Source organism: Parvularcula lutaonensis (assembly GCF_014651915.1).
Taxonomy (GTDB): domain Bacteria; phylum Pseudomonadota; class Alphaproteobacteria; order Caulobacterales; family Parvularculaceae; genus Parvularcula; species Parvularcula lutaonensis.
In genome coordinates, this window is the sequence record NZ_BMXU01000001.1 from 1357207 (window position 1) to 1414357 (window position 57151).

53 protein-coding genes and 1 tRNA gene (3 of these 54 only partly in view) are annotated in these 57151 nt (G+C 63.1%); 28 read left to right on the plus strand and 26 right to left on the minus strand.

The window, feature by feature from the left end:
• Positions 1–11, minus strand: partial view of a response regulator gene (locus tag IE053_RS06575; RefSeq protein ID WP_189573593.1) — the beginning only. Its footprint begins 361 nt before the window's first position; only the first 11 of its 372 coding nucleotides appear in the window; the start codon lies at positions 9–11; its stop codon lies off the left edge, out of view.
• On the minus strand, positions 1–3543 hold the 5' portion of the coding sequence (locus IE053_RS06580) for a chemotaxis protein CheB (protein WP_189573608.1). It extends 24 nt beyond the left edge of the window; only the first 3543 of its 3567 coding nucleotides appear in the window; it begins with the start codon at positions 3541–3543; its stop codon lies beyond the left edge, outside the window. The genes IE053_RS06575 and IE053_RS06580 overlap by 35 nt, the downstream gene beginning before the upstream one ends.
• A 65-nt stretch (positions 3544–3608) precedes the next feature.
• Here IE053_RS06580 and IE053_RS06585 point away from each other — a divergent pair, with 65 nt between their 5' ends.
• The 7 genes from IE053_RS06585 (at position 3609) to IE053_RS06615 (ending at position 9276) form a co-directional block, all read left to right on the plus strand.
• Positions 3609–4160 carry a PAS domain-containing protein gene (locus IE053_RS06585; protein ID WP_189573611.1) on the plus strand — a complete coding sequence of 184 codons (552 nt, stop codon included), beginning with the start codon at positions 3609–3611 and terminating at the stop codon, positions 4158–4160.
• Between the two features lie 82 nt (positions 4161–4242).
• Complete coding sequence (gene hppD, locus IE053_RS06590) at positions 4243–5325, plus strand: 4-hydroxyphenylpyruvate dioxygenase (protein WP_189573614.1); 1083 nt, start codon at positions 4243–4245, stop codon at positions 5323–5325.
• 75 nt (positions 5326–5400) lie between these two features.
• Entirely contained in the window at positions 5401–6501 is a 1101-nt protein-coding gene (locus IE053_RS06595; RefSeq protein WP_189573617.1) for a two-component system sensor histidine kinase NtrB, read from the plus strand.
• Positions 6498–7088, plus strand: a complete 591-nt coding sequence (locus IE053_RS06600; RefSeq protein ID WP_189573620.1) for a response regulator transcription factor — start codon at positions 6498–6500, stop codon at positions 7086–7088. The genes IE053_RS06595 and IE053_RS06600 overlap by 4 nt, the downstream gene beginning before the upstream one ends.
• Positions 7089–7139: 51 nt before the next feature.
• Entirely contained in the window at positions 7140–7511 is a 372-nt protein-coding gene (locus IE053_RS06605; protein ID WP_189573623.1) for a response regulator, read from the plus strand.
• 81 nt (positions 7512–7592) lie between these two features.
• A complete protein-coding gene (locus IE053_RS06610) occupies positions 7593–8159 on the plus strand; it encodes a Crp/Fnr family transcriptional regulator (RefSeq protein WP_189573626.1) in 567 nt (188 codons plus the stop codon).
• Positions 8160–8232: 73 nt separating this feature from the next.
• Positions 8233–9276, plus strand: coding sequence for a LacI family DNA-binding transcriptional regulator (locus IE053_RS06615; RefSeq protein WP_189573629.1), 1044 nt, complete (start codon positions 8233–8235; stop codon positions 9274–9276).
• Here IE053_RS06615 and IE053_RS06620 read toward each other — a convergent pair.
• Entirely contained in the window at positions 9264–9491 is a 228-nt protein-coding gene (locus tag IE053_RS06620) for a hypothetical protein (RefSeq protein WP_189573632.1), read from the minus strand. The two genes, IE053_RS06615 and IE053_RS06620, sit on opposite strands and share 13 nt — an antisense overlap.
• Before the next feature lie 279 nt (positions 9492–9770).
• On the opposite strand from IE053_RS06620, the gene ccoN reads away from it, so the two are divergent.
• The 8 genes from ccoN to ccoS are packed head-to-tail and all read left to right on the plus strand — an operon-like array spanning position 9771 to position 17492.
• A complete protein-coding gene (ccoN, locus tag IE053_RS06625; RefSeq protein WP_189574806.1) occupies positions 9771–11312 on the plus strand; it encodes a cytochrome-c oxidase, cbb3-type subunit I in 1542 nt (513 codons plus the stop codon).
• A 5-nt stretch (positions 11313–11317) separates the two neighbouring features.
• The gene (ccoO, locus tag IE053_RS06630) at positions 11318–12094 is read left to right on the plus strand and encodes a cytochrome-c oxidase, cbb3-type subunit II (RefSeq protein WP_189573635.1); all 777 of its coding nucleotides are present in this window, start codon (positions 11318–11320) and stop codon (positions 12092–12094) included.
• Positions 12095–12096: 2 nt separating this feature from the next.
• Positions 12097–12261, plus strand: coding sequence for a cbb3-type cytochrome c oxidase subunit 3 (locus tag IE053_RS06635; RefSeq protein WP_189573637.1), 165 nt, complete (start codon positions 12097–12099; stop codon positions 12259–12261).
• Positions 12251–13183 (plus strand): cytochrome-c oxidase, cbb3-type subunit III, encoded by a 933-nt coding sequence (gene ccoP / locus IE053_RS06640; protein WP_189573639.1) that lies wholly within the window; start codon positions 12251–12253, stop codon positions 13181–13183. Before IE053_RS06635 ends, ccoP begins: the two co-directional genes overlap by 11 nt.
• A 5-nt stretch (positions 13184–13188) precedes the next feature.
• On the plus strand, positions 13189–14613 hold the full coding sequence (gene ccoG / locus IE053_RS06645) for a cytochrome c oxidase accessory protein CcoG (RefSeq protein WP_229786085.1): 1425 nt from the start codon (positions 13189–13191) through the stop codon (positions 14611–14613).
• A 13-nt stretch (positions 14614–14626) separates the two neighbouring features.
• On the plus strand, positions 14627–15130 hold the full coding sequence (locus IE053_RS06650; protein ID WP_189573642.1) for a FixH family protein: 504 nt from the start codon (positions 14627–14629) through the stop codon (positions 15128–15130).
• Positions 15127–17352: a heavy metal translocating P-type ATPase gene (locus IE053_RS06655; protein ID WP_189573644.1), complete on the plus strand. Its 2226-nt coding sequence runs from the start codon at positions 15127–15129 to the stop codon at positions 17350–17352. Before IE053_RS06650 ends, IE053_RS06655 begins: the two co-directional genes overlap by 4 nt.
• On the plus strand, positions 17349–17492 hold the full coding sequence (gene ccoS / locus IE053_RS06660) for a cbb3-type cytochrome oxidase assembly protein CcoS (protein ID WP_189573646.1): 144 nt from the start codon (positions 17349–17351) through the stop codon (positions 17490–17492). Before IE053_RS06655 ends, ccoS begins: the two co-directional genes overlap by 4 nt.
• A gap of 4 nt (positions 17493–17496) precedes the next feature.
• On the opposite strand, the gene IE053_RS06665 is transcribed toward ccoS, so the two are convergent.
• The 11 genes from IE053_RS06665 to IE053_RS06715 form a co-directional block, all read right to left on the minus strand.
• Entirely contained in the window at positions 17497–18282 is a 786-nt protein-coding gene (locus tag IE053_RS06665) for a DUF2189 domain-containing protein (RefSeq protein WP_189573648.1), read from the minus strand.
• 98 nt (positions 18283–18380) lie between these two features.
• Entirely contained in the window at positions 18381–19940 is a 1560-nt protein-coding gene (locus IE053_RS06670; protein WP_189573651.1) for an agmatinase family protein, read from the minus strand.
• A 91-nt stretch (positions 19941–20031) separates the two neighbouring features.
• Positions 20032–21021: a HupE/UreJ family protein gene (locus IE053_RS06675; protein ID WP_189573653.1), complete on the minus strand. Its 990-nt coding sequence runs from the start codon at positions 21019–21021 to the stop codon at positions 20032–20034.
• Entirely contained in the window at positions 21011–21793 is a 783-nt protein-coding gene (locus IE053_RS06680; RefSeq protein ID WP_189573656.1) for a peptidylprolyl isomerase, read from the minus strand. The genes IE053_RS06675 and IE053_RS06680 overlap by 11 nt, the downstream gene beginning before the upstream one ends.
• Before the next feature lie 125 nt (positions 21794–21918).
• The gene (locus IE053_RS06685; RefSeq protein WP_189573659.1) at positions 21919–24126 is read right to left on the minus strand and encodes a serine/threonine protein kinase; all 2208 of its coding nucleotides are present in this window, start codon (positions 24124–24126) and stop codon (positions 21919–21921) included.
• A 3-nt stretch (positions 24127–24129) separates the two neighbouring features.
• Positions 24130–24684, minus strand: coding sequence for a sigma-70 family RNA polymerase sigma factor (locus tag IE053_RS06690; RefSeq protein WP_189573662.1), 555 nt, complete (start codon positions 24682–24684; stop codon positions 24130–24132).
• A gap of 54 nt (positions 24685–24738) precedes the next feature.
• On the minus strand, positions 24739–25914 hold the full coding sequence (locus IE053_RS06695) for a hypothetical protein (protein WP_189573665.1): 1176 nt from the start codon (positions 25912–25914) through the stop codon (positions 24739–24741).
• A gap of 86 nt (positions 25915–26000) precedes the next feature.
• Positions 26001–26774: an outer membrane lipoprotein-sorting protein gene (locus IE053_RS06700; protein WP_189573668.1), complete on the minus strand. Its 774-nt coding sequence runs from the start codon at positions 26772–26774 to the stop codon at positions 26001–26003.
• Positions 26767–29076: an efflux RND transporter permease subunit gene (locus tag IE053_RS06705; protein ID WP_189573671.1), complete on the minus strand. Its 2310-nt coding sequence runs from the start codon at positions 29074–29076 to the stop codon at positions 26767–26769. Before IE053_RS06705 ends, IE053_RS06700 begins: the two co-directional genes overlap by 8 nt.
• A gap of 121 nt (positions 29077–29197) precedes the next feature.
• Positions 29198–29869 carry a hypothetical protein gene (locus IE053_RS06710; protein WP_189573674.1) on the minus strand — a complete coding sequence of 224 codons (672 nt, stop codon included), beginning with the start codon at positions 29867–29869 and terminating at the stop codon, positions 29198–29200.
• A 331-nt stretch (positions 29870–30200) separates the two neighbouring features.
• Positions 30201–30290 (minus strand) — tRNA-Ser (locus IE053_RS06715).
• A gap of 113 nt (positions 30291–30403) precedes the next feature.
• Between IE053_RS06715 and IE053_RS06720 the strand changes: the two genes are divergently transcribed.
• Genes IE053_RS06720 through edd form a run of 4 tightly spaced genes read left to right on the plus strand, consistent with a single transcriptional unit; the run spans position 30404 to position 34780 of the window.
• Positions 30404–30862: a CC0125/CC1285 family lipoprotein gene (locus IE053_RS06720; RefSeq protein ID WP_189573677.1), complete on the plus strand. Its 459-nt coding sequence runs from the start codon at positions 30404–30406 to the stop codon at positions 30860–30862.
• Between the two features lie 17 nt (positions 30863–30879).
• Entirely contained in the window at positions 30880–32331 is a 1452-nt protein-coding gene (gene zwf, locus IE053_RS06725; RefSeq protein ID WP_189573680.1) for a glucose-6-phosphate dehydrogenase, read from the plus strand.
• Positions 32324–32986 (plus strand): 6-phosphogluconolactonase, encoded by a 663-nt coding sequence (locus IE053_RS06730; RefSeq protein ID WP_189573683.1) that lies wholly within the window; start codon positions 32324–32326, stop codon positions 32984–32986. Before zwf ends, IE053_RS06730 begins: the two co-directional genes overlap by 8 nt.
• A gap of 9 nt (positions 32987–32995) precedes the next feature.
• On the plus strand, positions 32996–34780 hold the full coding sequence (edd, locus tag IE053_RS06735; protein ID WP_189573685.1) for a phosphogluconate dehydratase: 1785 nt from the start codon (positions 32996–32998) through the stop codon (positions 34778–34780).
• 3 nt (positions 34781–34783) lie between these two features.
• Here the strand turns inward: edd and IE053_RS06740 are convergent, their stop codons facing one another.
• The 5 genes from IE053_RS06740 to IE053_RS06760 form a co-directional block, all read right to left on the minus strand.
• Positions 34784–36121 carry an MATE family efflux transporter gene (locus IE053_RS06740; protein WP_189573688.1) on the minus strand — a complete coding sequence of 446 codons (1338 nt, stop codon included), beginning with the start codon at positions 36119–36121 and terminating at the stop codon, positions 34784–34786.
• Positions 36122–36188: 67 nt separating this feature from the next.
• Entirely contained in the window at positions 36189–38573 is a 2385-nt protein-coding gene (locus IE053_RS06745; RefSeq protein ID WP_189573691.1) for a response regulator, read from the minus strand.
• Entirely contained in the window at positions 38573–39124 is a 552-nt protein-coding gene (locus tag IE053_RS06750) for a YfiR family protein (protein ID WP_189573694.1), read from the minus strand. Before IE053_RS06750 ends, IE053_RS06745 begins: the two co-directional genes overlap by 1 nt.
• Before the next feature lie 99 nt (positions 39125–39223).
• On the minus strand, positions 39224–41047 hold the full coding sequence (gene feoB / locus IE053_RS06755; RefSeq protein ID WP_189573697.1) for a ferrous iron transport protein B: 1824 nt from the start codon (positions 41045–41047) through the stop codon (positions 39224–39226).
• Positions 41044–41283 carry a FeoA family protein gene (locus IE053_RS06760; protein WP_189573700.1) on the minus strand — a complete coding sequence of 80 codons (240 nt, stop codon included), beginning with the start codon at positions 41281–41283 and terminating at the stop codon, positions 41044–41046. The genes feoB and IE053_RS06760 overlap by 4 nt, the downstream gene beginning before the upstream one ends.
• 173 nt (positions 41284–41456) lie before the next feature.
• On the opposite strand from IE053_RS06760, the gene IE053_RS06765 reads away from it, so the two are divergent.
• Positions 41457–43202 (plus strand): M2 family metallopeptidase, encoded by a 1746-nt coding sequence (locus tag IE053_RS06765; protein WP_189574808.1) that lies wholly within the window; start codon positions 41457–41459, stop codon positions 43200–43202.
• A gap of 103 nt (positions 43203–43305) precedes the next feature.
• Here the strand turns inward: IE053_RS06765 and ypfJ are convergent, their stop codons facing one another.
• Positions 43306–44184, minus strand: a complete 879-nt coding sequence (gene ypfJ, locus IE053_RS06770) for a KPN_02809 family neutral zinc metallopeptidase (RefSeq protein WP_189573703.1) — start codon at positions 44182–44184, stop codon at positions 43306–43308.
• Between the two features lie 60 nt (positions 44185–44244).
• Entirely contained in the window at positions 44245–44727 is a 483-nt protein-coding gene (locus IE053_RS06775) for a DUF2721 domain-containing protein (RefSeq protein ID WP_229786087.1), read from the minus strand.
• Between the two features lie 70 nt (positions 44728–44797).
• Between IE053_RS06775 and IE053_RS06780 the strand changes: the two genes are divergently transcribed.
• Both IE053_RS06780 and typA read left to right on the plus strand, forming a co-directional pair.
• On the plus strand, positions 44798–46150 hold the full coding sequence (locus IE053_RS06780; RefSeq protein ID WP_189573706.1) for an alpha/beta hydrolase family protein: 1353 nt from the start codon (positions 44798–44800) through the stop codon (positions 46148–46150).
• A gap of 54 nt (positions 46151–46204) precedes the next feature.
• Complete coding sequence (gene typA, locus IE053_RS06785) at positions 46205–48049, plus strand: translational GTPase TypA (protein ID WP_189573708.1); 1845 nt, start codon at positions 46205–46207, stop codon at positions 48047–48049.
• Here the strand turns inward: typA and IE053_RS06790 are convergent.
• From IE053_RS06790 to IE053_RS06800, 3 genes are all read right to left on the minus strand, one after another.
• Positions 48046–48735 (minus strand): hypothetical protein, encoded by a 690-nt coding sequence (locus IE053_RS06790; protein ID WP_189573710.1) that lies wholly within the window; start codon positions 48733–48735, stop codon positions 48046–48048. The genes typA and IE053_RS06790 overlap by 4 nt on opposite strands.
• A gap of 11 nt (positions 48736–48746) precedes the next feature.
• Positions 48747–49250 carry a YbjN domain-containing protein gene (locus IE053_RS06795; protein ID WP_189573712.1) on the minus strand — a complete coding sequence of 168 codons (504 nt, stop codon included), beginning with the start codon at positions 49248–49250 and terminating at the stop codon, positions 48747–48749.
• An 86-nt stretch (positions 49251–49336) separates the two neighbouring features.
• Positions 49337–50281 (minus strand): hypothetical protein, encoded by a 945-nt coding sequence (locus IE053_RS06800; protein ID WP_189573714.1) that lies wholly within the window; start codon positions 50279–50281, stop codon positions 49337–49339.
• 144 nt (positions 50282–50425) lie between these two features.
• Here IE053_RS06800 and sdhC point away from each other — a divergent pair, with 144 nt between their 5' ends.
• From sdhC to IE053_RS06830, 6 genes are all read left to right on the plus strand, one after another.
• Positions 50426–50851 carry a succinate dehydrogenase, cytochrome b556 subunit gene (gene sdhC, locus IE053_RS06805; RefSeq protein ID WP_189573716.1) on the plus strand — a complete coding sequence of 142 codons (426 nt, stop codon included), beginning with the start codon at positions 50426–50428 and terminating at the stop codon, positions 50849–50851.
• Complete coding sequence (gene sdhD, locus IE053_RS06810; RefSeq protein WP_189573718.1) at positions 50851–51189, plus strand: succinate dehydrogenase, hydrophobic membrane anchor protein; 339 nt, start codon at positions 50851–50853, stop codon at positions 51187–51189. The genes sdhC and sdhD overlap by 1 nt, the downstream gene beginning before the upstream one ends.
• Positions 51190–51204: 15 nt before the next feature.
• Positions 51205–53004, plus strand: a complete 1800-nt coding sequence (gene sdhA / locus IE053_RS06815; protein WP_189573720.1) for a succinate dehydrogenase flavoprotein subunit — start codon at positions 51205–51207, stop codon at positions 53002–53004.
• A gap of 160 nt (positions 53005–53164) precedes the next feature.
• Complete coding sequence (locus IE053_RS06820; protein ID WP_189573722.1) at positions 53165–53752, plus strand: hypothetical protein; 588 nt, start codon at positions 53165–53167, stop codon at positions 53750–53752.
• Positions 53753–53799: 47 nt separating this feature from the next.
• Positions 53800–54621 carry a class I SAM-dependent methyltransferase gene (locus tag IE053_RS06825; protein WP_189573725.1) on the plus strand — a complete coding sequence of 274 codons (822 nt, stop codon included), beginning with the start codon at positions 53800–53802 and terminating at the stop codon, positions 54619–54621.
• A gap of 142 nt (positions 54622–54763) precedes the next feature.
• Positions 54764–55585, plus strand: coding sequence for a succinate dehydrogenase iron-sulfur subunit (locus tag IE053_RS06830; RefSeq protein ID WP_189573728.1), 822 nt, complete (start codon positions 54764–54766; stop codon positions 55583–55585).
• A 74-nt stretch (positions 55586–55659) separates the two neighbouring features.
• Here the strand turns inward: IE053_RS06830 and IE053_RS06835 are convergent, their stop codons facing one another.
• Together IE053_RS06835 and IE053_RS06840 are read right to left on the minus strand one after the other, a co-directional pair.
• Positions 55660–56238 carry an EipA family protein gene (locus IE053_RS06835; protein WP_229786088.1) on the minus strand — a complete coding sequence of 193 codons (579 nt, stop codon included), beginning with the start codon at positions 56236–56238 and terminating at the stop codon, positions 55660–55662.
• A 123-nt stretch (positions 56239–56361) separates the two neighbouring features.
• Positions 56362–57151, minus strand: the 3' portion of a protein-coding gene (locus tag IE053_RS06840) for a threonine ammonia-lyase (protein WP_189573731.1). It continues 188 nt past the right edge of the window; the window shows 790 of its 978 coding nt (coding positions 189–978); its start codon lies beyond the right edge, outside the window; it ends in the stop codon at positions 56362–56364.

Here is a 57151-nt window from a genome sequence, read left to right on the forward strand (position 1 = left end):
GACGCGCCCATTGGCTGACAGCTCGGCTTCGGATTCATGATACAGCTTTTCAGTCGGGATACGCAGGATGCACTCCAAGCCTTGATCGGTGAAGCGCCGATCGATCTCACCACCCAATGTCTTCTGTACGCTGATGTTGATGAGTGAAGTTCCGAACCCGCGTCTCTCGGGTTCTCCTGCCTTAGGCCCGCCTGATTCCCTCCACTCTAGCTGCAGGGTTGCGCCCTGCCCGCGGTCGAATACCCACCAGGAGATATCCAACCGTCCCTCATCGGTGCTCAATGCACCGTATTTCAGTGCATTCGTTGCCAGCTCGTGCAATGCCATCGCAATGGCAAGAGTGGCACGAGAGCCCAGCTCGACATGCGGACCGGACAGGCTGACCCTGTCTGCACCATAGACGTCAACGAGCTCCGCTTCGAGCACAGCCGACAGCGGCGTGGATTTCCAGTCACGTGAGGTCAAGATATCGTGTGTTTTCGCCAATGACTTGATGCGCGCCGACAAGATCGCGAGCTTCTCGTCGGGAGCCGCGTCAGAACGGACGGACTGATTCACCAAAGCCTGGACGTTGGCGAGGATGTTCTTCACCCGGTGCTGCAGCTCGCGCATGACGCGACGCAGCACGGTTTCCATCTCCCGCTGGTCTGTGATGTCGCGAACGCAAAGGCCGACGGAGACGACATTCCCGTCTTCCTTCACCGGGTACCAGTCAACCTCGAAGATGCGGTCCTCATCGGGGAACGCCTTGGTCCGGCCCGCGACCTCCGCGCCGAGGATCGGCTCGCCGGTTTCGATGACCCTGTCGATTGGCTCAGCGATGAAGGAAGCGATTCCCGGCACAATGTCGTCCGGCGTCCTGCCGAGATGGTCATCGACGGAAACGCCGTCGATCTCGGCAAGCCGCTCATTGGCCCTGATATAGCGCTTGTCGAGATCGAGAAGCGCCATGGCCTGCGGTGCCGCGCGGTAGATCTCGCGGATTTCGTCGAGCTGCCGCTTGTAGTCAGCCTGGGCCTGCTCGAGCCTTCTGGTCACGCGGTTGATCTCGGAAATATCCGTCAGTGTCAGGACGAATCCGTTCCTGTCGCCGGATGGCAGGATGTAGGGGAGTACCCGGACGAGATAGGCGGCATCGCCCTCGAGATTCGTGAACTCTCGCTCTTCAGCGATGCCGCTGGCTTCGACCTTCGCGAGCATATCGTCGATCATGTCGACAGGAAGCGACGACCGGATCGAATCGAGACCGCGCCCGATATCCTGCGGCAACAGCTTGAAGACCTGCGTGGCGGCAGGAGTGAACTCGCGCACCCGACGGTCGGCATCAAGGAAGATGATACCGATGTCGGTGCTCTCAAGGTAATTGGCCTTGTCGGCGTTCGCCTTGGCGAGCTCGTTGACCTTGTCCTGGAGTTCGTCATTGACCGTGGTGAGTTCTTCGTTCGCGGACTGAAGTTCCTCATTCATCGACATCATCTCTTCGTTGGAGCTCTTGAGCTCCTCGTTCGATGTCTCGAGTTCCTCGACGGTCGTGCGCAGGTCCTGCTCGGTCTGGGATAGCTCCTGCTCAAGGGCATGGATGTGATGATCGAAGACGGCGACGTCGTCGACGAGATCGGCTGCGTCATCCCGCTCCTGCTCACGGGTCTTGTATTCAAGAAAGACAAGCAAAACCGCGTCCTTGTCCAGACGTTCGGCGACCACGTCGATCATGCGGTCGTCGTCGCCGGAATCCTGCTCGATAGTCACGCCGCGGATCTTCTTCCGGCTGGTCCCGGTATTGGCGAGCTCTTCAAGGAGCGCCGTCACCACGACCCGAAGGCCGCGCCGCGCGAGCTTTGTCACGTTGAGATCTGGGTTCCCCACGGGAAACTCCAGAAAGCGGCTCGTGTCCCTTGACGCCTTCAGGATCTCACCGCGGTTATCGACCACCACGAAGGGTGCCGAATAGCGAGTCAGGATGATGTCGCGAAGGAAGTCCTCGTCTACCTGCTCGGCTTTCGGGCTGGATGTGCGCTCCGCGATCACGGCCGCCCCGGCATAGGCCTTCCCCAGGGAGGGAAGCTGCACCCGCGGGGTCTGAACGTTCGAACGCTGATAGACTTTGTATTCGGTAGAGACGGCTTTGAACAGGCGTTTGTCCGAGGAGACATTCTCGGACGGCCCGAGAAGCAAAAATCCATCCTTCCGCAAGGAATAATGGAAAAGGGGCACGAGCCTTCGCTGCAGCGCGTTTTCAAAATAGATCAGGAGATTGCGGCAACTGATGAGGTCGAGCTTCGAGAACGGCGGATCCTTGATGACGTTGTGCGCAGAAACCCGCACCACGTCGCGCAGGATCCGGGTCACCCGATAGCCCTGGTCCTCACGCACGAAGTATCGGTCAACCAGCTCCGGCGGGACCTCGGCTAGGGCGGACTGTTGATAGACCCCCTCACGCGAGAAGCGGGTCATCATCGGGTCGATGTCAGAGGCGAAGACCTCGACGGTGACGCCGATGTTGCGTTTGCGTTGCTCTTCGAGGAGCAGGATGGCGATGGAATACGCCTCTTCGCCGCTCGAGCATCCGGGCACCCAGACCCGGATGCGTTCGCCTGGAGACTTTCGGTCGAAGATCTTCGGAATGATCTCCGTCCGGAGATACTGAAAAACCTCCGGGTCCCGGAAGAAGGCGGTGACGTTGATGAGGATGTCGCTGAAGAGCTGCTCGGCCTCTTGCGGATCGGCGGCGAGCCGCGCGGCATACTCCTTGTCGCTGCTGATGTTCAGGATCTGCATCCGCCTTGCGAGGCGCCGGAGGAGCGAGGCTTTCTTGTATTGCGAAAAATCATGTCCGACCTGGCGACGGATCGCGTCGACAGCGGTTTCAAGCAGGGTCTTCGGGTCGGAAAGCTCTGTTGGCTCGGGGATCGAACCATTCGCGAAATAGCTCGCTACAGTCCGCGGTATGTCTTCGGGCGACAGCACGAGGTCCACAAGGCCGGTGGTCATCGCGCTTGACGGCATGCCGGCGTATCGCGCGCCCGAGGGATCCTGCGCAACGGTCAGACCCCCGGCCGCCTTGATCGCGCGAAGCCCTTCGGAGCCGTCCGCCCCGGTGCCGGACAGCACGATGCACGCGGCGTTGGCGCCCTGCTGGTCAGCCAGGCTCTTGAAAAACTTGTCGATCGGCCTGCGGCGGCCGCGCGGCTCGGAGAACTCCGCCAGCTTGAGCTCGCGGCCCTCGATCGTCAGCTCGGCATTGGGCGGGATCAGGTAGACAACGTTCGGCTCCACCTGCTCCCCACCTTCGATCGTCGCCACGTCGAGGTCGGTCTTGCGGCGCAGGAGCTCGGCCAGAAGGCTTTCGTGGTGAGGGTCAAGATGCTGGACCACGACATAGGAGAGGCCGTCCTCGCGCGATGCGCCACTGAGGAGCCGCTCATAGGCTTCGAGACCGCCGGCCGATGCGCCGACGCCAACGATCGGCGACCGCCCCTCGACACGTTGTCGTGATGGGGCGGGGCCACCGATTTTTCCCTGTGCTAATTCGCGCGAAGACATTGCGCCCTTCTTTGAGTGTTCGCCTGTCTTCCAGTGGTCGCAGGCGGTTTGCAAGATCGGAAAGCATGGCGGAAACCGCTGAATTTCAGAGACTTCGGGCGGCGTTCAGCAGCTATGCCATCTCCATCTCTATTGCCGATCTCGATCGGGAAGACGAGCCTATAATCTACGCCAATGAGGGGTTCGTCGCCCTGACGGGCTATGCTGTCGAAGAAGTCATCGGCCGCAACTGCCGGTTCCTGCAGCGCGGCGAGCAGGATCCCGAAGCGCGCGCACGCCTGCGAGCCATGCTGGACAACCCCGACATCCTGACCGCCCGCGCGGTGATGCAGAACGCGCGGAAGGACGGAACACCGTTCGAGAACTACGTTTTCATGCACCAGCTGCCGACCCGCAACGGACGCAACCTCGCCTTCGCCTCGCAGTTCGACGTGACCCGGGCCCTCGCCTCGCTTTCCCATGACAAGATCGCGCTGTCCTACCCGCGCGAACTCGCCGGACCCCTCGCGAACTACCGGGGGCTGCGCAAAAGTGCCGCGGAGACCAAGCTGCGCTCGGTCCAACTGGCAGCGGAAACCCTGAGGACGATCACCAACGCGCGGCTGCGGCACCTCTAGACCCGGGACTTGCCCTTCAGTCCATCCCGTGGTTTCTGGCGTGGAAATTCGTTTCAGATGAAACCATTTTGGGAGACGACCGATGGCGGACCTGTTTGAAAACCCCGTGGGCCTCGACGGCTTTGAATTCATTGAGTTCTCTGCGCCTGAGAAAGGCCAGCTCGAGAAGGTCTTCGAGACCATCGGGTTCACCAAGGTGGCGGAGCACCGCTCGAAGGACGTCCACCTTTGGCGTCAGGGCGGCATCAACCTCATTGCCAACTACGAGCCGAAGTCCCCGGCCTGGTATTTCTCGCGCGAGCACGGCCCCTCGGCCTGCGGCATGGCCTTCCGGGTCAAGGACGCAAAGAAAGCCTATGACTACCTGCTCGAACGCGGCGCCGAGCCGGTGCATATCGAGGCGGGCCCGATGGAGCTGAAGCTTCCTGCGATCCGCGGAATCGGTGGCGCGATCATCTACCTCGTTGATCGGTACGGGGACGATCTCTCGATCTACGACATCGACTTCAAGTATCTCGACGGCGTCGAAAGGCATCCCGAAGGCGCGGGCTTCGAGGTGATCGATCACCTGACCCACAACGTCTATTCCGGCCGCATGGCCTATTGGGCGGATTACTATGAGAAGCTCTTCAACTTCAAGGAGATCCGCTTCTTCGACATCAAGGGCGAATATACCGGCCTGACCTCGAAGGCGCTGACCGCACCGGATGGAAAGATCCGCATACCTCTCAACGAAGAAGGCGAGAACGGCAAGGGCCAGATCGAGGAGTTCCTGCGCGAATTCAACGGCGAAGGCATCCAGCACATCGCCTTCAGCTGTTCGGACCTCTATGCGTGCTGGGACCGGCTCAAGGAACGCGGCGTGCCCTTCATGACCGCGCCGCCCGATACCTATTACGAAATGCTCGACGAACGCCTTCCCGGGCACGGCGAGCCGGTGGAGGAGCTGAAGGCCCGCGGCATCCTGATGGATGGCACCACCGATGAAAGCCCGCGTCTCCTGCTGCAGATCTTCTCGGAAACACAGGTCGGCCCGGTGTTCTTCGAATTCATCCAGCGCAAGGGAGATGACGGCTTCGGCGAGGGCAATTTCAAGGCTCTCTTCGAGTCGATGGAACGCGACCAGATCCGCCGCGGCGCGCTGAAGGTCGAAGAAAACGCATGACGACAGGCGCGGCAGGCCCCCGGGGTCCTGCCGATGCCCCTCCACAGCCGGGCGCGAGCGCTCTAGCGTGAAGCGATGTTCGAACAGCAGCAGTTACGCGCCCTCATAGACACGGCTGTCGACGGCATCCTGTCGATCTCCGCCGACGGCCGCGTGCGGCTTTACAACCGCGCTTCGGAACGGATCTTCGGCTATTCCGCCGAGGAGGTCCTCGGGCAGGATGTCGCCATGTTGATGCCGGAGCATCACGCGCGCAACCACGGCCAGTATATCGAGAACTACCTGTCGACAGGCGAAGCCAGGATCATCGGCATCGGGCGCCAGGTGCAGGGGGTGAAGAAGGACGGCTCGGTTTTTCCGCTGCACCTTTCGGTGGGCGAGTTCAGGGAAGCTGGGGAGCGCTATTTCGTCGGCATCATCCACGACCTCAGCGAGCAGATGGCCGAGCGCGAACGGACGCGAGCCCTTCAGGAACAGATCGAGCTGATCGGCAGGCACTCCGCTGTCAGCGAGATGGGCGCCGCACTTGCCCATGAGCTGAACCAGCCGCTGACCGCCGTCGATCTTTTCCTCGTCGCAGCCGAAAGGAAGCTCGAGAACGATCCTGACGGTGCACGGAGGATCTTTGCGCGGGTCAGGGAGGAGGCCGAGCGCGCCGGAAATATTGTCCGCCGAATCCGGCAAATGGTCGAACGCTCCGACGGCGAACACAGCCTTTTCGACCTCGGGCAAGTCATCGACAGCGCTGTCGAGCTGTGCCGGACGGTCAGCCAACGGCCGGACACCATCCGCATCGAGACAACCGGCCCGGCCATGCTGTTCGGCGACAGCACGCAGATCAGGATGATCCTCGTCAACCTCATCAAGAACGCACTCGATGCGGTCGGTGACCAGCCCCGCGGTCAGGTCGTCGTCAGGGTGCGGAGCGGTGACCCTCTCCGGATCGAGGTCCTCGACAACGGCCCCGGTGTCGGGCCTGAATTCGAGGACAAGCTGTTCCAGCCCTTCGCGAGCACCAAGACAAAAGGGTTGGGCATCGGGCTGTCGATCTGCCGGACAATTGCCGAAGCTCATGGCGGCAGGCTTCTCTATAAGGCTCCGGACGGGTATCGGGACGGCCTTGGCGGCGCTTCGTTCATCCTGGAGTTGCCCCAGCCGGACGAAAGGAACCTATGAGCGCCCCTGAAAAAATCGCGATTGTCGACGATGACGACAGCCTCCGGGAGGCGGCGCTTCTCGTCCTCGATCGGACGGGACGGGAGATTTCCGGCTTCGAGAGCGGCGAGGCCTTCCTTGCAACGGGGAGCGAGAGCGACTGGGATGTCGTTTTCCTCGATCTCAAGATGCCGGGACCGTCAGGCTTTGACGTGCTGCGTGACCTCTCCCGCCGCGGCAAGCCGGACTATCCGGTGGTGATGATCAGCGCCCATGGCGACGTGAAGGCCGCGGTGCAGGCGATGCGCCTCGGTGCCGTGAGCTTCATCGAGAAGCCGTTCTCCGCAGAAGAGCTGGAGGCGGCGATCACCGAGGCGCGGGAGACCTCCGAGCTCGGATCGGCAGCGCGACAGGAAGCGCTATCCCGCCTCACGCCGCGCGAAAAGGAGGTTGCTGAGCTTCTCAACGAAGGGCTCAGCAACAAGGAAGTTGCGCTGGAACTCGACTGCAGCCCACGGACGGTCGAGATCCACCGTTCGCGGGTCCTCGACAAGCTGGGCGTGCGCAATGTAGCGGGATTGGTCAGGCTTCTCTCGTCACTCGGTTGAGCTTTGCGGCAACGCAACGTTCTCTCCCGCAATCGGGCCTAGTTCCGCGCCATGCCAAGCGATGCGCCATGCCCTTCCCGCGTGTTCATCATCGAGGATGACCCGGCGGTGCGGGACGCCCTTTCCCTCCTCATTGAGGGGCAGGGCGTCGAGGTGGTCTCCTTTGCCGACGGCCAGCACTTCCTGGACAGCGCTTCGCCGAAGCCAGGAGACGTGGTCCTGCTCGACCTGCTCTTGCCTAAGGTGGACGGATACCAGGTCGCCGCTGCGCTGCGAGAGCGTTCGGTCGATTGCCGACTGATCCTCATCTCCGCAGAACGGGCTTCCGCCTTCGATGCGGCAGTGCAGGCAATCAAGCCGGAGGCCGCCTTCCGAAAGCCGCTGACGACGACGCAGCTGCTTGAAGCGATCGGGACACTGTAAGGGATTGCCCTTACGCGGCGTTGCGGATTCCGCGCGCTTTTCGTTTCGGCCACCTTCTCGAAACAAGAGGAGGAGGACGACATGGCGCAATCGCTGATCAAGACCTACCCGAAGAAGGCCACGCTGTTTGCGGCAGGAGATGCGGCCGGAGCGCTGCCGAAGCTGCTTTCCGGCGCCGTCATTCTTTACACGATCCTCCCCGATGGGCGGCGTCAGGTCCTCGATCTCGCAGGGCCGGGCGACTTCCTCCATTTTGAAACCGAGGGCGAGATCGACCACTTCGCCGAAGCCCTGACCGAGTGCCAGGTGGCAAGTTTCCAGGCATCGGAACTCCTCGCCTCGAAAGACACGGCTGCCTTCCTGATCGAGCAAATGCGGGAGCGCCTCGCCATGGAGCGCCGGCACATCACCATGCTCTCGCGCAAAAGCGCTTCGGAGCGGCTGATGGACTTCGTCCTTCTGGCCGCTGACTGCCTGGGCGAGGACGAGGGTCGCTTCGACCTGCCACTGACCCGGCAGCAGATTGCAGACTTCACCGGACTGACCCTCGAAACCGTGAGCCGCACCTTTGCCAAGTGGCAACGCGACAACACGCTGACCCGGCTTGCCGGCCAGACCTACCAGATGAGCGGCGCACTCGCAGCCTAGAGCACTGTTTCGCCTGTCATTTGGCCCCGCGCATCCTTCACCGTAAGGTGGTAGCGCGCGGGCCAGGAAGACCATGATGAGCGACAGCGGCGAGACTGATACCAAGCGCGCCGTCGTGACCGTCAAGCACGTCGCCGAGCGCGTCGGCGTCTCGCTCATGACGGTATCGCGAGTCCTGAACCAGCCCGAGAAGGTGAAGCCCGAGACAGCGGAGCGGGTGCGCAAGGCGATCCGTGAACTGAACTACCGACCCAATCCCGTGGCCCAGAGCCTTGCCGGGCGACGATCGCTGCTCATCGGCCTTCTCTATAACAATCCGAGCGCGAACTACCTTGCTGAGTTGATGCTGGGCGCCATGGCTGCTTGCCGTGAGCGGGGCCACCACCTGCTTGTCGAAGACTATATCGCCGGACGGGCCTGGGATGATGCTGAGGCGATTGCCGAGGCGATCCGAGGGAGCGGGGTACAGGGACTGATTGTTTGCCCACCGGTCGGGGAGCGCCCCGAAGCCGGCAAGATGATCGAAGCCGCAGGGCTGCCTTTCGTCCGTATTGCGCCGGGTGAGGAGACGACGGATGCGCCCTATGTGATGATCGATGACCACGAAGCAGCCCGGGGAATGACGGAGCACCTGATCGCCCTCGGCCACGAGCGGATCGGTTTCATCGAAGGCCCTCCGGACCAGGTGTCGAGCGCCCGGCGGCGGCGCGGGTTCGAAGCGGCCATGGCGGCAGCGGGCCTGCCGCACGGGCCGGACCTGCGCGCCACGGGCGACTACACCTACCGGTCGGGCATGGAGGCGGCGCTCGAGCTCCTCGCGCCCGAGACCCGGCCGACCGCGATCTTCGCCAGCAATGACGACATGGCAGCGGGTGCCATCGCCGCGGCGCTTCAACGTGGACTGACGATCCCCGATGACCTCTCAATCGCCGGGTTCGACGATGTTTCGCTGGCTTCTTCCATCTGGCCTCCGCTGACGACAGTCCGCCAACCCATCCGCGAGATGGCGGCGGAGGCTGTGCGGCTCCTCGAGGCGGCTGCTCGGGACGGCAGGTCCGTCGACCCCGTCATTCTTCCGACCACGGTCATCGCGCGGGAGTCCGTTCAAGGCCGCTGAGCCTTCCCACCCGGAACAGGCACCTGCTGCTGGCGGGTGCAGACGGCAGCGGCGTGGCAGGCGTGGCGCTCCTCCGGCGCCCGGTCCGGCACGCCGAAGGGCACGAGCCGGACGAAGCCATCACTGGTGCACACCCGAACGAGAGGGAGCCCCGGGGAGACGGCGATGCCTTCGACCGGCAAGGCAAGAGCCAGCGCAGCGAGGACACGGGCCACAACGGTTGGGACATGAGAGGCCATGGCTGCCGAACTGTTTCTTTCTAGCCTACCTAGCCCGCCGAGGAACGGGTTCCTTGACCTCGCGCAATTCATTCCCTGCCCGACCTGCGAAGACACACCTGATCCAGTGGTGAAACCGGCAGGTTCGGCGTGCAGAATCAGACAGCTCCCCAGCCCATCCGGGAATCCGGCGATGAGATCCCGTTTCTCGCCTTTTTCCTCGGTATAGGCACACTCTTCTTCTTCGTGATCGCAGCAGCAACGCCTGAAGAGGCCATGCGCGTTCATGCGTTCTTGTTCCTGGCAGCGTTCAGCGCCGGGCTCTACGCCCTTCTCCTCCACCTTCAGTCAGGGACGCGACCCGATGCGACAGCCTACAATATGGGCGTCGTGAAGGCCGGGGTTTTCGCTTCGGCCTTCTGGGGGGTCGCAGGGTTCCTCGTTGGAACGCTGATCGCATGGCAGCTCGCCTTCCCCGAAACACTGTCCTTTCCGAGCCTTCCGTGGACGAATTTTTCACGGTTGCGGCCAGTGCACACTTCCGCGGTGATCTTCGCCTTTGGCGGCAACGTGCTCATTGCGACCTCGTTCTATGTCGTGCAACGGACAACCAAGGCGCGGCTGTGGGGCGGGACGCTGCCTTGGTTCGTGTTCTGGGGCTATAACCTGTTCATCGTCATCGCGGCGACCGGCTACCTGATGGGCATCACCCAGTCGCGGGAATACGCCGAGCCCGAGTGGTATGCGGATCTTTGGCTGACCATCGTCTGGGTCGTCTATCTCCTCGTTTTCCTCGGCACCTTGTGGAAGCGGAAAGAACCCCACATCTACGTGGCGAACTGGTTCTATCTCGCCTTCATCGTGACCGTGGCGATGCTGCACGTGGTCAACAATCTCGCCGTTCCGGTGAGCATTCTCGAAAGCCGGAGCTATTCGCTCTTCTCGGGCGTTCAGGATGCACTGACCCAGTGGTGGTACGGGCATAATGCCGTCGGCTTCTTCTTGACCGCGGGCTTCCTCGCCATCATGTACTACTTCATCCCGAAAAGGGTGAACCGGCCGGTCTATTCCTACCGGCTGTCGATCGTGCACTTCTGGTCACTGATCTTCATCTATATCTGGGCAGGCCCGCACCACCTTCATTACACGGCTCTTCCCCAATGGGCGCAGACCCTCGGCATGGTGTTCTCTGTCATGCTGTGGATGCCGAGCTGGGGCGGGATGATCAACGGAATCATGACCCTCTCCGGGGCCTGGGACAAGCTGCGGACCGACCCAGTCGTTCGTATGATGATCGTTTCGCTCGCCTTCTATGGCATGTCGACCTTCGAAGGCCCGCTACTTTCCATCCGTGCGGTGAATGCCCTGTCACACTATACCGAATGGGGTATCGGTCACGTGCATTCAGGTTCTCTCGGCTGGGTCGGCTTCATCAGCTTCGGTGCGCTCTACTGCCTCACGCAGTGGGTGTGGAAGCGGGAGCGTCTTTACTCCCTCGCCCTCGTCGAATGGCACTTCTGGATCGCGACGATCGGTATCCTTCTCTACATCTGCGCGATGTGGGTGGCAGGAATCACCGAGGGCCTGCAGTGGCGCGCCTATGACGAGTTCGGCTTCCTCCAGTACTCGTTCATCGAAACCGTCGAAGCGAAGCACATCCCCTACATCATCAGGGCGACCGGCGGCTCGATGTTCCTGATTGGTGCACTGATCATGTGCTACAACCTCTATATGACGGCCACCGGCCGGGTGCGGGAGAGCGAGCGCAATGCCGCGCCCGCCGCTCCCGCCGACACCGTCGCTGTCCCTGCGGAGTAACCGCCATGAGCATCATGAACCGTCACAAGTTCCTCGAGAAAAATTCGGGCCCTCTCGTCGCGGCCATCCTGGTCGTGGTGTCGATCGGCGGCCTCATCGAGATCGCACCACTCTTCTATGTCGAGAACACGATCGAAAAGGTTGAAGGCGTTCGTCCCTATACGCCGCTCGAACTGGCCGGCCGGGATATCTACATCCGAGAAGGCTGTTACAGCTGCCATAGCCAGATGGTCCGCCCCCTGAGGGATGAGGTCGAACGCTATGGGCACTACTCCCTCGCGGCTGAGAGCATGTATGACCATCCGTTTCAGTGGGGTTCCAAGCGTACTGGCCCGGATCTCGCGCGCGTTGGCGGCAAGTATTCCGACGACTGGCACCGCCAGCACCTGATCGACCCGCGGAGCCTCGTCCCCGGCTCGGTGATGCCGCCCTACGCCTTCCTCGACGGTGAGGAGCTCGATATCGAGCGGATCGCCGACAAGATGAAGACCAACCGCAAGGTAGGCGTGCCTTATACGGACGAGCAGATCGAGAGTGCGGCTCACGATCTCCGGATGCAGGCAGGTTCGCCGTATGCCGAGGACTATTCCGGCTTCGAGGAACGCTGGGGAGGGGTGGCGATCCCCGACATCCCGACCAACAAGACAATCACGGAGATGGATGCGCTGATCGCCTATCTCCAGGTCTTGGGGACCATGGTCGACTTTTCGACGTTCGAGATCGACGCTCCCGACCCCGACGATCTTTCCGCTGAGATCCAGACCGACGGGACGGAGGGCTGAAAGTGCACGTTCTTCTTTCCAATATCGCGCAGACCTTCGGCCTGCTCCTCTTCATCATCGCTTTCGCGCTGATCCTTTTCTACGCGCTGTCGCCCGCCAACAAGGCGACTTTCTCCCGCGCGCGTTTCGTTCCCCTTGACCGGGATGGTAGTGACGATGACCAATAACGATCACCAGACGGACAAAACTGAGGTCGACGGCCACACCGGCGTCGAGACCACCGGCCATGAGTGGGACGGCATCAAGGAGCTGAACAATCCGCTTCCTCGCTGGTGGCTGATCGTCTTCTACGCCACCATTGCGTGGGCGGTAGCCTACTGCATCTTCATGCCGTCGTTCCCCGGCTTCCCCGGACTGAGGAAGTACTCCGACCGGGACAAGGTTGCCGAGGAGATCGCCCTTGCATCGAACGAGCGGTCGGAGCTTGCGAACCGCCTCCTGTCTGATCTTTCGCTCGAAGCAATCGAACAGGACCCGGAGCTCTTCCAGTTCGTGATGGCTGCCGGCAAGTCCGCCTTTGGTGACAATTGCGCCACCTGCCACGGCGTGGGCGGGCGCGGTTTCAGCGGTTATCCAAGCCTTGCCGACGATGTCTGGCTGTGGGGCGGGACCCTGGAAGACATCAAATACACAATTACCCACGGCATTCGTTCGCACTCGGAACAGACGCGATTTTCCTCCATGCCGGCTTATGGTGAACAGAAAATCCTGTCTCCCAGAGACATCGACAATCTTGCCGTCTACGTCAAAAGCCTGTCCGAGGACGTCGATAACCCCGAGGCGATCGAAGCTGCACGGCCGATCTTCGAGGCCCAGTGTGCTACATGCCACGGCAAGGACGGCCGCGGGAACCGGGAGTTCGGGGCCCCCAACCTCACTGATGCCGAGTGGCTATATGGAGGGGACCTGCGGTCAATCCGTGCACAGATACATAGCGGCCGGAACGGTGTCATGCCTGCATGGGGAGATCGGCTGGATGACGCCACGATCACCGCGCTCGCCGTCTATGTCCACGCCCTTGGAGGTGGCGAGCAGGATTATGCGCGCATTGACGATCAAGAAACGGAGGACGCCGCAGGCGGGAAATGACGTCGATGCCGTTCGATGAGGCTCATCCGCAGCTCTACGCCAAGCGTGAGGCTATCCACCCCAAGCTGGTCAAGGGGAAGTACCGCCTGATAAAATGGGCGGTGCTCTTCGTGACCCTCGGCACCTACTACACCCTGCCTTGGTTACGCTGGCCGCGCGCGCCGCATGAGCCCAGCCAGGCGGTCCTCGTCGATTTCGCCGGTAGCAGGCTCTACTTCTTCGGCATCGAGATCTGGCCTGATGAGTTCTACCTGGTGACAGGCGTCCTTGTCTTGTCCGCCCTCCTCCTTTTCCTGACGACAGCGATCTGGGGGCGCCTCTGGTGCGGTTACGCCTGCCCACAGACGGTGTGGACGGATCTTTACATCGCGGTCGAGCGAATGATCGAAGGCGACCGCAACAAGCGGCTGCAATTGGCGAAGAAGCCCTGGACGGCGGACAAGATCGCCAAGAAAGTGGCCAAGCACAGCCTGTGGCTGTTGATCGCCGCCTGCACGGGCGGGGCATGGGTGCTCTATTTCCATGATGCACCCACGGTCATCCGCGGGCTCTTCTCGGGGGAAGCCCCGGGAAGCTCTTACATCTTTATTGGTCTACTGACTTTCACGACCTATACCCTGGCCGGAATGATGCGCGAGCAAGTCTGCACCTATATGTGCCCATGGCCCCGCATCCAGGGCGCGATGACCGACGCCGAGACCTTCCAGGTCGGCTACTACGCCCTGCGCGGCGAACCACGGGGTAAGCACAAGAAGGGCGCGGACTGGTCGAAGCTAGGCGATTGCATCGATTGCAATGGCTGCGTCGTCGCCTGCCCGATGGGGATCGACATCCGCGACGGCGACCAGCTCGAATGCATCAATTGCGGGCTGTGCGTCGATGCCTGCGATGCGGTCATGGCAAAGGTCGGCCTGCCCAAGGCGCTGATCGCCTACGGGAACGACTATACCCGGGTGAAGGACCCAAAGGACCGCAGGCGCTTCCCAAAGATTTTCCGTCCACGGATCTATATCTATCTAGCAGCGATCTTTCTTGTCTCGGTTTTGATGCTGGTGGGGTTCCAGTCCCGAGAGAGCGTCGAGTTTGGCCTTGAACGCGATCGCGCCGTGCTTGCAACCACATTGTCTGATGGCAGCATACGGAACGCTGTTACCGCCCGCATCCTGAACAAGGACAGCGAGCCGCGAGAGTTCATGCTCTCTGTCAGTGGGCCGGATGCGCTTGAGGTTTCAGCCGTCGGCAGGGATGTCGAAGACCGGTCAATCGCATTCACCGTCCCCGGCGACCGCCAAGTGAAGGTCCGCCTGTTCTTGACCCTTCCTGCCGAGGCCCAACGCCATGAGGAAATCGATCTGACCCTGACCGACCTCGCGAGCGGCGAGACGACCACCCGCACCATGAGCTTCGTCCGGGCGGGACCGAACGGATAGAGGAGGAGAAACGATGATGGAAAGGCGCAGCGGAAACGAGATCACGGGTCGGCACGTCCTGTTCGCTTTCATCGCGTTCTTCGCGGTCGTGATCGTGACGGATACGATCTTCGTGAAACTGGCGGTCACCAGCTTCCCGGGAGAGCAGGTCGAGAAATCCTACTATCAGGGCCTCAACTTCAATGATCAGCTTGCAGAGAAAAAGCGGCAGGCTGCGCAAGGCTGGAGGCTGAAGCTCGTCGAGAACCCCCGCGCAGGAGAGACAAGGCGGCTCGTCGTCCGGCTCGAAACCGCCACCGGTGAACCGCTTGCCGATACAGTGCTGACTGGCAGGATTGTCCGCCCAGTGACGGATCGCGGGCTTCAGAATCTTGATTTCGAGTACCAAGGCAACGGGCTCTACACCGCCGAGATCACGCCGCTCGACCGTGGGGTCTGGGACCTCTCGCTCAAGGCTACGGCGGAAGGCGATACTGAGCCGGGGCTCGAAGCGACGAGAAGGATGATGGTGCCATGACCGCTGCCGTCCGCCATCTTGGTTGCCCCTCCGGCCTTACCCCTGCAAGGATAGCCGAGGACCGCCCCGATCCTCGGCCATTCGTCCGTGAACAAGGCGGCGAACGACACCTCGAACTCTCAGTGACCGGTGCGAAATGCGCTGGCTGCATCGCCAAGATCGAGGGAGCGTTGACGGCGCTTCCCGGGGTGAGGTCTGCGAGACTGAACCTTTCGACGGGGAAGCTGGCTGTCCGATGGACAGGGTCTTTGGCACCGATCGCGATCACCGAAGCGGTGAATGACCTTGGCTATACGGCCATCCCCTTCGACCCGGCAGCGGCCGAAGACGCTGACGACGGCCATGGGCGCTTCCTCCTGCGCTGCATGGCCGTGGCCGGTTTTGCGTCAGCCAATATCATGCTGCTTTCTGTATCGGTCTGGGCCGCGCATGACGGTGAGATGGGCGAGGCGACGCGCGCGCTCTTGCATCTCATCTCTGCACTGATCGCCATTCCCGCGGTCGCCTTTGCCGGGCGGCCTTTCTTCCAATCGGCGTGGAAGGCACTGAGGCATGGCCGCGCCAATATGGACGTGCCGATCTCCCTTGCCGTTTTCCTGGCGCTCGGCGTGTCGCTGTTTGAAGCACTGAGCGGCGGCGAGCACGCCTATTTCGATGCGGCCGTCATGCTCTTGTTCTTCCTGCTGATCGGGCGCTGGCTCGATCACCGGCTACGGACGAAAGCGCGCTCGGCCGCGCGGGACCTTCTCGCATTGCAGGCAACGACCGCCCTGCGGCTCGATGACAACGGCCATGCTGAGGCAGTTTCGGCCAGGGACATCCGGCCGGGCGACAAGCTGGTGGTGCAACCGGGCACGCGCCTGCCGGTCAATGCCGAGGTCATCGAGGGGACCTCGGATCTCGACGTCGCATTCCTGACTGGCGAAACCTTGCCGAGGCTTGCCTCCCAAGGTGACACGGTCCTCGCCGGGGCGCGCAACCTTTCGTCCCGCCTCGTCGTCAAGGCCACGTCGGACACCGCAACCTCGGTGCTCTCCGACCTTGTCCGGCTTGTCGAAGCCGGCCAGCAGGCAAAAGATCAGTATACCATCCTGGCTGACAAGGCAGCCAGGGCATATGTCCCCATCGTCCATTCCCTTGCTGCGCTGACCGTCGCCGGTTGGCTGCTTCTGGGCGGATCGGTCCGGGAGGCGGTGATGGCGGCGACGGCGACGCTCATCATCACCTGCCCATGCGCTCTTGGACTGGCGACACCTGCGGTCCAGGTCGTTGCGACCGGCGAGCTTTTCCGGCGCGGGGTTCTGGTGAAAAGCGGCAACGCGCTCGAGCGATTGGCCCGGATCAGGCACGTCGTCTTCGACAAGACCGGAACGCTGACCGAGGGCAGGCTCGAATGGACGAATGCGGAGATCCTGAGCCCGCGCGCGCGAAGCGCGGCCTTTGCCCTGGCGCGGGCAGGGCTTCATCCGATAGCAAGGTCGATTGCCGCGTCAGCGGGGCCCGGCGTCCTCGCAGAAGACGTCACCGAGGTGCCTGGCGAGGGCCTGTCAGGCAGGGTGTCAGGCGAGACCGTCAAGATCGGACGGGCTGGCTTTGTCGGCATCCCGGAAGAAGACGCAGGGTCTGCCGGTCCGCAGGCATGGCTCAAGGTCGGGGACGACGAGCCGGTGCTGTTGACCTTCGAGGACCGCGTCCGAGCCGATGGCCGGGCCACGATCGAGGCTCTGCGGGACGCAGGGATAACGGTATCGCTGCTCTCGGGGGACAAGGAAGCCGCCGTCCGCGCCGTGGCGGAAACACTCGGCATTGAGCAGTACCGGTCTGAGGTCCGACCTGAGGACAAAGCAGAGTTCATCTCTGAACTGAAGAAGAGCGGATCCGTCGCCATGGTGGGCGACGGCATCAACGATGCCCCTGCTCTCGCGCTGGCCGATGTCTCTCTGTCACCGGGCACGGCCGCCGATGCCGCGCAATCCGCAGCTGACTTCGTCTTCCAGGGTGAAGGCATCAGCGCTGTCCATCAGACCTGGCGCATGGCCAGGCGGGCGCGGCGTCATATCCTGCAGAACTTCGCCTTTGCGGCCGTCTACAACCTGGTCGCTGCCCCGGCCGCCATGGCCGGGCTGGTGACGCCACTCATCGCGGCGCTCGCCATGTCCGGGTCATCGATGGTGGTGACGCTCAACGCCCTCAGGCTGAAGACCCACGGAGGAAACCCATGAACGTCTTGCTGGTCCTGATCCCGGTCGCGCTCTTTCTCGGCGGGCTTGGCGTGGCTGCTTTCTTCTGGGCACTGAGCGACCATCAGTATGAAGACCCCGAAGGCGCCGCCCAGCGGATCCTTCTCGACGACGACCTCTAGGCGCTTACTGGCCGGTCGATCCGAAGGTGCTGCGGTATCCGACCCAGGTGGCGTAGCCGAGCAGAGGGAAGAGAACCGCGAAGCCAAGCAGGAACGTCGCCGCTCCGACGAAGAGAGAGAGCGCAATCAGCCACGCCCAAAGGAGCATCGTGCGGGGATGGCGTTTCACCGCCTCGATGCTTGCACCGATCGCTGTCGCGAAATCGACATGGCGGTCCATCAGCATGGGGATCGAAAATGCGGTCATCGCGAAGATGCCGAAGGCCATCAGGCCGCCAAGGATGCTGCCGATGGCGAGCATCGCGATTCCTCTCGGGGTGGTGAGGGCAAAAGCCGCGAACTCGCTCAGCGAGGAAAGGCCGGAGGCATGGAAGATGGCGAAGAGCGCCGCAGCGATGATCGTCCAGAAGAGAACGGCGACGAGCAGGATGACGCCGAGATAGGCGATCTGCGTCGGAGACGCTGCGCGCGGCAAAAGGGTCTCCCGGATGGTTGCCCTGCGCCCCTCGTCGTCCGCCCGCGCAACGGCATAAAGGCCAGTGGCCATGAGCGGGCCGACAAGGGCGAACGCACCGATCGCGATCGGGATGACGGAGGCAAGCCCCGACGCGGCGAGAACTCCGAAGAGCCCATAGCCGATGGCGACGAAGAGAAGCCCATAGCCGAGCGAGATCAGGAACTGCCGACGGTAGATACCCACCGCCTCGCCGAGCCAGTCCCAAGGAGAGTCAGTACTCCGCAGGGCCTTCTGCCCGCTGCTGCTTGTCCCTGCCGCTCCCGCCTGCGCCATCGGGCACCTCCGTCCTCGCATTCCTTCAAATCCTGCGAGGCTAAACCGGCGCTGCGGGCCTTTTCTTGATCGAAGCCAAGGTTTCTGCGCCGACGCGCCTAGAGTTGGGGGCTTTCCCCGCCCTCGTCCAGCGGCCCCGCGCGCCTTTGGCCCGGCGGGGACCAGGCGTAGCCCTCGTCAACCTCGACCTGCTTGCCTTCAGCCTTGCCCAGCTCACCCGCCTCGGGCTGGCGGTGTTCGGTGGTCAGGTCGCTGTAATAACCAGCATCGTCAAAGCCTTCCTTGCGCATCGCCATGCCGGTGAGGCAGGCGTGAACGATGAAATTGGCATTGAGTGCGGTGGCATAGGTCGGATCGAGCATTGGGGCGACCTCGACAATCTCGAAACCAAGGATCTCATTCTCCGCACACAGACCCCGGATGAGCGGAATAGCCTCCCGCATGGTCAAGCCGCCGGGGACGGGCGTTCCGGTCCCCACCATATAGGCCGGGTCCAGAACATCGACATCGAAGGAAATGTAGATCGGCTTGCCGCCCTCTCGCGCTTCGCGGAGGGCGGTCGTCATCACGGTATCCCAGCCCTTTTTCTCAACCTCGGCCATGGTGTGATAGCGCATGCCGTTGTTCCGCATCCACTCGAAGCCGTCAGGTCCCGGCCATGGGCCGCGCAAGCCGACCTGGATGTAGCTCGCCGGGTCCACGTGGCCTTCCTTGACGAGCCGGTAGACAGGTTGCCCATGGGTGATCCAGTGGGCCCTGCCGCGGCCTGCGTCGTAGTGGGCATCGAAATGGATGACGCCGAAGCTCTTCTTACCGTGAACATCGGCCAAGGCTGCGACATTGGGATATTCGAGGCTGTGATCTCCGCCGACAATGAAGGGCACCGCTCCCGCATTGGCGATCTCGCGTACGCGTTCGCGGACATGGTGCACACTGATCTCGGTGCTCATGTTGTCAACAGCAATGTCGCCATAGTCGACAATGGTGAGGACCTGTTCCGGTGCGATCATGGTGGCCATATCCTCGCCAACCATGCCGTAGACGGCGCGCATGGCCTGCGGGCCGTATCGTTGGCCTCGATATCCGCTTCCCATGTCGAGGGGCGCACCGACAATGGCGACATCGACATTGCCCGCCTCAAGGTCCTCCGGATACACAGCAACCGGCGCACCGGCGAAGGTTGCAATGCCGAACCGGCTGGAAGCATAGTAGTTGATATTGATCGGGCCGGGCTCGCGCTCAGGGTCCATCTCCTTCGGCCTCATCACCTTCCAGGAGTTGAAGCTTGAGCTATCCGTATTGAGAGGAATAGAAGCCATATCCGTTTCCGGATCGAACTTTGCCTCGTCGGCGAGGAACTTCATGCCCTCGATATAGGCGATGGTCGCCTCGCGGGTTTTGGGCTTGAGCTTTTCGAAAAGGCGTTCGGGCTTCGGATAAGCCCCGACGCCTTCATCCGAGAGAAAGAACTCTCGCAGCTCCTCTGGCGCGTCTTCGAGTCGCCTCTCAAGCCAGCGGGGAAGCTCGACCGGTTTCTCCCCGGCTTCGGTCGCGACTGGTGCCGGGGCCTCGGCATCCCGCGGGCGCTCGACCTGCGCCAGTGAAGTGACGGGCCAGATCACTGCCGCAGCCAGCAGAGTGTGGAGATTCCTGTGCATACCGAGCCTTCCCCCAAGGTGTTGCCCCACGCCTTTTGCAGTCAGTCCACTCTCGAGGAGCGGTAAAAGCAATCCCAAGCCGCAGCCGGCTTCATGCCTGCAAGATGAGGAAGGTCCGCTCGATCATCCAGAACATTGCAAACCCTCCGCACCCGACCAGAACCGCCTGGCGGGCAGGCTGCAGGGTCTTTCCGGCAATCGCGATGAGTCCGAGCAAGACTGCGATAATCGCAATCTGGCCCAGCTCAACACCGACATTGAAGAAGAGGAGGCCACTGAGCCTTTCACCTTCCCCGACCCCGAGCCCCGCGAGCGCGCTCGCAAAGCCGAGGCCGTGGAGGACGCCGAAGAGGCCGATCGTCAGGAAGGACGCAAGCGAAGCCTGGGAGGCCCTATCCGCCGACATCGCCTCCCGCGCAAGGAAAACGATGGACAGCGCAATGACGGCCTCGACCGGGAGGATCGGAACCCGGATCACATCAAAAAAACCAAGCGCGAGGGACACGGAATGCCCCGCCGTGAATGCCGTGACCAGACGCAGAAGCGCCCCGCCTGCCGTCATCAGCGTCAGGACGATAACGAAAAGAAGGTGATCCCATCCGAACCAGATATGCAGGACGCCCTGATAGAGAAAGTCGCCCGCCAACTTGGTCAGGGACCGGCCGGCGACCTCGCCGAGGGGGAGCTCCAGTAGCCCGTCCGACGCTGTCACAGCCGTGCGCACGGTCCGGGCATCGAGCCTTGCCTCGAACTCGGCCCCATCGAGGCGCCACGGAAGGACGATAGCGTCCGGTGGCCCGAGGGGACGATCACAAGAAAGCGCGTAGACGGAGCGAATGCCTTGCCCTTCGACGAACCGGCCACGGAGCTCGCCTGTGCACTGGTCCGGCCAAACCGGACTGTCCAGCGTGGCGAGTTGTTGCGGGAGGTCGGCTGTGAGAAGGTAGGTGTGGACGCGCTCTTCTCCGTGCTCGTCTTCGATTGAAGGCTCGAGCGCGATTTTCGCCGTACGGACGACATCTGCCCATGCGTCGCCGGGAAAGAGCGAAACCAGCACAACGAGGATGATCCTAGTCCACATTGTAGCGGCTCTTCAGAGCATCGAGGCGCTGGTTGAGCGCCTGTTCCGCACGCGCATACAGGAGGTCCTGCCGAACCGCGTCACTGACCTCGGCGAAGGCCAGCTGGCGCGGCGGGAACTCTTCTGACTTGAAGACGTAATGGATCCCGCGCGCCGATCGGACGGGTCCTGTCCATGTGGCGCTCGGAGCCGCGTCGAGCGCTTCCAGAAACCCCGCTCCTGCGAGGCCCCTGATCGCCGAGGCCTCGTAGGCTTCGAAGGAGTGGCCAGCCCAGAAAGGATCGCCTTCAAGGACCAAACCTTCGCGAAGCCTCGCCATGGCGTCCTCGGGCACGCGGGCCTCGGACAGAAAAAAGACGTGCCTGAACGAATAGGACCACTCAGTCGTGTATCGCCCCAGATTGGCTGCGTAGTGATCGAGCACTTCTTCGTCCGTTGGCTCCGGCAGGCTGCCGACGATACGGCGCTTCTGCAGCTCGATCAGCCGTTGGCGGACGATGCCGTCGGAGAGGTGCAGCCCGTCATCGACGGCCGCGCGAAAGAGGAGCGAATCGCGGAGCAGCTCGGCCTCGAACATGGCCATGCGCGTGCTGTCAGGCGGGGAGCCCCACATCTCCTCGAAGTCTGCCGCACGACGATCGAGAGCCGCCTGCGACACGCGGACAGCCTCCGTCCCGGAGCTGGCGATCAATTGGTTCAGCAGGAACAGTGCCGCGCCGAGCACGAGGAACTGCACCATTGGACGCATCGCAAGATGTCGGAAAATGTCCATAAAGAACAGCCCCTAGCTGCCAGAAGAGCCTAGCACCGGTCGAACGCCAAAAGACAGGTCGCGATAGCAGGGGCACCGGATCCGCCGCGGCGCGAGACTTATAGAGCCAGACCCATACGGTCCCTTTACTGATTACAGTGCTCCGTGCCAAAATAGTGTGTGAGGACGCTCGTCGTGACGGCGTCCCTTTCCTTGTCCGTCAGAGAGAGCGGCTCCGCAGGCCCGCCGCATGCGGAGGCCACACAACGCCGTCCTGCTTTTGACCGGACGCGGATACGCGTCCTGGCATCGTCGCCGAAATTCTCACTGAAATGATCTGATTCCAGCACCTCGCGTGCCGCTTGGCATTGGCCGCTGTGTGCAAGAGCCTCGGCGTGCAACCACCGGACGCGGGCATCCGGGAGGCTGCCGGGAGCGAATCTCTGCCCAGCGCCCTCGAGGATACTCTCGAGCAGCGTGAGGGCGTCAGCGGGACGGCCATCGTTGAAAGCGATCTCGGCCTGCAATGTCGTGGAGAGGATCACATCGCGGCTGTTGGGAGCGTACTTCAAAAGGTCCGCATGGACACGGTCTGCGATCTTGCTGGCGGTCTCGCTATCACCGCTCCCGTAGAAAAGGGCTTCAGCGGCCCGCAGCCGATAGGCGCTGTCCTGTACGATATCCTTGCCGACGGTGTTTTCATCAGCGATCTTCATGGCTTCGACAATCGACGCCACCCGGCCATCGAGATCGCCGAGCCGCTCGAGCATCCGCCCGCGCTTGTCCCAGAGGAATTGCCGAAATTGAGGCGACGGCTCGTTCTCCAGTGCCTTTTCGAGCACCGGCAGCGCGGCTCTCGCATCGCTCTCCTCATAGGTCATCTCGGCAACCGTGGCGGCGGCGGCAGCGTGATTGGCCGTGTTCGCGCCGGGTCCCTCCGCATACCGCGCGAGATAGCGACGGGCATAGGGGAGCGCCTCGTCCTCCCGGCCAGCGTTGCGCAGGGCGACGTACAGCGCACCCTCTCCCTGCAGCAGCCAGTAGGGATCCCCATAGCCGGCATCGATCCATGGCTTCAGGATCTCTACGGCCCCATTGAAGTCGTTCTTGTACAGGAGAGTCCGCCCCACGGTGAAGACGACACGGGCCGCGGCATCGGGCTCGTCCTGCCACGTGGCGTGCGCTTCACGGGCAGCTGTCAGGTAATGCTCCGTAAACGCCTCTTCGTCAACGCCCAGATCGAATGCAGCACGCTGCATCAGGCTGGCCGTGGTCGCCTGCTGGCCTCCTGTGAACTGCGCGTCCTGCAGGGCGAGCTCTGTAGCGGCCAGTGATGCGGCCAGCTCCGACCGGCTTTTCGCGACACTGTCGAGGAGAACGAGACTGGCCGTCAGCCCACCGACGAGCGAGACCAAGAGCGCTGCAGCGGTTACGGACAGAACAGTGTTCCGCCTCACGAAACAGGCGAAGCGGTAGCCATTGCCACCGCCAAAGGCCTCGACGGGCCGATTCTCCAGCACCGCGCGGATGTCCGACGCGAGACGGTCGACACTGCTGTAGCGGTCCTCCGGGTCAGGAGCTGTAGCCTTGCGGATGATTGCCTGAAGCTCTGGAGAAAGACCTTCTGTCGTTGGCAATTCGACGCCGCCCGCAGCGTTCCGCTTCGGCAACTTCTCGGTCAGCAGGGTATAGAGGACGAGGCCGAGCGAGAAGACATCCGAAGCCACCGAAGCAGGCTCGCCTCGCCACTGTTCAGGGGCTGCAAACAGGGCGGTCATGCCGCCTTCCGGGTTGGCCCGGTCCATTGATACGGAAATTCCGAAATCGATCAGGCGCGGTCGTCCGTCCTTGTCGAGAAGGATGTTTGACGGCTTGATATCCCGGTGAAGCACGAAAGCTCGGTGGGCATAGATCACGGCGTCACAGATCTCGAGGAAGAGGCGCAGCCGGTCGTCTCGTGACAGCTCGGGTGGGATTTTCTCCGAAAGCGGCGTGCCTTCGACGAGCTCCATGACGAGGAAAGGGCGCCCGTCCGGGGCGGTGCCCCCATCGATCACGCGTGTGATTCCGGGGTGCTCCAGCTGTGCGAGCGCCTGCCGCTCCCGGCGGAACTGCTCGGCAGCTCTGGGATCGGTCAGGGCGACGAGTTTCAGCGCCGCTGTCGCTTCGTAAGCACCGTCGGCCCGTTCGACCTCGTAGACCTCACCCATACCGCCGCGGGCAATCAGCCTACGGATACGCCACGCGCCGAAGACCGTGCCGGGTTCAGACGATGGTTCGGGACCGGACGAAAGCTCGGGCGCGCTGGTTCTCAGGAAATGTGTCGGGGCATCGTCGTCGCTGGTTGAGCTCATGGCTCACACGGCCATTTGTTGCGCGAGCCAGTTCCTCGCTGCCCGCCATTCGCGCCGGACCGTCCGTGTCGAGCATCCCATCAGCTCGGCGGTCTCTTCTTCGGTCATGCCCGAGAAGTAACGGGCATCGAGAAGCCGGGGCCATCGCGCGTCCTGCACGCCCATGGCCGAGATGAGGTTCGTAATCGCAACGATGTCTTCCGGGGTTTCCTCGAACTCCGGAAAAAGCGGCGATGCCTGCTCCATCGGGACCTCGGCGAAGCGGTCGCGCGAGGCCGTCGTCCTGCGCCGTGCATAGTCGCAGATCACCTGCCTGATCGCGAGAACCGCCGTGCTGACGAAGTGATCGTTCGATGTCCAGGTGACGGTTCCCGAGAGCTTGAGCAAAGCCTCATGGACGATGTCGTGGGTCAGCAGTGAAATGGGGACCGCGTGGCGTCGCCGCTTTGACCGGGCGATACGCAAAAGGGCATCGTAATGCTCTTCGACGAGCACCGCGGCGGCCTGCTCTTCCTGCAGTGTGTAGGCGCTGGCCAACTGGTCTTGCAAAGCCCCCATGGAAAGAGGATTGCAGAAAACAATACTGGTCGCAAGGCTCGGGGCGTTCATTGGTTACAGGGCAAACCCAATGCTGAGGGTCACGCGGGACGCGTCGCCGAACTGTCCGAAAAGCCCTTGGCGCGGTCCGTAGAATAGATCGCCGCCCAGCGTGGCGGTCCACGGACCGCCGAGCTGTCGCGTGAGCTCCGTACGAAGAACGCCGTCGCCCGTCCCATGGGTATGCAGGCTCTCGGCCATCAGGGTCCACCGGTCCGTGCCGAGATCGCGCCGGACCCGCAGGGTGGTCACCACGTCCCGGTCCGGGCGCACCGCATCGACGTCGGACGTCAGCTGGTCGATGATGACCTGTGCGTTGAAATACGTCTCGCCGAACGCATACCAGTCAGCACCCGCCCCCACCGTGAGACGGCCCGTCTCATCATCCATCGGAAGCGACGCGGGGCGAAGGTTGACGGGCTGGTCGAATACATAGGCGGCCTCGAACCGCAGGACGGCGGCGCCCGCGGGCCGGACCAGATCGACGCCGAGCATGGTCGTCCGGTCGTGAGCAACCTCCAGTCCGGTTCCGTTGAAGCGCACGACACCTTCAAGGTCAGGCCCGGACAAGGCTACGAGATGCGCGTCTGTCCTGCCGAAGGACGTTCCGATCCGCGCGCCGAGGCGAGGGCTCTCCCCGAACCCTCCGGGCACGTCTCGCTCGGGATTGGTGGCGGTCACCCCAACTTCGTATCCACCGCGGAACCGCGGCGCTACCGGCTCGAAGGCGTCGCCAGGCGCAGCGACCTGTGTGACGCTCCCGAAGGGCGCCGCGGCGAAATCATAGGACAGACGGCCGACCTCGCCCCGGAGCCGCGCCGCCCAGACGGGGATCCGGTCGGGTCTCGGTTCCCTCGCGACCCACTCGGTCAACCTCTGGGGATTGAAGCCGTCCGTGATCCGAACACCATCGAGGACACCCCAGGCGACCGTCTGCTTCCCCAGCGTCAGGCGAGAATGTCCGAGGTCGGCCTCGAGCGTGACATGATCGAGTTCCAACCTGGCATCGTCGCCGATCTCAAGCGGCTGTTCAGCATCCGCGAAGCCGTCCAGTCGCCCGAGCCCTGTCCGAGATCCCGCGGCTTCGATCCGCACCCCCGCACGGAAGGAGAGCCACGCCGAGAGCTCCTCGCGCAGCTCCGGGCGGAGCAAGGCATAGGTCTGAGCGACGCCGTCCCCATCGGCCGCCATCCTGAGTTCGCCGTCCAGCCGCAAAGGGTGTGCCCTCGCCTGGCCCAACAACATAACCGTCAGCACTGTGAGCGATGCAAGTCTTATCACGGAAGCTGGCTTCCGGCCCGGTCAAGGTCGCGCGCATCGAACAGCGTGGCGCTCAGTCCCCGGGCGACGCGGGAGTCGTCAACGCGGACAGAAGTCGACCGTCCGGTCTTGTGGTTGACGACCTCGAAGGACTTGGCAGTCCAACTGTCACCAACACGCTGAACTTCATTTACCTCGATTGTCTTCAGCGGTTCGCCTTCGGGATCTGCGAAATCGATGAGCATAGGGAACCAGGTCTCGGGATCGATCTCGGCCCGGAACCCTCCATAGCCGGTTTCTCGGGCGACCTGCGGGCTCTTGGATGTCCCGATCAGGACGAGGCGACCGTTCTTCTCACCGCCCGCCTCGAAGTCATAGTCGGCGAGGCCGAATTTGAAGTCGTCCTTGACATCGCCATAGGTCAGTTCCGTGGCCATGAACCGGCCAGACCTGTCCGTCGAAGGGATACGCCGCACTCTCTCCGTTGACGGAAGGAAAAGCCAGGTCTCGTCGGCCGCTTCGGGGGCGACGTAATCGAAGCTGAGAAAGGCCGTATCGCGAATATTGGCGGGACGGTCGAAGAGCAGCAGCATGCGGCTGACTTCATCTGTCTCGCGCACGGCCAGGCGTGCGGTCCGCTCTCGCTCCCGTCCCTTGCTATCCCGGAGCGTAAATGTGATCTGGCCTGTTCGCTCATCGTCAGCGATGCGGTTAGCGATCTTCTCGGCAATCGCCTCGCCGGACATCGCTTGGGTGACGGCCAGAAGGCAGACGGCGGCAAGTTCAAGCATGAGCCTTTTGCTTTCCACGCTGATAAAGCGCTGTGAGTGCGGGAATGAGGATGAGCGCACCGAGAAGGCTTCCGACCGCCGAGGAGGCGATGAGAAGACCGAACCATCGCAGGACGGGAGTGCCGCTGGTCGCGACCACGCAGAAACCCGCCGCGAGGCTCAGGGCACTGAAAAGGCATGCACGCATCACCGTGTCGTAGCCAGCAGGCAGGAGCTGCCCCGGCGACTTGGGTTCCGCCTTGAGCGCCTTGGTCAGGTGGATGCCGAAATCCACCCCGAGACCGGCGGCGATCGCTGCACACATCGACGTTGCCGGCGCCAGATCGATGCCGAACACCGCCATCGCGGCATAGAGCAGCAGGATCCCCGTCATGACGGGAACGATCGCGATGAGTCCCTGGCGCAGGCTCGACAGCACGACCACGGTCGCGATGAAAACGAAGAGGACTGCCGCGCCGATCGTCCGGGCGTGACTGGCCCGCAGCGCCTTCATCCAGCCATCGTTCACCGCCAGGCGGCCGCTCACCTGGACATCGATACCGGTGTCCGCTGAAGCGTCCGCGGCGATAGAGGCGAGTTCCTCGACCAACGGTTCGTTGGCGGAGAATTTCCCCGTTGCGGCATGGCCCCGAAGCCTCGTGTAGCGGCGCCCGAAATCGATCTGGTTGTCGAAGTCCTCGGGTTCTCCGCTGGCCTCGTACAACAGCATGTATTCAGCAGGCGCATGGTCCGAGGTCGGCAGGCTGCCCGGCTGCGCACCGGTGAGGCGCTCGTGCATCAGGGAAATCTGTTCACTGAAGGCGCTGACGGTCCGGATGCCCTCGAGGGCTTCGAAGCGCTGCTGGAGGTCGTCCACCTTGGCCACGGCATCAGCGGTAAGGAGGCCACCGTCCTCGCCTGTATCAACGATGAGATCGACAACATTTCCGCCGTCGAACCGTTCCTGCAGGATCTGGTCGGCCTGGAGGACAGGGTCACCTGCGAGAAAGTAGTTGTCTCGCTCATAGTCGAACCTGACCTGCAACGCGAATGCGAGAGCGACCGCGAGGAAAAATCCGGTCAGGATACAGGCCAGGAGAGGCCGCTCTGCCGATGCGGTTGCGAGACCCCTCAGTATCCGATCCATCCAACTCGCGGAGGTCCCTGCGCCTTTCCGGTCGGCGAGATACACCTGAACCGCGGGCAGGAAGGTCAGGCTGAGAACACCGGCGGCCATCGTCCCCGCGGCCGCGACGAGTCCGAACTCGGCCACGGGAACCATGGGCGAGCCGACCGCCAGGCCGAGAAAACCCAAGGCGGTCGTCACACTGGTCAGAATGATCGGCGTTGCGACATCGCGCATGGCACGACCCATCGCTGCCCGGCGGGACAGCTCTGGATGAAGCCTCCGCTGCCGCTGAAAGGCAAGGGTGAGGTGAATGCTATCGGCCACCGCGATGGCCATGACGACAACTGGCAGTGCCGTGGTGATGAGATAGTAGCGACCGTCCATCAGGCCGATGGATCCGACGGCCACGATGGCTGCGCCCGCAACAACGATAAAGGGTGCGATGATCGCCGTCGGGCGCTTCAGGGCCCATAGCAGGAAGAGGGCAATCACGACGGCAGCAAGGGGAAGGAAGACTTTCGTGTCATCCGCGATTCGTTCAGCCAACCGACTGTTCATGGTCGCCACGCCTGTCAGGTGGACCTCGACACCGGGTGGCGCCAACCGCTGAGCGAGGTTTCTCACTTCGCTGACGACCTGTTCGGCGTGGTTCGGATCATCGACCGGAACGATTGCGGCCAGCGCATCCCCTGTATGAGCGATGAGCGTTCCTTGGAACGGAGGCATCGACGCAACCAGCTGTTCAGCCGCCTCGGGATCGATCGGGTCGCCAACGATCAGTGGCGCTTCGAGATCGCCTGCATCATTGGTGACGATGGCCCTTTTCGACGCGAGGCTCATCACGCCCGGGGCGACGCCGCCGATCTCTTGGACCTCTTCCGTGAAGGCCCTGAGGGCGCTCAGCAGTGGTTCATTGAGAGCCGATTTGCCCTCTTTCTCGGCAAAGACGACGATAATCGGGTCTTCGATACCGAAGGTCTCGCGAGCGAAGTCTCGCGCAGCGACGGCGGGGTGGTCATTCGCAACGAAGGCATCGACCGATGAATCCTTCTGGACCAGCGTCAATCCGTAGACAAACCAAAAGAGCGGGAGAAGGGAAATCAGCACGGTCAGCCAGGGTGCCGCCAGCAGGATATCCTGCCAGGTCCGATTACCCGTCGTGCGCGCCATCCCGGCAGAGCCAATCGCTTTCATTGTCACGCTTTTCCGGTCACTCGATGCGGATACGACCGGGGCGGGCGAATCCGGCCATTGGGTGGGAAAGATTCTGACCCAAGGACGGAAACGCCGGCCCCTGCCGCTCCCCCTGTGCCTGTCAGGCTTTCGGCTTGCGTTGTTTGGAACGGGCGAAGCCGAGGCTCGCCAGACCCGCTGCGAAGAGCGGCAGTGCGCCCGGAATGGGGACGGGGTTTGTGGGCGCCGGCGTGAAGTCGATCGTCAGGATCGGACTGAACGCAGCACCAAAGCCCTGCTCCATCGACAAGAACGCCAGCGAGGCGAAACTGTCGGTCTCGAGCCGCAGGGTGAGAAGCCCGCCGAGCTGCGCCTGCAGAGGCAAGAGTTGGGTGAGGTTGAAGTTGAAGATGTCGAGCTGGCTGCCGCCGGTCGGGATGCTGCCGTCGAAGACCTGCGTTCCGGCTGCACCGAAGTCAGCAATGGTGACCGCGCCGTCTCCTCCATAAGCGAAGATATCGACTTCCGCCGTTGCGCCGATGGCGTTGCTGACCGGACGGGCGAGCGCTAGGCTGAGGCTCGCAGCATTGACTGTAGCGCCGGGCCCAATAGCGCCGAGGTCGAACTCCAGCACGCCATTGACGATGTTCACGCCAGACTGGACCACGCTGATGGTATCGCTGGTCGTGTCCACGGAATCGCCGCCGAACGTTTTGACCGTGCCGTCGTCCGTGGCCGTGAATTGGATGGTGGCCGCGCTCGCCTGCCCCCCCAGGAGTGCTGCGCCCATGGCGCCGATCAGAAGTCTTCTCATTTTCGTCCCCAACTTACTGGTTTACCTGCGACGAAACCCGCCGCTGAGAAGGAAACGTCCAAGGACCAGCAATCCGGCCAAATTATTTTGCCGCTGCGGTATCTTCAGGATCGAACGCCGCTATCCTGCCGCTTTCCGCTGTCTTTTCCGGACTCATTTGCCTGTCCCGTGGCACAGCTCTGGAGCGTCACAGGATCATCGGCCCAAGACGCTTCGGGACCTGGCCGGAAGCTGCTCCCAAGCCAAAGGTCCACCCCTCAGGCCCGCAAGATGCGGGGCACACGTCCGATGCGCTTGAAGCGCATCGCTATGTCATTGGAAAAAAAGATAATGGCGGAGAGAGAGGGATTCGAACCCTCGGTACGGTTACCCGCACAACGGTTTTCGAGACCGCCCCGTTCGACCACTCCGGCACCTCTCCGGGGAAGCGGCTCACTAGTCGAAAGGCTGCGCCGTTGGCAAGAGGTTTTGCGAACGAAATCGTGCGGTATCCCGCGCTTGGAACTGCGGGCCTTTGCGCCTATCAGTGAGGTCATGAAACAGATCGTTTCCGCCCTCGCCCTTGTCATGGTCGCCGCTTGTGCCGGAACGCCGGACTACGGCCCCGCCAATGCGCGCGGTTTTGGCTATGCCGAACAGCAGATCGAGACCGGCCGGTACCGGGTCAGCTACAAGGCCCGGAATGCGGTCGAGGCCGAGGACGGCGCTCTTCGCCGTGCAGCGGAACTGACGCGGATGCGCGGCTTTGACTACTTCACCGTGGTCAGCCGCGATGTCAGCCGTGAACGCAGTGGCGGCGGAAGTTCCATCGGCATCGGCGGGGCCACTGGCGGTCGGCGCAGCGGTGTCGGCGTGGGGCTGAGCGTGCCCCTTGGCGGCGGAAGCGAAGAAGTCACGACACGCCTCGAAATCGTCATGGGCAAGGGCAGCAAGCCGGATGATCCGCGCGCCTATGACGCCAACGCGGTGCTGGGGAACCTCGGCACCCTCTAACCCTCAAGAGACTGCCCATGGCCATGGCCGATACCTTCGTCCTGTTCGGTGCGACTGGCGATCTTGCCAAGCGCATGCTTTTCCCTTCGCTCTATTTTCTCCATGCGGAGGGCTTCCTTGATGACGACGTGCGGATTCTCGCCGCCGCGCGGAGCCCGCGCAGCAATGAGGAGTTCCGCGCAGAGGTCGCCAGCTGGTGCTGCGAACGGGCTGACGGTGCCAAACAAGATGTCGTCGATGCCTTCGTCGCGCGGATCCATTACCTTGCCATCGATGTGACGACCCCCGAAGGATATGACGAACTGGCCGCCAAGATCCGTGAGAATGGCAAGGGCAAGGAGGTTGTCTTCTACCTCTCGACCTCGCCATCGATCTTCGGCGCGGTGTGCCAGGGCCTGAAATCCCACGGCCTCTCCGAACCGCCGCACCGGATCGTGGTCGAAAAGCCCATCGGCTATGACCTCGAGAGCAATATCCGCATCAATGATACGGTAGCCGAGGCCTTTTCCGAGGAACGGACGTTCCGTATCGACCACTATTTGGGCAAGGAAACCGTCCAGAACCTCATTGCACTGAGGTTCGGCAACAGGATCTTCGAACCACTCTGGAACTCCCAGACGGTCGAGAGCGTGCAGATCTCGATCGCCGAGACGCTCGGCGCTGAGGGACGCGGCGGCTATTATGACGAATATGGCGCCATGCGGGACATGATGCAGAACCACTTGCTGCAGCTCCTCTGCCTGGTCGCCATGGAGCCGCCATCGAGCCTCAACGCCGAGGCCATCCGGAACGAGAAGGTCAAGGTGCTGCGAAGCCTGGGCCCGATCACGGCGGAGAATGTCGAGGCGAGAACCGTCCGGGGCCAGTATAAAGAGGGTTTCGATCCCGATGGCGGCAAGGCCGCATCCTACCGCGACGATGTCGAAAACCCCAAAAGCGAGACGGAGACCTATGTTGCCGTCGCGGCAGATGTCCGGAACTGGCGCTGGGCCGGGGTGCCCTTCTATCTCGAGACCGGCAAGCGGATGGCGGAGCGCAAGACCCATGTCGTCATCGCGTTCAAACCAGTCCCGCACTCGATCTTCGGCGATGATGCGAGCCCGAACGAGTTGCATATTGTTCTGCAGCCTGAGGAACGGATCACCCTGCAGATCATGAACAAACGGCCCGGCATTTCGGCGGAGGGCATGCCGCTGCAAGAGCTACCGCTGAACCTGTCCTTGTCCGAGGCGACCAACGGGCAACGGAGGCGCATTGCCTATGAGCAGCTGATCCTCGACGCGCTGACCAACAACCCCTCGCTCTTCGTCCAGCGGGACGAGCAGGAAGCAGCGTGGAAATGGATCGATGCCATCGCAAAAGCTTGGGCGGAACGGGGGATGGAGCCGAAACCCTACCGCTCGGGCAGCAATGGTCCGTCGGCGAAGCATGTCCTGACTGAACGCAACGGGCACAGCTGGTATGAGTGACTTCAGGGAATTTGCCAGCCGCGACGCACTCTATGAGGAGGCGGCAAGTCGCATTGCGTCGGCGCTGACCGCGGCAGTGTCCGAGCACGGCAAGGGCCACGCGGCCCTCGCCGGCGGCTCGACCCCGAAACCGATCTATGAGCGCATGGGGCGGGACGGCACGGTTCCGTGGGACAAGGTCGTCCTGACACTGACCGATGAGCGTATGGCGCCGCCTGGCGACCCTGCCAGCAATGAGGCAATGATCCGCAAGGCCCTCGAAGGCGGGCCGGGCGAGAACGCGACCTTGGTCCCGCTCTTCGAGGAAACCGATGGCCTGCCGGACCAGGACATCATTCTTCTCGGCATGGGCACCGACGGGCATTTCGCTTCGCTTTTTCCGGGGGCGAAGGAGCTGGCCGAAGGGCTGGCCGACAAGGCACCGCCAGTGCTGAAGGTTGTTCCCGACCCTCTTCCAGCCCATGCGCCCTTCCCGCGGCTCAGCCTCTCCCTTCCCGCGATCCTGTCAGCGGGCGAGATCATCATCGCCATCACCGGCGAGGAGAAGCGCTCCGTCCTCGATCGGGCCCGCGAGGACGGACCGGTGGAGGAACTCCCCGTCCGCGCGCTTCTTCGTTCCGACCATCCGAATATCACTTTCTTCTGGGCTCCGTAGGAGGCTCCCATGACACTGACCGTCAAGGAAATCGTCGCTCGCATCGAAGAGCGCAGCAAGGACGCACGCGCCGAATATATCGAGAAGTGCGAGGAAATGGCGAAAAGGCCGCGACGCGATGGCCTCTCCTGCGGCAACCTCGCCCATGGCTTCGCCGCAGCCGATCCGGGAGACAAGCTCCGCATCCGGACCGGCGCGAAGAATATCGGCATCGTCACGGCCTATAACGACATGCTCTCGGCTCATGCGCCGTATAAGGACTTTCCTGACCAGATCAAGGATGCGGCGCGCAAGGCCGGCGGCACGGCCCAGGTCGCCGGCGGGGTTCCCGCAATGTGCGATGGCGTGACGCAGGGCCAGGACGGCATGGAGCTATCGCTTTTCAGTCGCGACGTCATCGCCATGGCGACCGCGGTCAGCCTGTCCCATGACATGTTCGATGCCGCGCTATGCCTCGGCGTCTGCGACAAGATCATTCCCGGACTGACAATCGGCTCTCTCTCCTTCGGTCACCTGCCGGTCCTTATGGTCCCGGCGGGACCCATGACATCCGGCCTTCCGAACAAGGAGAAGGCACGCATCCGCGCGCTTTACGCACAGGGCAAGATCGGGCGCGAGGAATTGCTGGAAGGCGAAATGGCCTCTTACCACAGCAAGGGCACCTGCACCTTTTACGGCACGGCCAATTCCAACCAGATGATGATGGAGATGATGGGCCTGCACCTGCCGAGTGCCGCCTTCTACAATCCGGACACGCCGCTTCGCGAGGCGCTGACGCGGCGAGCGGCAGAGCATGTCCTCGAAATGGATTCGAGCCGCGCGATGATGCATGTCGTCAGCGCCGGGAGCATCGTCAACGCGATCATCGGGCTTCTCGCGACGGGCGGCTCGACCAACCACACGCTCCATATCCCTGCCATGGCCCGCGCCGCTGGCATCATCGTGACGTGGGAGGACTTCGCCGATCTTTCCAGGATCACGCCGCTTCTCGCGCGGGTCTATCCGAACGGCTCCGCTGACGTGAACCACTTCCATGCAGCAGGCGGCATGGCCTTTGTCATCCGTGAACTGCTTGAGGCCGATATCATCGCCAGGGACGTGGTGACAGCGATGGGCAAGGGCATGGAGGCCTACACCCGCGAGCCCTTCCTGGATGGCGGCAATGTCGTTTGGAAAGCAGGGCCCACGCGCAGCCTCAACACCGATATCCTCCGCCCCGCGAGCGAACCGTTCGCCGCGCAGGGAGGGCTCAAGCTCCTCACGGGGAATCTTGGCGAAAGCGTCATCAAGACCTCCGCCGTAGACCCTGCCCATCGGAAGGTTCGCGCACCTGCGATCGTCTTCGACACGCAGGAAGAGTTTCTCGAGATGTTCAAGCGCGGCGAACTCGAAAAGGACTTCGTTGCCGTCCTGCGGTTCCAGGGACCGGCCGCCAACGGGATGCCGGAGCTGCACAAGCTTTCCCCGCCATTGGGGGTGCTCCAGGACAAGGGCTTCAAGGTCGCGCTGGTCACCGACGGCCGCATGTCCGGCGCCAGCGGCAAGACACCTGCAGCGATCCACATCACGCCGGAGGCACTGCGCGATGGCCCGATCGGCCGTGTGCGGACGGGGGACATCATCAATCTTGACGCGGACAGAGGCGTGCTCGAGGCCGAAGTCGAAGACCTGATGAGCCGCGACGCAGCCCGTCATCAGCGCAACAGCCATAATGGGCTCGGCCGTGAGCTTTTCGGCGCTTTCCGCAGCGTGGTGAGCCCGGCCAATGAAGGCGCCTGCACGCTGTTCGAATAGCGGTCAGGCGCGCACCTTCCCCAGCGCGACGAAGGCAAGAATGGCGACCGACAGGCCGGCCACGATATTGGTCAGCGCAATACCGAAGAAGACCGCCCAGGGCGGCCCGAACTGGGTCGCGATCCATGCCGCGGGGATATAGAGGATAAAGCTTCTGAGGAACGTGAACAGGAGCCCGACCCAGGCCTTGCCGATGGCGTTGAACGCGGCCGAGGCATTGATGACCACGCCATAGCCGCCAAGCGTGACGCCGACGATCAGGAGATAGCTCGTAGCGATGTTCCGTACCGCGCTGTCATCCGTAAACAGACCGACGATCGGATCTGCCAGCAGGAAAAAGCTTGCTCCGAGAACGAAGCCGCAGAGGACGACGAAGAGGAAGGCGTTTCCGATTGCGGCCTTGGTCCGGTCCGGCTTGCCGCTGCCCCAGTTCTGGCCCGCGACGGGACCAATGGCGCTGGACAGGGCGAGCATCGGAATAGTCGTCAGGGCTTCCACTCGCGTTGCCACGCCGAAGGCCGCGACCGCTTCATTGCCATAGGTGGCGAGGAAAGCCGTCACGATACCGATCGACAGCGGGTTGATCATGTTGCTGCCCGCAGCAGGGATGCCGACCTTAAGAACCTCCCATGCCGAATGGGCGAACGCGGTGGCAGTGGGCACGGCTGCTGTGAGCAGTTTCTCCCGGTGGATCACCACGAACATGGCCGCGACCAGCATGATCGCCCGCGCGGCCAACGTGGCCCAGGCCGCGCCTTCAACCCCGAGAGGCGGGATCGGCCCCCAGCCGAAGATGAAGGCCGGGTCGAGCGCGATGTTGATGAGCGCGCCTGCGACCATGATGAGGCTCGGAACGGTCGAGTCGCCATTGGCCCTGATGAGGCCCATGGCGACCATCGGGACCACAAGGAACGGCACACCGACAAACCAGACGCGCATATAGGCAACCACCATGTCGAGAACGCCGCCCTGTGCGCCGAGCAGGGAAAACAGAGGCCGCGCAAGGAACCATCCTGCGACACTGACGAGAGCGACAATGATGAAGGACAGGATCATCGCGTCGGTTGCCAGCCGCCGGGTCCTGTCCATGTCGCCGCGCCCTATCGCGCGGCTGGCCACGGATGAGGCGCCGGCGGACATACCGATGCCGAGGCTCGTGATGGTGAGCACGACGGGGAAGGTGAAGCTGATCGCTGCCAGCTCCTCGGTGCCGAGCTTCCCCAGGAAGAAAGTGTCGGCGAGGCTGACCGACAGGACTGCCGCAACGCCGATGACCATGGGCAGCCCAAGGCGCGCAAGGTGCCCCGCGACGGGGCCTTCGGTCAGGTCTCGATTGGCCACGTCATGCTCCGCGGGGTCCAGATTTCACCTGATAACCCGGCTGGCCCGGCCACCCAACAGGGCAGGATCACGCGGCTTCTTCGGAAATCCAGTGGCGGATCTTGGCGAGGATCGCGTCTTGGCGAAGGGGCTTGGCAACGTAGTCGTCCATGCCAGCCTCGCGGCAGCGGCGCTTGTCCTCTTCCATGGCATGCGCGGTAGCAGCGATGATCGGCACACGTCCGAAGCTGTTCTCGCGCTCATAGGCGCGGATCGCCTTGGTGGCTTCGAGGCCGTCCATCTCCGGCATGGAGACGTCCATGATGATAAGGTCGGGCCGCTTCTCGATGAACTTCTCGACCGCCACCTTGCCATTCTCCGCGATATCAATCTCGAAGCCGAGACCCGCGATCATGTTCGTGACCACGAGCTGGTTCACGCGGTTATCCTCTGCGATCATGATCCGGAGACCGTTTGCAGCCGGAGCTTCTTCTTTGTCTTTCTCCGAAGAGCGTCCTCCGACCTGGACATTGCCATGCTCGTCGATCCGGCCGGCGTCCGCGAGGTTCTTCGTCTGCTCCACGCCGGACGCGACCATCGCTTCGCTGACGGCACGGACCAGCGGCTCGATCCTGTAGGGCTTGGAGACGAACGCCGTGCGGCCGTCATCCCGGCTCGGCTCGCCGATCTGCGACGGCGAGGCCATGATGACGAGGGGGCGGTCGGCAAGCATGTCATCCGCGCGAATGGCTTCGCGCAGCTCGTCGCCATCCATGTCCGGAAGGTCGTAGTCGGAAATGATGATGTCTGGACGCGAGGAGCGGCTCAGCACCTGCAGGGCCCGCTTGCCTGTCGTCGCAGTTTCCACGCGCGCGCCCCAGGAGCCGACGAGCTCATCGAGGACATCGCGGGTCTGGTCCTTTGAATCAATAATCAGGACACTGAGGCCATCCATGGCATCGGTCGGCATGTTGATCTCGGCCTGCATCTTCGCGATCGGCAGGCGGATCTCGAAGGAGAATGTCGAGCCTTCGTTCTCGACGCTCTTCGCCTTGATCTGTCCGCCTGCGAGCTCGATAATAGACTTGGAGATCGACAGGCCGAGGCCGGTGCCTTCGTAACGGCGTATCGACGAGCCGTCGGCCTGCTCGAATTTTTCGAAGATACGCGCCAGCTTGTCCTTGGCGATGCCGATACCGGTGTCAGTGACGGCGATATTGAGGCGTGCCTTGTCGTCTTTCATCTGGCCCGTGATATCGACGCGCACGGACCCTTCTTCGGTGAACTTCACGGCGTTGCCGACGAGGTTCGTCACCACCTGGCGAAGGCGCCCGCCATCGCCGATGAAGCACTCGGGCAGGTCGGGTTGGTATCGGACAACCAGCTCGATGTTCTTCTCTTCGCAGCTTCCGGCCACCAGCGAGACGACATCGTCGACGGCTTCACGCAGGTTGAACGGTGCGCTGACGAGTTTGAACTTGCCAGCCTCGATCTTGGAGAAGTCGAGGATATCGTTGATGATCGTCACGAGGCTGACGCCGGACGACATGATGACGTTGGCCAAGTCCCGCTGGCGGCTCGTTAGCTCTGTCTTCAGAAGGAGCTCCGTCATGCCGATCATGCCGTTCATTGGCGTGCGGATCTCATGGCTCATATTGGCCAGGAACTCTGACTTGGCGCGGCTCGCGGCCTTGGCTTTCTCCGTCGACAGGAACAGTTGCTCGGTCCGCTCTCGGACGGTTTCTTCAAGCGTCGCGTCACGCTGCGCGATCTCTGACAGCATGGCGTTGAAGTTGTCAGCGAGTTGGCCAAGCTCGTCTTCGGAGTACTGATCGACGCGCGCCGTGTAGTCGCGCTCACCGCGCACGTGCTGCATCGCTTCGTTGAGCCGGGCGATGGGAATAGAGACGAAGCTTGCGACGAAACGCGCCAGGATCCAGCTTATCGCGAGAGCGAACAAAAGGACGATGCCGGAAAGACGCTGGTAGCGTTCGATGCGCTGCTGCAGGCGTTCGCTCGAAACGCGGACCTGCAGGGCGCCGATCACTTCGCCATCGGCCGTCACAGGCGTCTGGATTGCAAAGGCACCGGGCAGCGAAGCACCAAGGGTCCTGTCAAGCGGAAGGTCAACCGGCGCACGCGGAGCGTCGAGGGGTAGGCTCTGGCTGATATACTTCCCCTTCACCGAGCCGACAGCATCGACGACATAGGCTGCCTGTATGTCCGAAACGCCTTCGAGGCTGCGCAGGTTCCGGTTGATCGTCGCCTCGTCGTCGAAGGTCAGCGCTGCCGCGACATTGGCTGCCGTCACTTCGGCGAAGCCCTGGCGGTCGGCGAGAAGCTCCTTGCGAAAGGTCTGGGTCTCCAGGAACACGAAGCCTGCATAGGCGGCCATCAGCACCACCACGGTCGAGACCATGATCGCGAAGTTGACCTTCCAGTAGATCGGTAGCCTACGGAACAGCAAAGGCATCACTCGGGCACCTCCTCGGCAAGATCGAGGAGCTGTGCGCTTACCGTCAGCTGATGTGAGACAACCGTCTTTTTACTGATGATCAGTTCCGGACGCCCTTCGCGGTAGGCCATCTCGATGACGCCGCCGATCTTGGCAAAACCCGGTTGCGGAGAGACAGTCAGCGTCGGCTTGCCTTTGAGTGCGCCCAGCACCACCGGGTCAGCGAGGCCACGGGAGAAATAGACGAGATGGCAGGGTCGCTTGCCCAGCGCTTCAGGCGGAACCGCATGGAGCGTGATCGGGCGTCCGCCGACCGTCTGGCCACGGACTTCAAGGAAGCGACCGAAGGCCGGGTCGTCATCGCGCAGGCAGATCCGGAAGCTGAGGCCGTAGTCTGCATCTTCCGGCCACGTCGTGAAACGGGCGATATTGACAATGTGCGAGGGGTGTTCAGTCTGCGCGCGCGCCGACGAAGTGGCAGCAAGAGCCGCACACAGGGCGAGGACCATCCGCAAAAGGATGTCCGCTGCAGCCGATCGGCCGCGGAGATGTGCAAGCAGGCCCTGCATGTACGCTCTTCGCCCTTCCCTCTCTCGCCACCCTAGAGGGACACAGTGAAGGCAAAGCTAAGGCGCACACATTTCAGTCTTAATGAGGGATGAACAAGACTAGGCGCCCAAGGCCCGAGCAATCCAATAGGTCAGTCCAGCCGCCACATAAGCAAGCGCGAAGAGATACCCGACCATGAACGCGGTCCAGCGCCCGGAGTTCATCTCTCGCCTTGCCACAGCGATGGTAGAGATACATTGCGGCGCGTAGACATACCATGCGAGGAAAGCGAGTGCTGCAGCAAGGCTCCACTCGTTTTGCAGCACCGCGGCGAGGCTCTCTTGGTTTTCTTCGGCATTCTGGACGGCGTAGACCGTACCGAGCGCGCCCACGGCGACTTCGCGGGCCGCGAGACCGGGAATGAGCGCAATGACCATCTCCAGCGTAAAACCGATCGGCCTGAACAGGGGCTCGATCACGCTACCGATACGGCCGGCAAAGCTCTCCCGCAGGGTATCCCCCGGATAGCTGACAAGAACCCACAGGACGATGGACACCGTGAAGATGATCGTCCCGGCCCGACGCAGGAAGATGAGCGCGCGGCGCCACAGACCGATCAGAAGATCCTTCGGCTGCGGCCATTTGTAGGACGGTAGGTCCATGACCAGGCGCTGCGTCTGGCCACCTGCCACGGTCTTCTTGAGGACAAGGGCGACGAGAAGGCCGCTGACGACCGCTGCGAGATAGAGGCCGAAGAGCACGAGGCCCTGCAGGTTGAAGGGACCGACCAGCCTGTTCGGGATGAACGCCGCGATCAGAACGGCATAGACAGGTAGCCGCGCCGAACAGGTCATGAGCGGGGCGACGAGGATCGTGACCAGCCGGTCGCGTTCGGACTCCATCGTCCGCGCGGCCATCATGCCCGGGATCGCGCAGGCGAAACTCGACAGGAGAGGGATCACTGCACGGCCTGAAAGGCCCGCACGGCGCATCAGCTCATCGGTAAGGAACGCCGCCCTCGCCATGTAGCCGGACATCTCGAGCACGAGGATGAAGAAGAAGAGGATCAGGATCTGCGGAAGGAAGATCACGACGCTGCCGACACCGGCGAGGATACCGTCGACCACGAGGCTCCTCAGCCAGTTGTCGGGCATGGCGCCCTCGATAGCGGTCTGCAGGCCGACGACAGCCCTGTCGAGCTGGTCCATGGGCCAAGCCGACCATGCGAAAACGGCCTGGAAGACAAAGAAAAGGATTGCTGCGAGGATAACGAGACCGGCGACCGGGTGGAGGAGAACCCGGTCGATCCCCGCGGTGAACTGGTCCCCCTCAGGCTCCTGCGTGATCGCCAAGGAAGCGAGGTCTCGCGCCGACGGCAGGTCATCGGCAGCAACGCGCCCGCCTTCCAGGAGCGCCTTTTCGATATCCGAACGGCCTGCCTTGCGCGGCGCCGTGGTCAGGACGACAGGAACACCAAGGGCCCTCTCGAGCGCTTCGGCATCGAAGGCGAAGCCATCACGGATCGCAAGATCCGCCATGTTGAGGGCGACGATCGACGGGATCCCGAGGCCCAGGATCTTGAGCACGAAGGGCATCTGGCGCTTCAACTGACCCGCATCGACGACAATGACCAACGTGTCGGGCTTGGGGAGCGCCTCCGACCGGCCGCTGATGACGTCGAGCGTGACCTTGCTGTCCGCGCCCCGCGGTTCGAGGCCGAGAAGCCCCGGAAGGTCGATGATGCGCAGGTGGTCGGCGCCGCTAAGGCGCCCTTCGGCGAACTCCACGGTCACGCCCGGATAATTGCCGATCTTGGCCCGGCCGCCTGTCAGCCCATTGAAGAGTGTCGTCTTGCCAACATTCGGCGGGCCGACGAGTGCGATGACGCGCTCCTTGGCTTCGGTTTCCGTCGCGGCGGCCGGTGCACTGTCGAGCGGGCTCATGCGGGCTCCACCTCGATCGCAAGGGCCTCGTCGCGGCGGAGCGCGATCACCGCGCGGCCCAGTTGCACCGCCAGAGGTGTGCCGCCGATCAGGCCTCGGCGGACGATCCAAACGGCTTCGCCGGGGACGAAACCATTATCAGCCAGCTGCGCCGTCAGCGCATCCTCTCCGCGCAGGGCAAGGATGGTGGCTTTCTGGCCGTTCTTCAGGCTCGGTAGGGGAATGGGCGCGCTCATGGCACCCCAATCCCACGCCTGCGAATGACTTGCAATAGACGCCCTTCACGGCGCGGCTTTGCCATAGCCTGCGCGTGACCCTAGAACCCGCGCCGGGAAACGCACCAAGGGAAAATAACGTGAAAAAGACCCTCCTCGCAGCGCTCGCGCTCTCCACGGCCCTCACCCTGCCGATGGATGCCCATGCCCAGCGCGCCACCAAGAAGAACGCCGAGAAATTCCTCGCCGAGGTCGAAGCGAACCTGAAGGATCTCAGTGAAGAAGCGGCGCGCACCGCATGGGTCCGCGCGACCTACATCACCTATGACACCAGCTGGCTCGAAGCACGGATCTCCGCAGAGCTGACCAAGCTCTCCGTCCAGTACGCGAACGAAGCAAAGCGCTATGACCGGACGGACCTGCCGGCCGACATGCGCCGCAAGATGAACATCCTCAAGCAGTCGATCACCCTGCCCGCGCCCAGCGAAGAAGGCGCCGCGGACCGCCTGTCGGAGATCACCACCCGGCTCGACAACGCCTATGCCACCGGCACCATCGAATTCGGCGGCGAGACCGTTCCGCAGAACCAGACCGAGATCCTGATGCGCACCTTGCGCGATCCCGAGCAGCTCGAGGAGGTCTGGACCAAGTGGCGTGAGAATTCGAAAGCGATGAAGGACGACTATGTCGCCATGGTCGAGATAGCCAACGAAGGCGCGCGGGAACTCGGCTATGCCGACCTCGGACAGATGTGGCGCTCGAACTACGACATGGACCCTGACGCCTTCGCCGAAGAGGTCGATCGTCTCTGGGGTCAGGTGAAGCCGCTCTACGACAATCTCCATTGCGCCGTGAAATACAGCCTCAACGAGGAGTATGGCGACGAGGTCGTCCCGCTCGACCAGCCGATCCGCGCTGACCTTCTTGGCAATATGTGGGCGCAGAGCTGGGGCTCGATCTACGACCTGGTGAAGCCCGAAGGCATCGAGGCGGAAGCCGTGGACATCGAAGCGGCGCTCAAGGCCCATGGCTACACACCGCTCAAGATGGTTCAGCAGGCGGAAAGTTTCTTCACCTCGCTCGGCTTCGAGCCGCTGCCTGAGACCTTCTACGAGCGCAGCCAGATCACCAAGCCGGTGGGCCGCGAGGTGGTCTGCCATGCCTCGGCCTGGAACCTCAACGACGAGGACGATCTCAGGATCAAGATGTGTACGGAGGTCAATGCGGACGACTTCCAGACCGTCCACCACGAGCTTGGCCACAATTTCTACCAGCGGGCCTATTCGAAACAGGACTACCTGTTCCGCAATGACCCGAATGACGGTTTCCACGAGGCGATCGGCGACATGGTTGCGCTATCGATCACCCCGGCCTACCTGCAGGAGATCGGCCTGATCGACGAAGCTCCGCCTGCGGAAGCCGACCTTCCGATCCTGATGCAGAAGGCCCTCGACGGGGTCGCGTTCCTCCCCTTCGGCCTCCTCGTCGACAAATGGCGCTGGCAGGTCTTCTCGGGCGAGCTGCAGCCGAACGAGTGGAACGATGGCTGGTGGGCCCTGCGTGAGGAGTACCAGGGTATCCGTCCGCCGGCGGAGCGTCCTGCGGACGCGTTCGATCCGGGTGCGAAGTACCACATTCCGGGCAACACGCCTTACATGCGCTACTTCCTGGCGCGCATCCTGCAGTTCCAGTTCTACAAGGCTGCCTGCGACCAGATCGGCTGGGAAGGCCCGCTTCACCGCTGCTCCTTCTACGGATCAGAGGAAGTCGGCCAGCGCTTCAACGCGATGCTCGAGAAGGGCAACTCGCAGCCCTGGCAGGATAGCCTCGAAGAATTCACCGGCACCCGCGAAATGGACGGCTCGGCCATGGTCGAGTATTTCCGTCCCCTGATGGACTATCTCGAAGAACAGAACGCAGGCCGCAACTGCGGCTGGTAACAGTTCGCGTCATCGCGACTCCCTGCCGCGATGACGCCGCCCACTCCTTGGGCAGCACCGTGCAGGCCTCCAGCCATAGCGGCGGGTGGCTTCGCTATTCCCCCTACAGCCGCTCCGCGCTCATCGTGTCGCATGCGGAGATATCCTTCGCCTGATACCCGATGGTGAACCAACGCTGGCGCTGCTCGGAGGTGCCGTGGGTGAAACTGTCGGGCACCACGCGGCCCTGCGCCTTGCGCTGCAATGTGTCATCGCCAATGGCACTCGCCGCGCGCAGAGCTTCTTCGATGTCGCCCGGGTCGAGGGGGATCTCCGTCCTGCCGGCCCAGACGCCCGCCAGGCAATCCGCCATCAGCTCGAGCCGCACGAGATAGGCATTGCTCTCCGCCTCGCTCCCGGCACGCGCCTGCAGCTGGCGCACCTGCTGGCTGATACCCGTCACGGTCTGGATGTGGTGGCCCACCTCATGGGCGATGACATAGGCCTGGGCGAAGTCGCCGGGAGCGCCGAAACGGCGCGAGAGCTCGTCGAAGAAACTCGTATCGAGATAGACCTCGCGATCCGCAGGGCAGTAGAACGGCCCGACGGCTGACGATGCGAAGCCGCATCCGCGTGTGTTCACGCCGCCGGAGAAAAGGTTCAGCGTCGGCTCGGGATAGTCGCCAAGCCCTTCCTCCCGGAACACCTCCGAAAACGTCTGCTCCGTCGACAGCAGCACCGCGCCGACAAGCTGGTCATAGCTGCGGTCGATGCTGCGTGAGGCTTGGGGCGCCGAGGTCCCCATCGAGAGCGGATTGATGCCGATGGCGCTGAGCGCGAAGAAACCAAGGCCGAGGACCACGACCCCGCCGATCCCGAAGCGGCTGGCCACCAGCCTGACCAGCAGGAACAGGAGCCCGGCTCCGCCGCCACCCATGCGCGCGCCGCCCTCGCCACGCCGGTCACGTATATTGTCGGATTGGCCAAAATCGTCGAGCCGCATGGGATTTCTCCTTCAACGCCGGCCTAACACCTCGCCAAGGAAAGCCTCCCGGCCAAGCCCCTAGCGCAGCAGGTCCGTCCGCACCTTGAGAGACCGCTGGGCGATGGCGATCTCCCGAAGGAAAAAGGCAAGGCCCACGGTGAGGAGCCCCATCGTGCCGATGAAAAGCGCCGCCACGAGCGCGAAGACGAAGACATCGAAAGGCGTCAACTGCTCGAAAAACAGGAGCGCGACCACAAGGCAGACCAAAAGGGCCGAGGCGGAGGTTGCATAGATCGCCCGGTTCGCCGCCCTGATCCGCGAGCCGAGAGCCGCCAGCTCCTCCTTGTGTCGGCGATAGGGCTCGGCATCTTCCCCGCGCTCCATCACGTCTTCGAGGTAGCGCGCACGGTCGACGACCCGGCCGAGCCGCTGGGTCATGACATTCAGCAGGGCGCCGATGCCGGCGAGCAGGAAAATCGGTGCAAGGGCGAGCGAGACAGCTTCGGTGATCGACTGGGCTTCCATGCCCGGAGGTGTGGGAACCTCCGCCGGTCCGGTCAAGGAGCTGCGCGCCGCGCTTGACCTTCGCGGCTGGCGAACGAGCATCCTCAAGCTGAAGGGAAGGTCGCCCATGCGCATGATTGCCGTCGTTCTTGCCCTGTGGTCGGCAGCCCTTGCCGCCCCGACTTACGAAGACGTCAGGGGCCACTGGATTGGCGCGCTGGTGAAAGACGGCGCGCCGCTCAATGTTCATGTCGAGATCACCAAGGCCGAAGACGGTACGCTCGCCGCGAAACTGACCGTTCCCGAGTGGATCTGGTACGAGGCCAGCCCCGACGAAGCCCGCCTGACCGAGACGGGCCTCGTCATCAAGAATTTCTACGCAGGCGATGCCGTTCTGTCCTTCGATCCAAGATACCGACAGCTCGTCGGAAAGGTCGCCAGCAAGGAAGAAGCGATCCGTGTCCATCTGAAAAAGGCCCTGCCGCCGCCCGCGCCGCCCTTCACCGAAGAGACAGTCGCGTTTCGCTCCGCTGACGGAACATTACTCAGTGGCGCCCTGGTCCTGCCGCGGGGCAGAGAGCCAGTTCCGGCGATGATTCAGCTTCACGGTCGTGGGTGCGGCGTGCGCAACACTGGCGAGGCCAGGGTCTTCGCTCGCTACGGCACGGCCGTCCTCGCCTTCGACAAGCGCGGCGCGGGCGGCAGCGCGGGCGCCTGCGGTCCGGCAACCCATGACGACACCGTGGCCGACGCCGCGGCAGCCTTGGAATGGCTCGCCGGGCATCCGCGCATCGACGCCTCCCGTATCGGGCTGCGCGGATCGTCAGCAGGCGCATGGACCGCGCAAGCTTTGGTCGAAGAAGCTAAAGCAGGGCGGGCCGCGGTGAAGCCGGCTTACATCGTGACCTGGGTCGGTCCCGGGACCTCCATCTTCCAACAACAGTTGAGCTCTGCCGCCGAGGTCGCGGCTGCCGAGGGCCTCCCCGAGCACGCAGGCCCCCTGTCCCAGGAAGCCGTCCGCCTCGCCGCTGCCGAGGGCGTGGACAAGGAGGCGGCTTTCAACCGGCTCTTGGAGATCAGGAAGCAGGCCGAGGAAGAGGGCTGGTATGGCCGGATGTTCGGCGGCGATGACCTGCCGAAGACCATCGAGGACATGGACACGCTGTTCCTCAGGAAATTCCGCTACGATCCCGCGAGCCTCTTCGCGGAGCTGACGGACACGCCTTACCTGGCCGTGTTCGGCGAAAACGACCCCGTAGTGCCACTGGCCGAGAACGTCGAGGCTCTGGGCGCCATCGAAGCGGCTGGCGGCGACCTCACGGTTCATGTCGTTCCCGGTAGGGGCCACGGGGTGGAGCACGGCGACGACACCTCCACGCTCCTCAACGGTGAGCCCTATTTCAAGCATGACACGGTGGAGCCTGAATTCATGATCGCGACCATCGAGTTCCTGCGGGACAAGGGTTTTCTTCCCCGCTAAGTACATCCTGCATTTCACTTGCGCAGTGCACAAAAACCAGTCACTGGCCCCGCCATGACTGAACAACTTCGCAATATCGCGATCATCGCCCACGTCGACCACGGCAAGACCACTCTCGTTGACGAAATGCTCCGCCAGTCCGGCACTGTGCAGGCGCACCAGGACATGGCCGAGCGCGCCATGGACTCAGGCGACATCGAGCGCGAGCGCGGGATCACCATTCTCGCCAAGTGTACCTCTGTCCTGTGGGAGAAAGGCGACCAGCCAGTCCGCCTCAATATCGTCGACACGCCGGGCCACGCGGATTTCGGCGGCGAAGTCGAGCGGATCCTGTCGATGGTCGATGGCTGCGTGCTGCTGATCGACGCCGCCGAAGGCCCGATGCCGCAGACCAAATTCGTCCTGTCCAAAGCCCTCGCGCTGGGCCTCCGCCCGATCGTCTGCCTCAACAAAGTCGACCGTCCGCAGGCCGAGCCCGACGCGGCGCTGGATGCGGCTTTCGATCTCTTCGCAGCCCTCGGCGCGACCGACGAGCAGCTCGACTTCCCGGTGCTCTACGCTTCGGGCCGCGACGGCTGGGCCGATGAGGAAGAGAACGGCGCGCGTCAGGACCTGACGCCCCTCTTCGAGCGCATCATTGCCCATGTGCCCCCGCCGCCGGTGGCCGATGACGCAGCGGAAAAGCCGTTCAAGATGCTGGCGACGACGCTGGAAGCCGACCCGTTCCTCGGCCGCATCCTGACGGGCCGTGTGCAGCAGGGCATCGCCCGCCCCGGCATGACGCTGAAGGCGCTGTCGGCCGATGGTTCCGAAGTAGAGCGTGTGCGGATCACCAAGGTTCTTGCCTTCCGGGGCCTGTCGCGCCAGCCGATCGAGGAAGCGCGCCCGGGCGACATCGTGGCGATTGCGGGCTACCAGAAAGCCTCGGTCGCCGACACTCTATGCGATCTTTCCGTAGACGATGCAATGCCTGCGCAACCGATCGACCCGCCGACCCTTTCCATCCGTGTTGCCCCCAACGACTCGCCACTGGCGGGCCGCGAGGGTGACAAGGTCCAGAGCCGGGTTATCCGGGAGCGCCTCTTCCGACAGGAAGAAGGCGACGTCGCGATCCAGGTCTCGGAGACCCCGGACGGTGATGCCTATGAAGTGGCGGGCCGCGGCGAGCTGCAGCTCGGCGTGCTGCTCGAGAACATGCGCCGCGAGGGCTTCGAACTCGCCGTCTCGCGCCCGCGGGTCGTGACCCGGACGGACGAGAACGGCCAGCTCCTCGAGCCGATCGAGGAAGTCACGATCGACGTCGATGACGAATATACCGGCTCTGTGATCGAGACCCTGACCCAGCGCAAGGCCGAGCTTGTCGAGATGAAGCCGTCAGGAGGCGGAAAGACCCGGATCGTGCTGCACGCACCCGCCCGCGCCCTCATCGGCTATCACTCGCAGTTCCTGACTGATACCCGCGGCTCTGGTGTCATCAACCGCGCTTATCTCGAACATGCTCCGCACAAGGGGCAGATTGAAGCTCGCCGGAACGGCGCCCTCATCTCGAATGGGGACGGCGAGAGTGTTCCGTATGCGCTGTGGAACCTCGAGGAGCGCGGCGTGATGTTCATCGGTGCTGGCGAGAAGGTCTACAAGGGCATGATCATCGGCGAAAACGCCAAGCCCGATGACCTCGACGTCAATCCGCTGAAGGCCAAGCAGCTCACCAATATCCGCGCCGCGGGCAAGGACGACGCCGTCCGCCTGACCCCGCCGCGCCGCCTCTCGCTCGAAGAAGCGATCAGCTATATCGGCGACGACGAGCTGGTCGAGGTCACGCCGAAAACGATTCGTCTCCGGAAGATCGAACTCGAGCCCCACATGCGCAAGCGCCGGGCTAAGGAAGCTGCGGCTTAGGAATAGCCAGCAAGCACGATCAGGCTTACCGGGATCCCGGTGATGGCCCCCGTTGTCAGGGCGCGGGGCCATCCTGCTTTCTGGGACAGCAGAGCGCCGAAGAACCAGGCGATCATCAGCCCACCAACGATGGCCACAACAGGCTCGACCACGCCGTTGGCGCCGCCATCGCCAAAGAGGCGGGAAAACGGCTCCGCTATGGTGACACCGAAGCCGACAGTGAAGACTGCATAGAAGCCTGAGCGGACGGCGGCCACGATCGACCAGTCGGGGACACGCGCCAGCATCCCTGCGACGAGCGCGAAGAGGCCAATCGAGGTCGCACCGAGAAAAAGCGGGAAGAGAAGCGCTGCGACCTGCCAGACTTCGCCCTCAGAAGCGGCTGATCCGATCTCCGTGCCGACCCGGGCCATGGCCCCACCACTATCGGCAAGAAACGTCGCCGCGAGGAGAAGGCTCGTCAGAACACTGATAAGGAAGAAGGCTCCCGGCGCGAGACAGATCCCGCGCCGCCCTTCCGGCTCTATCGCGGGAATCATCCGTCCCAGCGCCCGAGGCCAGAAGATGCAGGCGAGTGCAGTGGGCAGCAGCATCAGCGCAGCGAGCGCCAGCTGTGTCGCGGTGCCGTCGATCACGCCGAGCGTCCGGCGCCCGCCGTCTTCCATCTCAGGTTCGTCAGGCAGCACGAGGGTTTGCCTCAGCTTCCCGCGTAAGCCTGCTGCATGTCCTGGCGGAACTTGCCGATGATGCCAGGCCAGCGGTCGAGGCGGTTCCTGATATGCTCATCCGTCACACCGCCCGTCAGGTCGATGACGTAATCGACACCGATCTGCGCGGAGCCTTCGAGGACATAGGCACGACCGTTCTTGTTGCCGTCGTTGAAGCTGTTGACGATCCGGAAGTCGCGGTCCGTGATCGGGCGGCGCAGATCGAAATTCGCGAACATCACGAGCTGGCCGCAGCGCTGGGGATTACCTTCGCAGTCGACGGCCCGGACCACGAAGATGACGCCATCGGCATTGCCGGTGGCGACAGGCGCACCGGTATCGGCATCGAAAGTCATCGTCGGCGAAAGTCCGGCTTCTTCCATGACCCGCTCGATGTCTTGGGCCGTCAGGGACTCGGTCACCGGACGGAGGTCCTGCGCGCTTGCTGCCCCGAAAGCCAGGAATGCCGCCGCGCCCGCGAGTAATGCCTTCATGCCATGCCCCAATGGTCGTTCACCTCTGCCCAAGGTTGCACGCAGGGCGCGGCGCTGTCCACGGCAGAGGGAAAAAAGGCCGGTCGTCAATTGCCTGACTGCTGCTCCATGAGCGCCAGTGCCGCCGCGCACCGCGCCTCCATCGTCGCGTGCTTGTCCCAGACAGCGTCGAGCGCGCGCCAGTTTCGGCCGAACCGCTGGTATTCCGTCAGGCCCTGCGCCGCGGCATAGGGCGTGTAACCCGGACCAAGGACCTCCTTGGCTGCGCGGCCCACGGCATAAAACTGGACCGTGTGCCAGAACTCCGGCGCGTCCACGGGCGACGCGGCGGCAAGGCGGGTTGCCGTCTCATACATCACTGAGCCGAGCGGCTCGGTGTGCGATGCCTCATGGAAGATCATTTCCAGGAGGTGCGCGCCGATATCTTCGTCCCGTGCACCGATGGTGATGTGGCGGGCGGGGTCATTGTCCGTGTAGGCTCCGGCCCAGTTCGCGTAGGCGAGGACATCGACCCTGATCGGCTCACTTGGCCAGCGTCCTTCGAGCTGCACGGCGCTCCGCTCGGCCATGGCATCGCCGTGATCTTCGAGAAGCTGCCGCAGTCTTATCCGCGTCGCCTCGGCTGCCGCGGCATGGGCAGGCCAGAATACGTCGCGATAGACCGGCATGAAATTCTCGAGCGCAACGGCGAGCTCGCGGTCGTCAAGGCGATCCGGCCCTCCGGCGATAAGCGCTTCGGCAACGCCGCGCAGCTCGTCGTCGAAAAGAAGATCCCGGTCGAGATACCGGTCATAGGCAATGCGCACGGGCTCGAAGGCAATTCTGACCTGGTCATCGAAGAGAGCCACGTCCTCTTCGGCGATCGGCACGCGGCTTCTCAGCTTCTCGTCCGAAAGCGCCCGCGCCTGGTGATAGGCATAGTGATGAAGCGCGAGCCACGGGTCGGTGTGGATCGAAAACCGCGTGCCGTCGTCTGCCTGTGCCCGCGTGAAGAGGCCCAGAAGGATCAGGATCATGACCGAATGGCGCATCTCGAAGTTCTTCCCTTGCGTTTAAAGCCCAAAAGCCCGACCCGAGGCTCAACCGTTGAGCAAGAACCTTGCGCAACACCGCTGCTTCCCCTTGCCGCTTTGCACCCAAGTGGGGCATTGGGTAGCCAGCCAGCTGGAGTTCTTATGTCCGAGTCTGCTCACCAAGTGAAATTCATCCCCGGCCGGAACGCGCCGATGTCGCCGCACCTGCAGGTGTGGAAGTTCACCGTGACCATGGCTGCATCGATCACCCACCGTGCCACAGGGATTGCGAACGCAATCGGCATGCTGCTCCTTACCGCGTGGATCGCCTCCGCCGCGATCTCGGAGGACGCCTTCGATGCTGTCATGGGCTTCCTCGGTTCGACCTTGGGCCTGATCCTTCTCGTCGGCTTCACATGGTCAATCATGTTCCACCTCGTGAACGGCCTTCGCTACCTGGCGATGGATTCGGGGAAGGCGATTTCGAAAGAAGCGGGCAACCTCACCGCAACGCTGGCTTTCGTCGCGTCGGTCATTCTCACCGGCCTGATCTTCTGGGCCGGCTTCACCTTCGGAGGAGCCAACTGATGGCCAGCTCGGCAACCAAGCACTTCGCCCGCCAGCGTCTGACCGCACTTGTCCAGGTGCCGCTGACCATCTGGCTCGTCATCTCGGCGATCTCGCTGATCGGGGCGAGCCGAGAGGACATGCTCGCCTGGGTCTCGACCTGGTGGGTCGCTGCGCTTCTCGTCGCATGGTTCCTGTCGGTGCCGCTTCATATGTCCATCGGTATCGGCGACGTGATCGATGACTACCTGCACAAGAAAGGGACCCGGTCCCTGACCCATGGTCTCAACTCGATCTACGCCCTGTTGATCGGCATCGTCGGCGTCACGTCGGTCATCGCCATTACGCTTATCGCCTGAGGAGGCACGTTCAGTATGTCGGCCACCATGCCCACCAGTTCCTATGAGATCGTCGATCACGCCTATGACGTGGTTGTTGTCGGTGCCGGCGGCGCGGGCCTGCGCGCAACCCTGGGTGCCGCGGAATCCGGTCTGAAAACCGCCTGCGTCACCAAGGTCTTCCCCACCCGCTCGCACACCGTCGCGGCACAGGGCGGAATCTCCGCGTCCCTCGGCAATATGGGCGAGGATGACTGGCGCTGGCACATGTACGACACCGTCAAGGGTTCGGACTGGCTCGGTGACCAAGATTCGATCGAGTATCTCTGCAAGAACGCGCCGGCAGCCGTCTACGAGCTGGAACATTGGGGTGTCCCGTTCTCCCGCACCGAGGAAGGCAAGATCTACCAGCGCGCCTTTGGCGGCATGACGCGGAATTTCGGCGAGGGCCCGGTGCAGCGCACCTGTGCCGCCGCAGACCGGACCGGCCACGCAATCCTGCATACGCTCTACGGCCAGGCTGTTCGTCAGCAAGCTGAGTTCTTCATCGAATATTTCGCCCTCGACCTGATCATGGACGGCGGTGAGTGCAAGGGCGTGATGGCCTGGAACCTGGCGGACGGCACCATTCACCGCTTCCGCGCCAAGATGGTGATCCTCGCCACGGGCGGCTACGGCCGCGCCTACTTCTCCGCGACCTCGGCGCATACCTGCACCGGCGATGGCAACGCCATGGTGCTGCGCGCGGGCCTGCCGCTCCAGGACATGGAATTCGTGCAGTTCCACCCGACCGGCATCTATGGTGCTGGTTGCCTGATCACCGAAGGTGCGCGCGGCGAAGGTGGCTACCTGACCAACTCTGAAGGCGAGCGGTTCATGGAGCGCTATGCGCCGTCTGCGAAGGATCTCGCCTCGCGCGATGTCGTTAGCCGCGCCATGACCATGGAAATCCGCGAGGGCCGCGGCGTTGGCAAGGACCGCGACCACATCCACCTGAACCTCAATCACATCCCGGCCGAGACTTTGGCCGAGCGCCTGCCGGGTATCTCGGAGACCGCGAGAATCTTCGCCGGTGTGGATGTCACGAAAGAACCGATCCCGGTGATCCCGACCGTCCACTACAACATGGGCGGTATCCCGACGAACTATCACGGCGAGGTCCTGACGAAGGTCGACGGGAACGCCGACACGGTCGTCCCTGGGCTGATGGCCATTGGCGAGGCAGGCTGTGTGTCGGTACACGGCGCCAACCGCCTCGGCTCGAACTCGCTCATCGACCTCGTCGTCTTCGGCCGTGCCGCAGGCCTGCGATGCGCCGAGATCATCGACCCGAACGAGGCGGTCCCTGACCTCCCGAAAGGTGCCGGCGACAAGGCGCTCGATCGCCTCAACAGGTTCCGTTATGCCGATGGCAGCACGGGCACGGCCGAGCTGCGCCTCGAGATGCAGAAGGTCATGCAGAACAACGCTGCCGTCTTCCGGACGGGCGAGGTCCTGAAAGAAGGCCAGGAGAAAATCCGCGAGGTCTACAAGGGTGGCGAGGACATCTCTGTCACGGACCGGACCATGGTCTGGAACACCGACCTCGTCGAGACGCTCGAATATGACAACCTCATCGCCCAGGCGATCGTCACTATGGATTCGGCTGCGAACCGGGAAGAAAGCCGCGGCGCCCACGCCCGTGAAGACTTCCCGGAACGCGACGACGAGAACTGGATGAAGCACACCATCGCCTGGTTCGAGAACGGTGAGAGCGACATCGACTACCGTCCGGTGCACACCTGGACCCTGTCGAATGAGATCAGCTACATCGAACCACAAAAGCGGGTCTACTGAGCCCCGCTTCCGGCGTTGAAGGCAAAGGCCCCGCTTCGGCGGGGCTTTTTCGTTGCGGTCATCACTTGAGCCAAGTGAAAGAGAGCGGCGATATCGACCTCCTGCTCTGGCGGGCGGGGGACTCTCTGGATAAGGTATCACCGACCTTGGGAGGCCGCTTATGATCTTCGCCCTGTCCGCCGCATTGGTCCTGTCCGCACAGGACGGCTCGACCCTTGAGGCTTATCGCGCCTGCGCGGAGATCGAGCGGAGCCGGGCGCGGCTCGCCTGTTTCGACCGTGTCGCCGCCGGGGATCCTGCGCTCGCCAAGGCAGCGGAGCCCGCGGATCCGGTTGCGGTCGCCCAAGCCGCGCCAGAGCCTGCGCCGCGCCGTGTCGAGCCTGCTCCAGAACCCGATCCCGAGGCCCTGGCCCTGATCCAGCAGCGCCTCGAAGAAGCCGAAGCCCGCGCTCGGGAAGCCGAGCGGGAGCTCCTCACGGCCCGCAAGGAAGCGCGCAGCGCCAAAAAACCGCCGAAAGAGTACTCGGCCAATGTCGAAGCGATCGGCTGGGCCCCCCGCGGCGAGCTGATCCTTCGGCTCGATAATGGCGAGACCTGGCGCCAGCTTTCCAGCGACAACACACGCATCCCTGAGCGCAAGCGGGACGAAATCAGGAGCGTGACCCTCAAGAAGGGCGCCATCGGCTCCTGGTGGATCGAGATTGAGCCCCTTGGCCGCCGCATCCGTGCAAAGCAGCAGGAGGATTGAGCCGTTAGCGGTTGCCAGCGGCGACGGAGCCGTCTTCTCTCTCGGCCATGAGCACCCAGCAAATCACTTGCCCGCTTTGTCAGCACCCTGAGCGAAAGCTTGCCGCAAGTTGGGCGGAATGGGAAGACAGCCTCAGCCGCCGCCCTGACGGACCGATGCGCCTTGAGGCTGGCAGGGCCTGCGGTGTCGCGGCGATGGCGCCCGACCTGATGGAGTGTCTCGCCTGCGGCTCGGTCGGCATGAGCGTGATCCCGAATGGCGAACAGCTCGGCCAGTTCTATTCCCATTACCACATGACCGATGGCTTCGTGGCCAAGGCTGGCAAGAAAGTCGCCCGCGCGCGCAAGCGGCTCCGGCTTCTCTCCCTCATCGCGCCGAGGGCCGGGAACGGGCAGCGGCGTTTCCTCGAGATTGGCGCATCGATCGGCACGGCCGCGGAAGCGGCCCGCAGGATGGGCTTCGAGGCGCACGCCGTGGAAATCGACACCGACGCGATCGCCAAGGGAAAAGAACTCTTCCCGCAGGTCCAATTCATCGAGGGCCAGGTGGACGACGTTCCCACGGACGAGCCCTACCAACTCCTCTACGGCGCCGAGGTCATCGAGCACGTCCCCGACCCCGCTGCGTTCCTGCGCGCCTGCCACGCCCGGCTCGACAGGAACGGCCTCCTGTTCATGACGACGCCGGACTGCGGACACCCGAGGCGTCCGAAGGCCCTTCTCGACTGGCATTCGGTCAAGCCGCCCGAGCACATCAATCTTTTCACCAAGGCCGGGATGAAAGCCCTTCTGGCTGCCAATGGCTTCAAGCGCTTCTGGCTACCGCCCCACGCCAAGCCGGGTATGAGGATCATCGCAAGGAAGACCTGAGGAGCCATAATCCGTCTCGACGGTGAAACAACCGGCAAACCTCGGGAAACCCGCGCCAAATCGCCCTTTGATTTCGATCCACAAACCCTTTACCTGCAACGGCGAAGAGCAAGAGCTTATCTAGTCCGGAGCGTTCTCAGTCATGGTCGAACTCACCCTTCCGCGGAACTCGAAAATCAGCGGCCAAGGCAAGACCTACAAGTCCGAAGCGAAGGGCGATGCCAAGCTGCGGACCGTCCGTGTGTATCGCTACGACCCGGACACCGGCGAGAATCCGCGGATCGACACCTACGAGGTCGACACCGACGGTATCTCGATGGTCCTCGACCTGATGATCAAGATCAAATCCGATCTCGATCCGACTCTCGCCTTTCGCCGCTCCTGTCGCGAGGGTGTCTGCGGCTCCTGCGCGTTCAATATCAACGGCAAGAATGGCCTGGCTTGCACCACAGGGCTCGACGAACTCGGCAAGGGTGACATCAACATCTACCCCCTCCCGCACATGCCGGTGGTCAAGGATCTCGTCACGGACCTGACCAAGTTCTACGAGCAGCACGCCTCGATCCAGCCCTTCCTCCAGTCCGATGAGGTGCCGGAGAAGGAGCACCTGCAAAGCCCTGAGGAACGCGAGCTTCTCGACGGCCTTTACGAATGTATTCTGTGTGCGTCTTGTTCGACCGCTTGCCCATCCTATTGGTGGAACGGGAACAAGGAAGACGAGGGCCTTCAGGACGAAGAATATCTCGGCCCGGCCGCGCTTCTTCAGGCCCATCGCTGGATCAAGGACAGCCGCGACGACAGGACCGAAGAGCGGCTGGCCCAGCTTGACGATACCTTCAAGCTCTACCGCTGCCACACGATCATGAACTGCGTCCAGGTCTGCCCGAAGGGTCTGAACCCGGCCGCAGCCATCGCCGAGATCAAGCGTATGCTCGTCGAACGCCAGGGCCAGAAGGTCACCTGACACCGTATCAACGCCGGAACAAAAAAAGGGGGCCAGAGGCCCCCTTTCTCATGCGGATCGCGCAGCGCGAGCGGTTAGAACGGGTTGACCTCCCGTTCCGGCGTGAACTTGATGTATTCGACCGAGACCCCGGTGCGCGCACCAATGCCCGAACGGATCGGAACGACGGTGATGCCGTCCTTGGTCATCGCCTCGCCGCCGACACCGCCGACGAAGAAGATGCTACCGCCACCGCCGGGAAAGCGCCGGAAGATTCGCTCGGTCGGGCCGAGATTGTAAACCAGGATGAAGACTTTCGACGCATCGGCGCCCAGGTCAAAGCCGAGGCTGGGTCCCTGCCAGAACACCGGCACTGGCTCCGCACCCGGACGGTAGAGATAGCCGCGGCCATAGGTAAGGCCGACGCCAACCGCCCCGCCAACTTCCTCACCGGCTATAAAGGCCTGAGGACGGCCCTGTCTCTCGAAGACTTTGGCGATCACCTCGGCCATTTCGGCAGAAAGCTGGCCGAAAGCGTTCTCCGCCTCATCGAAAAGCGTTGCCTTGCTGTAGGTCGGGTAGTCGAAATCGGTGGTGACTTTTTCCGAGACGATCGAGCCAGATCCAGCCGGTGGCTCTTGGTCTACGGAGCTGCAGGCGGTGATCGCAAGCACCGACGCAGCAAGCCCCAGAGGGAAAGATTTGTTGATGATGGTAGCCCTTCTCGCAGCAGCCGCCGCGACGTTGCAGATGGAAGGTCTAACGGCACTTTTCAGGTTCCATCGCCATGACCGGAATCAATTTTCTTTGAGCGCCCGCGCCAGCGTCGAAGGATCTGCATTCCCCCCGGACAGGATGATCGCGGTCGACCGGCTTGCCGTATCGACCTTGCCGTTCAAAACCGCAGCCAACGCGACGGCCCCTCCAGGCTCGACGACGACCTTGAGCTCGTGAAGAGCAAAAGCCATGGCCGACAGGGCTTCGTCGTCCGAAACGGTCACTCCGCGCGCATCGAGGCCGCGGAGGATGTCGAACGGAATGGCCCCCGGCATCTCAACAAGGAGCGCGTCGCAGATCGAGCCACCGCGCTGGGTGTTCGCCTGCCGTTCGCCCGTAGCGAGGGACCGGCCGAGGTCGTCGAAACCCTCGGGCTCCACCACGATGATCTCGGCATCAGGATAGCTGGCGCGGACGGCGATACCGATCCCTGCCGCAAGCCCTCCGCCCGAGGCGCAGATCACCACCTGGTCGATCGGGCCTTCCATGTCCTCGGCCAATTCCAGGCCCGCCGTCCCCTGCCCTGCGACGGTGAGCGGGTGGTCGAAAGGTGGGACGAGCTTCGCCCCTCGTTCCTCCGCCAGCCTGGCTCCGATCTCCTCCCGGCTCTCGTTCTCACGGTCATAGAGGATGACTTCCGCTCCATCCCTTGCTGTCCGTGTGCGCTTCGCTTCGGGTGCGTCGGCGGGCATGACGATCGCGGCAGGCACGCCCGCCATCTTCGCCGCGCGCGCCACGCCCTGTGCGTGATTGCCAGAGGAATAGGCCACGACGCCCCGCGCTTTCTCGTCCTCGGTCAGCGAAAGGATG

Bases quoted from the DNA above. Each gene is read 5' to 3' on its own strand.
- IE053_RS06585 (WP_189573611.1), top strand. From the start codon at position 3,609: ATGGCGGAAACCGCTGAATTTCAGAGACTTCGGGCGGCGTTCAGCAGC.
- hppD (WP_189573614.1), top strand. From the start codon at position 4,243: ATGGCGGACCTGTTTGAAAACCCCGTGGGCCTCGACGGCTTTGAATTC.
- IE053_RS06595 (WP_189573617.1), top strand. From the start codon at position 5,401: ATGTTCGAACAGCAGCAGTTACGCGCCCTCATAGACACGGCTGTCGAC.
- IE053_RS06600 (WP_189573620.1), top strand. From the start codon at position 6,498: ATGAGCGCCCCTGAAAAAATCGCGATTGTCGACGATGACGACAGCCTC.
- IE053_RS06605 (WP_189573623.1), top strand. From the start codon at position 7,140: ATGCCAAGCGATGCGCCATGCCCTTCCCGCGTGTTCATCATCGAGGAT.
- IE053_RS06610 (WP_189573626.1), top strand. From the start codon at position 7,593: ATGGCGCAATCGCTGATCAAGACCTACCCGAAGAAGGCCACGCTGTTT.
- IE053_RS06615 (WP_189573629.1), top strand. From the start codon at position 8,233: ATGATGAGCGACAGCGGCGAGACTGATACCAAGCGCGCCGTCGTGACC.
- ccoN (WP_189574806.1), top strand. From the start codon at position 9,771: ATGCGCGTTCATGCGTTCTTGTTCCTGGCAGCGTTCAGCGCCGGGCTC.
- ccoO (WP_189573635.1), top strand. From the start codon at position 11,318: ATGAGCATCATGAACCGTCACAAGTTCCTCGAGAAAAATTCGGGCCCT.
- ccoP (WP_189573639.1), top strand. From the start codon at position 12,251: ATGACCAATAACGATCACCAGACGGACAAAACTGAGGTCGACGGCCAC.
- ccoG (WP_229786085.1), top strand. From the start codon at position 13,189: ATGCCGTTCGATGAGGCTCATCCGCAGCTCTACGCCAAGCGTGAGGCT.
- IE053_RS06650 (WP_189573642.1), top strand. From the start codon at position 14,627: ATGATGGAAAGGCGCAGCGGAAACGAGATCACGGGTCGGCACGTCCTG.
- IE053_RS06655 (WP_189573644.1), top strand. From the start codon at position 15,127: ATGACCGCTGCCGTCCGCCATCTTGGTTGCCCCTCCGGCCTTACCCCT.
- ccoS (WP_189573646.1), top strand. From the start codon at position 17,349: ATGAACGTCTTGCTGGTCCTGATCCCGGTCGCGCTCTTTCTCGGCGGG.
- IE053_RS06665 (WP_189573648.1), bottom strand. From the start codon at position 18,282: ATGGCGCAGGCGGGAGCGGCAGGGACAAGCAGCAGCGGGCAGAAGGCC.
- IE053_RS06670 (WP_189573651.1), bottom strand. From the start codon at position 19,940: ATGCACAGGAATCTCCACACTCTGCTGGCTGCGGCAGTGATCTGGCCC.
- IE053_RS06675 (WP_189573653.1), bottom strand. From the start codon at position 21,021: ATGTGGACTAGGATCATCCTCGTTGTGCTGGTTTCGCTCTTTCCCGGC.
- IE053_RS06680 (WP_189573656.1), bottom strand. From the start codon at position 21,793: ATGGACATTTTCCGACATCTTGCGATGCGTCCAATGGTGCAGTTCCTC.
- IE053_RS06685 (WP_189573659.1), bottom strand. From the start codon at position 24,126: ATGAGCTCAACCAGCGACGACGATGCCCCGACACATTTCCTGAGAACC.
- IE053_RS06690 (WP_189573662.1), bottom strand. From the start codon at position 24,684: ATGGGGGCTTTGCAAGACCAGTTGGCCAGCGCCTACACACTGCAGGAA.
- IE053_RS06695 (WP_189573665.1), bottom strand. From the start codon at position 25,914: ATGGCGGCCGATGGGGACGGCGTCGCTCAGACCTATGCCTTGCTCCGC.
- IE053_RS06700 (WP_189573668.1), bottom strand. From the start codon at position 26,774: ATGCTTGAACTTGCCGCCGTCTGCCTTCTGGCCGTCACCCAAGCGATG.
- IE053_RS06705 (WP_189573671.1), bottom strand. From the start codon at position 29,076: ATGAAAGCGATTGGCTCTGCCGGGATGGCGCGCACGACGGGTAATCGG.
- IE053_RS06710 (WP_189573674.1), bottom strand. From the start codon at position 29,869: ATGAGAAGACTTCTGATCGGCGCCATGGGCGCAGCACTCCTGGGGGGG.
- IE053_RS06720 (WP_189573677.1), top strand. From the start codon at position 30,404: ATGAAACAGATCGTTTCCGCCCTCGCCCTTGTCATGGTCGCCGCTTGT.
- zwf (WP_189573680.1), top strand. From the start codon at position 30,880: ATGGCCATGGCCGATACCTTCGTCCTGTTCGGTGCGACTGGCGATCTT.
- IE053_RS06730 (WP_189573683.1), top strand. From the start codon at position 32,324: ATGAGTGACTTCAGGGAATTTGCCAGCCGCGACGCACTCTATGAGGAG.
- edd (WP_189573685.1), top strand. From the start codon at position 32,996: ATGACACTGACCGTCAAGGAAATCGTCGCTCGCATCGAAGAGCGCAGC.
- IE053_RS06745 (WP_189573691.1), bottom strand. From the start codon at position 38,573: ATGCCTTTGCTGTTCCGTAGGCTACCGATCTACTGGAAGGTCAACTTC.
- IE053_RS06750 (WP_189573694.1), bottom strand. From the start codon at position 39,124: ATGCAGGGCCTGCTTGCACATCTCCGCGGCCGATCGGCTGCAGCGGAC.
- feoB (WP_189573697.1), bottom strand. From the start codon at position 41,047: ATGAGCCCGCTCGACAGTGCACCGGCCGCCGCGACGGAAACCGAAGCC.
- IE053_RS06760 (WP_189573700.1), bottom strand. From the start codon at position 41,283: ATGAGCGCGCCCATTCCCCTACCGAGCCTGAAGAACGGCCAGAAAGCC.
- IE053_RS06765 (WP_189574808.1), top strand. From the start codon at position 41,457: ATGGATGCCCATGCCCAGCGCGCCACCAAGAAGAACGCCGAGAAATTC.
- ypfJ (WP_189573703.1), bottom strand. From the start codon at position 44,184: ATGCGGCTCGACGATTTTGGCCAATCCGACAATATACGTGACCGGCGT.
- IE053_RS06780 (WP_189573706.1), top strand. From the start codon at position 44,798: ATGCGCATGATTGCCGTCGTTCTTGCCCTGTGGTCGGCAGCCCTTGCC.
- typA (WP_189573708.1), top strand. From the start codon at position 46,205: ATGACTGAACAACTTCGCAATATCGCGATCATCGCCCACGTCGACCAC.
- IE053_RS06795 (WP_189573712.1), bottom strand. From the start codon at position 49,250: ATGAAGGCATTACTCGCGGGCGCGGCGGCATTCCTGGCTTTCGGGGCA.
- IE053_RS06800 (WP_189573714.1), bottom strand. From the start codon at position 50,281: ATGCGCCATTCGGTCATGATCCTGATCCTTCTGGGCCTCTTCACGCGG.
- sdhC (WP_189573716.1), top strand. From the start codon at position 50,426: ATGTCCGAGTCTGCTCACCAAGTGAAATTCATCCCCGGCCGGAACGCG.
- sdhD (WP_189573718.1), top strand. From the start codon at position 50,851: ATGGCCAGCTCGGCAACCAAGCACTTCGCCCGCCAGCGTCTGACCGCA.
- sdhA (WP_189573720.1), top strand. From the start codon at position 51,205: ATGTCGGCCACCATGCCCACCAGTTCCTATGAGATCGTCGATCACGCC.
- IE053_RS06820 (WP_189573722.1), top strand. From the start codon at position 53,165: ATGATCTTCGCCCTGTCCGCCGCATTGGTCCTGTCCGCACAGGACGGC.
- IE053_RS06825 (WP_189573725.1), top strand. From the start codon at position 53,800: ATGAGCACCCAGCAAATCACTTGCCCGCTTTGTCAGCACCCTGAGCGA.
- IE053_RS06830 (WP_189573728.1), top strand. From the start codon at position 54,764: ATGGTCGAACTCACCCTTCCGCGGAACTCGAAAATCAGCGGCCAAGGC.